The sequence below is a fragment of the Frondihabitans sp. VKM Ac-2883 genome (assembly GCF_015350875.1).
Taxonomy (GTDB): Bacteria; Actinomycetota; Actinomycetes; order Actinomycetales; family Microbacteriaceae; genus Frondihabitans.
Genome location: NZ_JADKSF010000001.1, coordinates 1 through 55,209 on the forward strand (window position 1 = coordinate 1; position 55,209 = coordinate 55,209).

At 67.0% G+C, this 55,209-nt stretch carries 55 protein-coding genes, 3 tRNA genes and 2 rRNA genes; 37 read left to right on the forward strand and 23 right to left on the reverse strand.

The genetic code is table 11. The features are described 5' to 3' along the window. From ITJ49_RS00005 to ITJ49_RS00025, 5 genes are all read left to right on the forward strand, one after another. A 23S ribosomal RNA gene (locus ITJ49_RS00005) occupies positions 1-331 on the forward strand; the annotation flags it as partial. 208 nt (positions 332-539) lie between these two features. Next, positions 540-656, forward strand: a 5S ribosomal RNA gene (gene rrf / locus ITJ49_RS00010). A gap of 100 nt (positions 657-756) precedes the next feature. Further along, complete coding sequence (gene gltX / locus ITJ49_RS00015) at positions 757-2,247, forward strand: glutamate--tRNA ligase (RefSeq protein WP_194600078.1); 1,491 nt, start codon at positions 757-759, stop codon at positions 2,245-2,247. Further along, positions 2,244-3,194: an NAD(P)/FAD-dependent oxidoreductase gene (locus tag ITJ49_RS00020; protein WP_194600080.1), complete on the forward strand. Its 951-nt coding sequence runs from the start codon at positions 2,244-2,246 to the stop codon at positions 3,192-3,194. Before gltX ends, ITJ49_RS00020 begins: the two co-directional genes overlap by 4 nt. 65 nt (positions 3,195-3,259) lie before the next feature. Continuing rightward, a tRNA-Gln gene (locus ITJ49_RS00025) sits at positions 3,260-3,331 on the forward strand. A 268-nt stretch (positions 3,332-3,599) separates the two neighbouring features. On the opposite strand, the gene ITJ49_RS00030 is transcribed toward ITJ49_RS00025, so the two are convergent. The 4 genes from ITJ49_RS00030 to ITJ49_RS00045 all read right to left on the reverse strand — a co-directional run bounded on the left by ITJ49_RS00030 (position 3,600) and on the right by ITJ49_RS00045 (position 8,988). Then, complete coding sequence (locus ITJ49_RS00030) at positions 3,600-4,583, reverse strand: NAD(P)-dependent oxidoreductase (RefSeq protein ID WP_194600082.1); 984 nt, start codon at positions 4,581-4,583, stop codon at positions 3,600-3,602. Then, on the reverse strand, positions 4,580-7,168 hold the full coding sequence (locus ITJ49_RS00035) for an alpha/beta fold hydrolase (RefSeq protein ID WP_194600084.1): 2,589 nt from the start codon (positions 7,166-7,168) through the stop codon (positions 4,580-4,582). Before ITJ49_RS00035 ends, ITJ49_RS00030 begins: the two co-directional genes overlap by 4 nt. A gap of 68 nt (positions 7,169-7,236) precedes the next feature. Beyond that, a complete protein-coding gene (locus ITJ49_RS00040; protein WP_228513877.1) occupies positions 7,237-8,259 on the reverse strand; it encodes a 3-oxoacyl-ACP synthase III in 1,023 nt (340 codons plus the stop codon). Positions 8,260-8,382: 123 nt separating this feature from the next. Then, positions 8,383-8,988, reverse strand: coding sequence for a D-alanyl-D-alanine carboxypeptidase family protein (locus ITJ49_RS00045; protein WP_194600088.1), 606 nt, complete (start codon positions 8,986-8,988; stop codon positions 8,383-8,385). 182 nt (positions 8,989-9,170) lie between these two features. Here ITJ49_RS00045 and ITJ49_RS00050 point away from each other — a divergent pair. Continuing rightward, positions 9,171-9,246, forward strand: a tRNA-Thr gene (locus ITJ49_RS00050). Between the two features lie 100 nt (positions 9,247-9,346). Next, on the forward strand, positions 9,347-9,532 hold the full coding sequence (locus tag ITJ49_RS00055; RefSeq protein WP_194600090.1) for a hypothetical protein: 186 nt from the start codon (positions 9,347-9,349) through the stop codon (positions 9,530-9,532). 89 nt (positions 9,533-9,621) lie between these two features. Here the strand turns inward: ITJ49_RS00055 and ITJ49_RS00060 are convergent, their stop codons facing one another. Both ITJ49_RS00060 and msrB read right to left on the reverse strand, forming a co-directional pair. Then, positions 9,622-10,203, reverse strand: coding sequence for a nitroreductase family protein (locus ITJ49_RS00060; RefSeq protein WP_370544309.1), 582 nt, complete (start codon positions 10,201-10,203; stop codon positions 9,622-9,624). Further along, positions 10,200-10,607, reverse strand: a complete 408-nt coding sequence (gene msrB, locus ITJ49_RS00065) for a peptide-methionine (R)-S-oxide reductase MsrB (RefSeq protein WP_055963824.1) — start codon at positions 10,605-10,607, stop codon at positions 10,200-10,202. Before msrB ends, ITJ49_RS00060 begins: the two co-directional genes overlap by 4 nt. A 133-nt stretch (positions 10,608-10,740) precedes the next feature. Here msrB and ITJ49_RS00070 point away from each other — a divergent pair, with 133 nt between their 5' ends. The 5 genes from ITJ49_RS00070 to groL all read left to right on the forward strand — a co-directional run bounded on the left by ITJ49_RS00070 (position 10,741) and on the right by groL (position 14,995). After that, entirely contained in the window at positions 10,741-11,724 is a 984-nt protein-coding gene (locus ITJ49_RS00070) for a DUF2332 domain-containing protein (RefSeq protein ID WP_194600093.1), read from the forward strand. Between the two features lie 61 nt (positions 11,725-11,785). Next, positions 11,786-12,055: a DUF3263 domain-containing protein gene (locus ITJ49_RS00075; RefSeq protein ID WP_055964110.1), complete on the forward strand. Its 270-nt coding sequence runs from the start codon at positions 11,786-11,788 to the stop codon at positions 12,053-12,055. A 29-nt stretch (positions 12,056-12,084) separates the two neighbouring features. Next, on the forward strand, positions 12,085-12,693 hold the full coding sequence (locus ITJ49_RS00080) for a LytR C-terminal domain-containing protein (RefSeq protein WP_194600095.1): 609 nt from the start codon (positions 12,085-12,087) through the stop codon (positions 12,691-12,693). Positions 12,694-12,916: 223 nt separating this feature from the next. Beyond that, positions 12,917-13,120, forward strand: coding sequence for a cold-shock protein (locus tag ITJ49_RS00085; RefSeq protein ID WP_055963817.1), 204 nt, complete (start codon positions 12,917-12,919; stop codon positions 13,118-13,120). 255 nt (positions 13,121-13,375) lie between these two features. Continuing rightward, positions 13,376-14,995, forward strand: a complete 1,620-nt coding sequence (groL, locus tag ITJ49_RS00090) for a chaperonin GroEL (RefSeq protein WP_055963814.1) — start codon at positions 13,376-13,378, stop codon at positions 14,993-14,995. 217 nt (positions 14,996-15,212) lie between these two features. Here the strand turns inward: groL and ITJ49_RS00095 are convergent, their stop codons facing one another. Further along, the gene (locus ITJ49_RS00095; RefSeq protein WP_194600097.1) at positions 15,213-16,874 is read right to left on the reverse strand and encodes a cell wall metabolism sensor histidine kinase WalK; all 1,662 of its coding nucleotides are present in this window, start codon (positions 16,872-16,874) and stop codon (positions 15,213-15,215) included. Between the two features lie 137 nt (positions 16,875-17,011). Here ITJ49_RS00095 and fdhA point away from each other — a divergent pair, with 137 nt between their 5' ends. Then, on the forward strand, positions 17,012-18,238 hold the full coding sequence (fdhA, locus tag ITJ49_RS00100; protein WP_194600099.1) for a formaldehyde dehydrogenase, glutathione-independent: 1,227 nt from the start codon (positions 17,012-17,014) through the stop codon (positions 18,236-18,238). Positions 18,239-18,302: 64 nt separating this feature from the next. Here fdhA and ITJ49_RS00105 read toward each other — a convergent pair whose 3' ends face one another. The 4 genes from ITJ49_RS00105 to ITJ49_RS00120 form a co-directional block, all read right to left on the reverse strand. Next, the gene (locus tag ITJ49_RS00105) at positions 18,303-18,995 is read right to left on the reverse strand and encodes a response regulator transcription factor (RefSeq protein ID WP_055963805.1); all 693 of its coding nucleotides are present in this window, start codon (positions 18,993-18,995) and stop codon (positions 18,303-18,305) included. A gap of 83 nt (positions 18,996-19,078) precedes the next feature. Then, complete coding sequence (locus ITJ49_RS00110) at positions 19,079-20,713, reverse strand: DNA repair helicase XPB (protein WP_194600101.1); 1,635 nt, start codon at positions 20,711-20,713, stop codon at positions 19,079-19,081. A 58-nt stretch (positions 20,714-20,771) separates the two neighbouring features. Next, positions 20,772-22,736 carry a helicase-associated domain-containing protein gene (locus ITJ49_RS17980; RefSeq protein WP_194600103.1) on the reverse strand — a complete coding sequence of 655 codons (1,965 nt, stop codon included), beginning with the start codon at positions 22,734-22,736 and terminating at the stop codon, positions 20,772-20,774. Positions 22,737-22,772: 36 nt separating this feature from the next. Continuing rightward, entirely contained in the window at positions 22,773-23,051 is a 279-nt protein-coding gene (locus ITJ49_RS00120) for a multidrug ABC transporter ATPase (RefSeq protein ID WP_123943342.1), read from the reverse strand. A 76-nt stretch (positions 23,052-23,127) separates the two neighbouring features. Between ITJ49_RS00120 and ITJ49_RS00125 the strand changes: the two genes are divergently transcribed. Both ITJ49_RS00125 and ITJ49_RS00130 read left to right on the forward strand, forming a co-directional pair. Then, entirely contained in the window at positions 23,128-23,505 is a 378-nt protein-coding gene (locus tag ITJ49_RS00125; protein ID WP_055963793.1) for a cold-shock protein, read from the forward strand. Next, positions 23,498-24,097, forward strand: coding sequence for a DUF3027 domain-containing protein (locus ITJ49_RS00130; RefSeq protein WP_228513878.1), 600 nt, complete (start codon positions 23,498-23,500; stop codon positions 24,095-24,097). The genes ITJ49_RS00125 and ITJ49_RS00130 overlap by 8 nt, the downstream gene beginning before the upstream one ends. A gap of 173 nt (positions 24,098-24,270) precedes the next feature. On the opposite strand, the gene serC is transcribed toward ITJ49_RS00130, so the two are convergent. Further along, positions 24,271-25,407, reverse strand: coding sequence for a phosphoserine transaminase (gene serC, locus ITJ49_RS00135; RefSeq protein WP_194600108.1), 1,137 nt, complete (start codon positions 25,405-25,407; stop codon positions 24,271-24,273). Positions 25,408-25,528: 121 nt separating this feature from the next. Here serC and ITJ49_RS00140 point away from each other — a divergent pair, with 121 nt between their 5' ends. The 4 genes from ITJ49_RS00140 to ITJ49_RS00155 all read left to right on the forward strand — a co-directional run bounded on the left by ITJ49_RS00140 (position 25,529) and on the right by ITJ49_RS00155 (position 28,596). Then, the gene (locus ITJ49_RS00140) at positions 25,529-26,221 is read left to right on the forward strand and encodes a metal-dependent transcriptional regulator (RefSeq protein WP_194600110.1); all 693 of its coding nucleotides are present in this window, start codon (positions 25,529-25,531) and stop codon (positions 26,219-26,221) included. 241 nt (positions 26,222-26,462) lie between these two features. After that, complete coding sequence (locus tag ITJ49_RS00145; protein ID WP_194600112.1) at positions 26,463-27,413, forward strand: C40 family peptidase; 951 nt, start codon at positions 26,463-26,465, stop codon at positions 27,411-27,413. Between the two features lie 440 nt (positions 27,414-27,853). Further along, positions 27,854-28,351, forward strand: a complete 498-nt coding sequence (locus tag ITJ49_RS00150; protein ID WP_194600114.1) for an HNH endonuclease — start codon at positions 27,854-27,856, stop codon at positions 28,349-28,351. A 170-nt stretch (positions 28,352-28,521) separates the two neighbouring features. Continuing rightward, a tRNA-Arg gene (locus tag ITJ49_RS00155) sits at positions 28,522-28,596 on the forward strand. A 13-nt stretch (positions 28,597-28,609) separates the two neighbouring features. Here the strand turns inward: ITJ49_RS00155 and ITJ49_RS00160 are convergent. Both ITJ49_RS00160 and ITJ49_RS00165 read right to left on the reverse strand, forming a co-directional pair. Then, the gene (locus ITJ49_RS00160) at positions 28,610-29,647 is read right to left on the reverse strand and encodes a methionine synthase (RefSeq protein WP_194600116.1); all 1,038 of its coding nucleotides are present in this window, start codon (positions 29,645-29,647) and stop codon (positions 28,610-28,612) included. 20 nt (positions 29,648-29,667) lie between these two features. After that, complete coding sequence (locus ITJ49_RS00165; protein WP_194600118.1) at positions 29,668-30,660, reverse strand: DUF1852 domain-containing protein; 993 nt, start codon at positions 30,658-30,660, stop codon at positions 29,668-29,670. Positions 30,661-30,784: 124 nt separating this feature from the next. Between ITJ49_RS00165 and ITJ49_RS00170 the strand changes: the two genes are divergently transcribed. Then, on the forward strand, positions 30,785-31,726 hold the full coding sequence (locus ITJ49_RS00170; protein ID WP_194600121.1) for a LysR family transcriptional regulator: 942 nt from the start codon (positions 30,785-30,787) through the stop codon (positions 31,724-31,726). On the opposite strand, the gene ITJ49_RS00175 is transcribed toward ITJ49_RS00170, so the two are convergent. Next, positions 31,669-32,718 carry a DMT family transporter gene (locus ITJ49_RS00175; protein WP_194600123.1) on the reverse strand — a complete coding sequence of 350 codons (1,050 nt, stop codon included), beginning with the start codon at positions 32,716-32,718 and terminating at the stop codon, positions 31,669-31,671. The genes ITJ49_RS00170 and ITJ49_RS00175 overlap by 58 nt on opposite strands. Before the next feature lie 33 nt (positions 32,719-32,751). On the opposite strand from ITJ49_RS00175, the gene ITJ49_RS00180 reads away from it, so the two are divergent. After that, positions 32,752-33,405, forward strand: a complete 654-nt coding sequence (locus tag ITJ49_RS00180; protein WP_194600125.1) for a TetR/AcrR family transcriptional regulator — start codon at positions 32,752-32,754, stop codon at positions 33,403-33,405. A 42-nt stretch (positions 33,406-33,447) separates the two neighbouring features. Here the strand turns inward: ITJ49_RS00180 and ITJ49_RS00185 are convergent, their stop codons facing one another. Next, positions 33,448-34,950: an MFS transporter gene (locus ITJ49_RS00185; RefSeq protein ID WP_194600128.1), complete on the reverse strand. Its 1,503-nt coding sequence runs from the start codon at positions 34,948-34,950 to the stop codon at positions 33,448-33,450. Positions 34,951-35,077: 127 nt separating this feature from the next. On the opposite strand from ITJ49_RS00185, the gene ITJ49_RS00190 reads away from it, so the two are divergent. Beyond that, positions 35,078-35,704 (forward strand): TetR family transcriptional regulator, encoded by a 627-nt coding sequence (locus ITJ49_RS00190; protein WP_194600130.1) that lies wholly within the window; start codon positions 35,078-35,080, stop codon positions 35,702-35,704. A gap of 107 nt (positions 35,705-35,811) precedes the next feature. On the opposite strand, the gene ITJ49_RS00195 is transcribed toward ITJ49_RS00190, so the two are convergent. Both ITJ49_RS00195 and ITJ49_RS00200 read right to left on the reverse strand, forming a co-directional pair. Continuing rightward, positions 35,812-36,699, reverse strand: a complete 888-nt coding sequence (locus ITJ49_RS00195) for an SDR family oxidoreductase (protein ID WP_194600132.1) — start codon at positions 36,697-36,699, stop codon at positions 35,812-35,814. A gap of 102 nt (positions 36,700-36,801) precedes the next feature. Further along, a complete protein-coding gene (locus tag ITJ49_RS00200) occupies positions 36,802-37,218 on the reverse strand; it encodes a hypothetical protein (RefSeq protein ID WP_194600134.1) in 417 nt (138 codons plus the stop codon). A gap of 83 nt (positions 37,219-37,301) precedes the next feature. Between ITJ49_RS00200 and ITJ49_RS00205 the strand changes: the two genes are divergently transcribed. Next, a complete protein-coding gene (locus ITJ49_RS00205) occupies positions 37,302-37,766 on the forward strand; it encodes a thioredoxin family protein (RefSeq protein ID WP_194600136.1) in 465 nt (154 codons plus the stop codon). After that, positions 37,753-38,223 (forward strand): DUF4395 domain-containing protein, encoded by a 471-nt coding sequence (locus tag ITJ49_RS00210; protein WP_194600138.1) that lies wholly within the window; start codon positions 37,753-37,755, stop codon positions 38,221-38,223. Before ITJ49_RS00205 ends, ITJ49_RS00210 begins: the two co-directional genes overlap by 14 nt. A 42-nt stretch (positions 38,224-38,265) precedes the next feature. Here the strand turns inward: ITJ49_RS00210 and ITJ49_RS00215 are convergent, their stop codons facing one another. Beyond that, complete coding sequence (locus ITJ49_RS00215; RefSeq protein ID WP_194600140.1) at positions 38,266-39,222, reverse strand: glycosyl hydrolase family 32; 957 nt, start codon at positions 39,220-39,222, stop codon at positions 38,266-38,268. Between the two features lie 380 nt (positions 39,223-39,602). On the opposite strand from ITJ49_RS00215, the gene modA reads away from it, so the two are divergent. The 7 genes from modA (at position 39,603) to ITJ49_RS00250 (ending at position 44,723) form a co-directional block, all read left to right on the forward strand. Then, positions 39,603-40,406 (forward strand): molybdate ABC transporter substrate-binding protein, encoded by an 804-nt coding sequence (modA, locus tag ITJ49_RS00220; protein ID WP_194600142.1) that lies wholly within the window; start codon positions 39,603-39,605, stop codon positions 40,404-40,406. A 47-nt stretch (positions 40,407-40,453) separates the two neighbouring features. Further along, positions 40,454-41,272 (forward strand): ABC transporter permease, encoded by an 819-nt coding sequence (locus ITJ49_RS00225; RefSeq protein WP_194600151.1) that lies wholly within the window; start codon positions 40,454-40,456, stop codon positions 41,270-41,272. Then, on the forward strand, positions 41,269-42,318 hold the full coding sequence (locus tag ITJ49_RS00230) for a sulfate/molybdate ABC transporter ATP-binding protein (protein WP_194600153.1): 1,050 nt from the start codon (positions 41,269-41,271) through the stop codon (positions 42,316-42,318). The genes ITJ49_RS00225 and ITJ49_RS00230 overlap by 4 nt, the downstream gene beginning before the upstream one ends. 246 nt (positions 42,319-42,564) lie before the next feature. After that, a complete protein-coding gene (locus ITJ49_RS00235) occupies positions 42,565-42,762 on the forward strand; it encodes a type II toxin-antitoxin system HicA family toxin (protein WP_370544310.1) in 198 nt (65 codons plus the stop codon). After that, positions 42,759-43,205 carry a hypothetical protein gene (locus ITJ49_RS00240; RefSeq protein WP_194600157.1) on the forward strand — a complete coding sequence of 149 codons (447 nt, stop codon included), beginning with the start codon at positions 42,759-42,761 and terminating at the stop codon, positions 43,203-43,205. Before ITJ49_RS00235 ends, ITJ49_RS00240 begins: the two co-directional genes overlap by 4 nt. A gap of 104 nt (positions 43,206-43,309) precedes the next feature. Further along, complete coding sequence (locus ITJ49_RS00245) at positions 43,310-44,158, forward strand: alpha/beta fold hydrolase (RefSeq protein ID WP_194600159.1); 849 nt, start codon at positions 43,310-43,312, stop codon at positions 44,156-44,158. After that, on the forward strand, positions 44,151-44,723 hold the full coding sequence (locus tag ITJ49_RS00250; RefSeq protein WP_194600160.1) for a TetR/AcrR family transcriptional regulator: 573 nt from the start codon (positions 44,151-44,153) through the stop codon (positions 44,721-44,723). The genes ITJ49_RS00245 and ITJ49_RS00250 overlap by 8 nt, the downstream gene beginning before the upstream one ends. Before the next feature lie 51 nt (positions 44,724-44,774). Here ITJ49_RS00250 and ITJ49_RS00255 read toward each other — a convergent pair whose 3' ends face one another. Next, entirely contained in the window at positions 44,775-45,671 is an 897-nt protein-coding gene (locus ITJ49_RS00255) for a LysR family transcriptional regulator (protein ID WP_123943272.1), read from the reverse strand. Positions 45,672-45,743: 72 nt separating this feature from the next. On the opposite strand from ITJ49_RS00255, the gene hisD reads away from it, so the two are divergent. The 6 genes from hisD to ITJ49_RS00285 all read left to right on the forward strand — a co-directional run bounded on the left by hisD (position 45,744) and on the right by ITJ49_RS00285 (position 52,788). Then, entirely contained in the window at positions 45,744-47,063 is a 1,320-nt protein-coding gene (gene hisD / locus ITJ49_RS00260; protein ID WP_194600161.1) for a histidinol dehydrogenase, read from the forward strand. Positions 47,064-47,155: 92 nt separating this feature from the next. After that, positions 47,156-48,490 carry an ABC transporter substrate-binding protein gene (locus tag ITJ49_RS00265; RefSeq protein WP_194600162.1) on the forward strand — a complete coding sequence of 445 codons (1,335 nt, stop codon included), beginning with the start codon at positions 47,156-47,158 and terminating at the stop codon, positions 48,488-48,490. Next, complete coding sequence (locus tag ITJ49_RS00270; protein WP_194600163.1) at positions 48,487-49,455, forward strand: carbohydrate ABC transporter permease; 969 nt, start codon at positions 48,487-48,489, stop codon at positions 49,453-49,455. The genes ITJ49_RS00265 and ITJ49_RS00270 overlap by 4 nt, the downstream gene beginning before the upstream one ends. Continuing rightward, a complete protein-coding gene (locus ITJ49_RS00275; RefSeq protein WP_123943264.1) occupies positions 49,452-50,255 on the forward strand; it encodes a carbohydrate ABC transporter permease in 804 nt (267 codons plus the stop codon). Before ITJ49_RS00270 ends, ITJ49_RS00275 begins: the two co-directional genes overlap by 4 nt. Next, on the forward strand, positions 50,252-51,136 hold the full coding sequence (locus ITJ49_RS00280; RefSeq protein WP_370544311.1) for a nitrilase-related carbon-nitrogen hydrolase: 885 nt from the start codon (positions 50,252-50,254) through the stop codon (positions 51,134-51,136). The genes ITJ49_RS00275 and ITJ49_RS00280 overlap by 4 nt, the downstream gene beginning before the upstream one ends. Continuing rightward, positions 51,133-52,788 (forward strand): glycoside hydrolase family 13 protein, encoded by a 1,656-nt coding sequence (locus tag ITJ49_RS00285; protein ID WP_194600164.1) that lies wholly within the window; start codon positions 51,133-51,135, stop codon positions 52,786-52,788. The genes ITJ49_RS00280 and ITJ49_RS00285 overlap by 4 nt, the downstream gene beginning before the upstream one ends. 158 nt (positions 52,789-52,946) lie before the next feature. On the opposite strand, the gene ITJ49_RS00290 is transcribed toward ITJ49_RS00285, so the two are convergent. From ITJ49_RS00290 to ITJ49_RS00300, 3 genes are all read right to left on the reverse strand, one after another. Continuing rightward, entirely contained in the window at positions 52,947-53,930 is a 984-nt protein-coding gene (locus ITJ49_RS00290) for a prohibitin family protein (RefSeq protein WP_194600165.1), read from the reverse strand. A 48-nt stretch (positions 53,931-53,978) separates the two neighbouring features. Next, positions 53,979-54,359, reverse strand: a complete 381-nt coding sequence (locus ITJ49_RS00295) for a hypothetical protein (RefSeq protein WP_194600166.1) — start codon at positions 54,357-54,359, stop codon at positions 53,979-53,981. A 155-nt stretch (positions 54,360-54,514) separates the two neighbouring features. Then, a complete protein-coding gene (locus tag ITJ49_RS00300) occupies positions 54,515-55,147 on the reverse strand; it encodes a DUF2510 domain-containing protein (RefSeq protein ID WP_194600167.1) in 633 nt (210 codons plus the stop codon). Positions 55,148-55,209 lie beyond the last annotated feature (62 nt).

The window sequence follows — 55,209 nt, forward strand, 5'->3', positions numbered from 1 at the left end:
CGAGCTGGGTTTAGAACGTCGTGAGACAGTTCGGTCCCTATCCGCTGCGCGCGTAGGAAATTTGAGAAGATCTATCCTTAGTACGAGAGGACCGGGATGGACGAACCTCTGGTGTGTCAGTTGTTCTGCCAAGAGCACCGCTGATTAGCTACGTTCGGAACGGATAACCGCTGAAAGCATCTAAGCGGGAAGCCGGCTTCGAGATGAGATTTCCAACCCCTTCGGGGGGAGAGGCTCCCAGCTAGACTACTGGGTTGATAGGCCGGATGTGGAAGTGGGGACTAAAGACCCATGGAGCTGACCGGTACTAATAAGCCGATAATTTGACAACACCCACCACTTCACACGGGTAACCGTGTGGGGCAGGGGCGGTGATGCTCGCGTCCACTATGTGGTTCCCAGAACACGGTCGGCAACGACAGTTCTTCGAACACACCCCACCACACCCCTCGAGGGTGTGCGGGTGATAACTCAACAGCAGCGAAAGCTCTGAAACAGACTTCACCACGGCCCGTAAGGGGTGCGTTGTGACCGATTGTTTCGGCGGCCATAGCGAGAGGGAAACGCCCGGTCACATTCCGAACCCGGAAGCTAAGACTCTCAGCGCCGATGGTACTGCAAGGGGGACCTTGTGGGAGAGTAGGACACCGCCGGACTCAACTTCAGCAACACCTTGAAAGCCACCCCACCACGGGGTGGCTTTCTTGCGTTTAACCCACCAATCGGTTGCCGCGGTCGAAGGTAAGATTGTTGTTGATGTCTGCCTCCTTTACGACCGCAACCGGTGCCGATGTGCGTGTCCGGTTCTGCCCCTCGCCCACCGGAACCCCTCACGTGGGTTTAATCCGCACAGCGCTCTTTAACTGGGCCTACGCCCGCCACACGGGCGGCAAGCTCGTGTTCCGAATCGAAGACACCGACGCGGCTCGCGACAGCGAGGAGAGCTACGGGCAGATCATCGAGGCCCTCCGCTGGTTGAAGCTCGACTGGGACGAGGGGGTTGAGATCGGCGGCCCGCATGCCCCATACCGCCAGTCGGAGCGCCATGACATCTATCAGAGCGTCATCGAGCAGTTGAAAGAGCGCGGGCTGCTCTACGAGAGCTTTGCGACCGGTGAAGAGATCGAGGCTCGGAACATCGCGAACGGGCGGGATCCTAAGCAGGGGTACGACAACTTCGAGCGCGAGCTCACCGACGAGCAGCGGTCGGCGTACCGAGCCGAAGGGAGGGCGCCGGCCCTCCGGCTTCGTGTGCCTGACCGCGACCTCAGCTTCGATGACCTGGTGCGCGGCGAGATTACGTTCCCCGCCGGATCCTTTACCGACTTCGTCGTCGTGCGTCCCAATGGGATTCCGCTGTACACCTTCGTGAACCCGCTGGACGATGCCCTCATGGGCATCACTCACGTGCTGCGCGGAGAAGACATCCTCTCGTCGACGCCGCGGCAGATCGCTCTGTACGAGGCGCTGTATGAGATCGGTATCGCGAAGTTCATTCCGCGATTCGGCCACCTTCCTTATGTCATGGGGGAGGGCAACAAGAAGCTCTCCAAGCGCGACCCCGAATCGAATCTGTTCCATCATCGAAGCAATGGTTTTATCCCGGAAGGGCTCGTCAACTACCTCGCACTTCTGGGGTGGTCGCTGACTCACGATCGCGACGTCTTCTCGCTCGACGAGATGGTCGCGGCGTTCGACGTCGAAGACGTCAACCCCAACCCCGCTCGTTTCGACCACAAGAAGGCCGAGTCGATCAACGGCGACCACATCCGTCTTCTCGAGCCGGCCGACTTCGCGTCGCGCCTGGTGCCCTATCTCGGCGAGTACTTCTCGACACCGCCCACCGAGGGGGAGCGGGCCATCCTCGACGCTGCGGCACCGCTTGTGCAGGAGCGCATGCAGCTTCTCGGCGAGACTCCCGGTCTGCTCGGCTTCTTGTTCACAGCCGATGCCGACCTCGACTATGCGGCGGATGCGCTCAAGACGCTGGGCGACGGTGCCCCGGATGTGTTGCGCGCCTCGATCACTGCCGTCTCAGGCGTCGACGAGTGGACGCACGCGGCCCTCGAGGAGTCGCTCCGCAGTGCCCTCGTCGACGAGCTGGGCCTGAAACCGCGGAACGCGTTCGGACCTCTTCGCGTCGCCATCTCGGGTCGCCGTATCAGCCCTCCGCTGTTCGAGTCGATGGAGATCCTCGGGCGTGAGTCGACGGTGGCGCGGCTCGAGAAGCTGGCGGGGCAGCTGTGACAGAGGCCGAGACAGAGACCGTCTACGACGTCGCCATCGTTGGTGGGGGGCCGGCCGGGCTCAGTGCCGCGCTGAACCTGATTCGTGCGCGACGCAGCGTGTTGCTCATCGACAGCAACCGCCCGCGTAACTCCGCCACGTTGATGTCGCATGGATTCCTCACGCGAGACGGCATCTCTCCGCTGGAGCTCCGCAGGCTCGGACGCGACGAGTTCCTCACCTACGAGGGCGCCGAGCACCGGATGACCATGGTCCAGTCGATCACGCGGGGCGACGACGGCTTCGTGCTCGAGTGCGAGCTCCGTCGCAAGACGAGTCGAGCCGTGGCAAAGGTCGTTCTCGTCGCAACAGGCCTGCAAGAGACACTCCCCGACATCGAAGGCCTCCGCGCGTTCTACGGTACGGCGTTCCACAGCTGCATCGAATGCGACGGCTACGACAAGCGCGATCAGGCGCTGGCGGTCATCGGGGAGGAGCCCGACCTGGCGGAGCGCGCTCTGCTCCTCAGTCAGTGGAGCGCCGACCTGCGTGTGTGCACGAACGGCGCCGACAGTCTCACCCCCCTCGACGAGCAGGCTCTCGACGCCCGAGGATTCACGGTCGATCGACGTGTCATCGCCGAAATCCAAGGCGGACGGGAAGGCGTGACCGGCATCCGGTTCGAAGACGGCGACGTCGTAGCCATCGAGGGAGGCTTCGTGCGACCCGCGTGGGCGAGCGAACTCGGCTACCTGGCCCCGTTGGATCCTGCGTTCGACACCGACGGTCTGCTGGTCGCTGACGGACACGGTCGAACGTCCGTCGACGGGCTCTACGTCGCCGGCGAGTCGACCGCCCCCGGCCCACAGCAGCTCATCGTGGCGGCGGGAGCCGGTGCGCGCACAGCGGCCACCATCAACCGCGATCTCGTCGGTGGCCTACACGAGCTCGCCGATGCTGTACAGTAGATCCGGTTCGGCAACGAGCTACAACGGCTGAAACGCACTGCTTACAAGCAATGCATAACAGCCATTGGGGTATGGTGTAATTGGCAACACGACTGATTCTGGTTCAGTTGTTCTTGGTTCGAGTCCAGGTACCCCAGCAATCGAATCCCCTGTGCACTCGCAAGCGAGAGCCCGGGGGATTGCTGTTTGTTTCTTTGAAAGACGCTAAAGAGGGACGCTGGCGCGTCCGTGGCGAAGGAGGGTTCTCGCTTCGCTTGAACCGGGGGAATTGATGTTTGCGCTCTTGAAAGACGCTGAAGAGGGACGCTGACGCGTTCGGGGCGAGTCCTTGCTTCGCTCGGACCGGTAACGGGGCCGGGGCTGGGTCAGCAGGGCCAGGGCCGGCGGATGGGCAGTCCCAGGGGGTCAGAGGGCAGGGGAGCCGGAGGCGTACCAGGCAGCGAGGCTAGCGAAACCATCGTCGAGAGAGACCGACGGGTGCCAGTCGAGATCGCGGCGAGTGCGACGCTGATCGAACCAATGCGCCGTCGACAGCTGCTCAGCGAGGAAGCGGGTCATCGGAGGTTCGTCGAGGCCGGGGCGAAGGCGCCAGACGGTCTCGATGAGCGAACCCGCCGTGGTCGCAAAGCGAGCCGGAATGCTGCGTTCGGGCGCGGGCACACCCGCGGCGCGACAGATACCTCCGAGGAGTTCGGCAACGGGCCTCGGCTCCCCGTTCGTGAGAACATACGCACGGCCGTGAACCTCCACCGCGCGTGCAAGGGCCTGAGCGATACCGGTCGCCGCATTGTCGATGAAGAGCGTGTCGATCAGGGCGGTGCCATGCGCGAGGAGGGGCAGGCGCCCCGAGCGGGAGCGATCGACGATGCGCGCCACGAGCTGGGTGTCTCCCGGGCCCCAAACGAGATGCGGGCGCACCACGACGACCGAGAAGCCTGCGGCATCGGCGGCCAGCGCCAGGAGTTCAGCTTCGGCCTTGGTGCGCGCGTAATCACCGCGGGCCCGAAGCGGATCGGCGGGGCCGGCGCCCTCTCCTGACAGCGACGTGCCCGAGTGGGCCACCGAGGGCGACGAGACGAAGACGAAGCGCCTCACTTCGGCGCGCGCCGCCGCCGCGAGAAGCAGCTTCGTGCCGCCCACGTTGACCGCCTCGAACTCGGAGGGATCGCCCGCGAGCGACACCTTGGCCGCCAGATGCACGACCGAATCGATCCCGACGAGGGCACGTTCGACCGCTGCAGGGTCCGTAATCGACCCGGTGTGCCCCTCGGCGCCGTCGACACCCGACGGGCGCCGTTGGAACGTACGGACCGAGACGCCCCGGCGGAGCAGCTCGATGGCGACCGCTCGACCGAGCAGACCCGATGCGCCGGTGACGAGCGTGGTCATCTCGGAGCGACCAGCGGGCCGCCCTCGAGAATCGACGCGGCCCAGGTGGCGAGGGCGGTGCGGTCGATCTTGGAGTTGTGGCGCACATCGGTGGGCAGAAGGGGCGCGACCAGAACGGCTGCGATCTCGAGGCCCGCGACGTCGCGAACGGCGGAGGCGAGCTCAGGATCCGAGAGGGCCACCTTCCGAGCACCGGGCTCGGTTTCGACCACGGCCACCGCGACCTGCGTTCCGCGTGGTCCGACCCCGACGAGCGCGGCCCGCCGGACGCTGGGCACCGACTCGATCCGCTGCTCGGGCCCGACCGGGGTCACCGCCCCGTCAGGTGTGGAGAGCACGTGGGGCAGGCGGCCTTCGATCCAGAGCCGACCGTCGCGGTCGATGTGGCCGACGTCGCCCGTGCGGTGCCATCGTCCGGCGGGGACATCTCGACGGGAGGCGCGGTCGGTCAGCCAGAGCCTGTCGTAGTGGTCGAAGAGATGCGGCGCGGAGACGACGATCTCGCCGGTGGCGTCGACCACTTCGGAGGGTTCGCCGACGGCGACGCCGTCGCGGTCGAGAGCGCTGATGCGGATCTCGACGCCCACGATCGGTCGACCGACGCAGACGCCTTGCGCAGCCTCGGTCTGCTCTCGGGCGGCGCGCACCTCGTCGAGAGTCACGTCGGTCATCAGGAGGCCCTCGGTCATGCCGTAGGGCGTGTGCGGCACGGCATGGGGCATGAGCGCCGCGGCTGATTCGAGGAGGGCGGCGGAGACGGGAGCGCCCGCCGAGAGGAAGGTGCCGACCTGGTTCAGCGCCTGCTGGTGCCCCTCCGAGAGGTCGCCCGCGGTGGCAACGACGTTTGTCAGCGCCGCGGGGGAGAGGAACAGTACCGTGGCGTCGATCTCGGCGGCCGCTGCAGCCACCGCGGTCGCGGTCAACGTGGCGGGAGAGGTGACGTCCATCGCCGGTGTCACGGAGCGGGCGCCGAGGGCGGGGCCGAGGAGGGCGAAAGGCGCGAAGCCGGCGACGATGCCCGTCGAGGGTCCGACGCCGTAGGTCGCCCCCAGGGTCGAGCAGAGAGCCGCGAGCCGGCGGTGGGTGTACGCGACGCCCTTCGCCGGGCCGGTGGACCCGGAGGTGAACAGGATGGCCGCGAGATCGTCGGCGCCTGGCGCCTCGGGCAGGCCGACCGCTGAAGCCGCACCAAGCGACACCAGCTCGGGGACGGAGTGCGCTACTCCGAGGGCGTTCTGGGCTGCGGCGGGGAGCGCGGTCGTCGAGATCTTCTGGCCCGGCCAGCCGAGGGCACGAGCGGCGCTCAGCCCTGGGAGCGCACCGATGAGATGGGCCGGCCACGCGCCACGCACGGCGCGGGTGAGCCCCTTGACGCCGAGACCCGCGTCGGCGACGACGACCACGGCCCCCAGGCGAAGGCAGGCGTAGAGGACGGCCGTCAGATCGGCCCCCGGGGGCACGAGCAGCGAAACGCGGTCGCCACGTTCGACCCCGGCAAGGGCGAGGCCCCTGGCGAGCCGGTCGACGCGACGAGCGAGGCCGCGCCAGGTCAAGGAGGTACGGGTGCCGCCGGGCGTGGTCGGCATCTCGACCAGGGCGACCTCGTCGGACTCGCGCCTCTCGTCGAGGGCGCTGAGGAGAGAACGGAACGCGGGCTGTGCGGTCGCCGGCACCGGGGGATCCTGGGGTTCGGAACCACCGAATCGATCCCCGAGCCAGGAGAGCGTTGCGCTCGCGAAGTCGACGTCTTCGGCGACGAGGTGCCCCGCACCCTCGAAGCGGTGCACGTCGGCGTGCGGCAGACGGTCGACGAGATCGTCGAGATAGCGATCGCTGAAGATCGGGTCGCGGGGGCCCCAGAGGAAGAGGGCGGGAACGGTCAGGGCGCGGAGGCCCTCGGCGACACGTCGTCTCTCGGCATCGCTGACGTGGGAGGCGTCGACGGGGATGTCGGCGACGAATCCGCCGACTCCGCCGCGGCGATCGGCCGAGCGATAGGGGGCGCGGTACGCCTCTTTGACGTCGAGGGCGAGCGGCGGGTGCGCGAGTGCAAGTGTGGTCTCGATGAAGGCGGGGGTCGAGACGGTGGCGGCTCCGAGAACACCTTTGCCGAGTGTGAGGCGAAGCGGGGCCGGGATCTTCGACGACTCCGGCTGATGCACGGCGGTGTTGAGCAGCAGAACGCCGGCGAGGAGGTCGGGGTGGTCGACGGCCCAGCCGAGCGAGATGACGCCGCCCCAGTCGTGGCCGAAGGTGACGACGGGGCCGGAGAGCTCGAGTGCGTCGGTAAGGTCGGAGAGATCGCCGACTCGGAGGGTGAGGTCGCGCTCTACGCCGGTGCGCTCGGAGAAGCCCATGTCGAGCTGATCGAGGGCGATGACGCGCCAGACGGGGCCGCCGGCTCGGGCCTGGTCGGTGGCCGTCGAGACCAGAGACCGCCAGAGGTACGACCACGTGGGATTGCCGTGCACGCAGAGGATCGTGCCCACCGGCTCCAGACCCTCGTCGGTGAGGACGGGGCCGGAGTCGAGCACGTGCCAGGTGCGACCGGCCGCCGGCACCAGCCGGGAGAACGAGTCGTCCATGCCGGGCAGGCCCCGAGGGGGGAGCGAAGCGGGGGCGACCTGCCGAGCCGCCCGGGGGAGGCGGGAAATCACCAGGCGAGTTCGGTCATGGCCGTGTTGATGCCGGAGCCGACCCCCATGAGGAGCACGCGATCCCCCTTGGAGAGCGTCTTGGCCTCCTGGGCGAGCGTGATGGGGATCGAGGCCGACCCGACATTGCCGAGCGTCGGGTAGGTGAGGGGGACGAGGTCGCGATCGATACCGGCCGACTTGACGAAGTCGGCCGTGTGGATGTCGGAGACCTGGTGCATCACATAGCGATCCATGTGCGACCAGTTCCAGTCTTTCGCGGCATCGCGCCAGGCGTGGACCACCAGTTCCATGCCGTGTTTGAGCAGCCCGGCCGCGTCGGTGAACATGCCGTTCACCGTGCCGACGCAGAGGTCGTTGTACTGGCTCGCCGAGCGCGTGATGCCGCCAATGATGCGGTGCCCCTCGGGATGGTGGTCGGCGCGACCGAGGACGGCGGCGGCGGCACCGGAACCGAGGGTGAGGCTCGCGAACTCGCTCATGAAGTCGCGGCGGGCGATGTCGCCGTTGAGGAGACGGTCGACCGTGTTGGTCTGCACGTCGTCGAAATCTTCGCCGTCGACGACGAGGGCGTAATCGACCTGACCGGCGTCGATGAGCGAAGCCGCCAGGTTCATCCCGTTAACGAAACCGAGACAGGCGTTGGCGATGTCGAAGTTGAGGGCGGCCGAGCCGAGCCCGAGCCCGTCGTGGAGGTGCACGGCAACGGACGGCTCGAGGTTGCGGCGCGTGATCGAGGTGTTGATGAGCAGCCCGATCTGATCGGGCCGGATGCCGGCCTCATCGAGCGCACGCTTGCCAGCGGCGATGGCCGCCTTCTCGAACGTCTGACCGTCGCTCCAGTTGCGCCGCTCCATGACGCCGGCGACGCGCTGCAGCAGCCCCTTAGGGAGCTTGAGTCGCTTCAAGACGGGCTGCAGGCGCCGATCGAGCTCGTCGGAGGTCGTTACACGCTGCGCCAGCTCGCTCGTTACCGAGAGGAGGGCGACGTTTTTGTGCCTCGTCGTTGCATTTCCGTCCAACGGAGCTCCCTGTCCAGTTGTCGCGGGTCGATTTTGTACCCCCTGGAGTTTACGACCGCAGTGACTGGATGGTTGCCGGATGCCCTGTACCCGCATATGCCGTGGCTGGCATATAGCGATGTCTTACTTCTTGACGGGAGTGAACTCGAAGTGCCAGGGCTCACCGAAGTTGTTGCCGACGGGCTTCCAGCCGTACTTCGGGCCGTACTTGTCGGCCCAGCGCTTCTGAGCGCTTCCGGCGGTCTGCACGCCCGAATTGAGATCCACGGCCAGCGCCCACCCGTGGACGCTTGTGCCGGGAACGGCGGCCACCGACACGTTCTTTTTCTTCGTCCAGTACTTGCCGGCGTACGCGACGCTGTTCGCCACCTTCTTCGAGTGCTTGACGTAGCGCGCGTTCCAGATCGAGACCTGTTTGTCGTAGCTGCGGTAGCCCTCGCTGACACCCAGTTCTTTGCCGAACTTCTTCTTGAAGGCCTTGTTCATCGACCCGTAGCCAGCCGCCGCGTCGATGCGGAGATAGCCGTTCGGGATGGCGATGAGTTTGGAGAGAGGGATCTTGCCATTGGTGTAGCCGCCCCAGGCGTGGGCGGGAGTGGCGGATGTGCCTACGACGAGGCCGAAGGCGAGCAGGAGAGCGACTGCAAGAAGCGCCACGCGGCGAGGCGTGGTGAATGCCGGCAGTCGTGAGGCCGAGGTCATCGTCGGCTCGAGGGTTCCCGTGATCATGGAACGACCCTCGCATCATCCTGCAGGATGATCTTCCCCCAGTGCGGGTCGCCCCACTTCGGGGGGCCCATCGGCGTGTCGCCTTGCTCGACCCCGAAGCGGAGACTATTCCGGGTCGAACTGACTCTCACCAGAGATCGTCGTCGTCCCGTCCGCTCAAGGCGGTTACACTTGTCGCACTTGCCGACTTGGCGCAATTGGTAGCGCAGCTGTCTTGTAAACAGCAGGTTGCGGGTTCAAGTCCCGCAGTCGGCCCCACTCGTTTACGACCCTGGTCGACCCCGGTGCCGCCTCGCGAGGCGGTGAGTCTCTCGAGGGCTTACGCTAGGGGGAGTTCGAAGCCTTTGAGGAGCCCCGCTTGTCTAACATCGTCATCGCCGTTGTCGCCATCGCGCTTTTCGTTTTCGGTATTTTCTGCTTCGGCCTGGCGTTCCAGGTGCCCGAGGCCTGGCGCTTCCTGACCTTCTTCGGCGGAGTCGTGGCCTGCACCGTGGCGCTGTTCATCCCGATGAATTTCATCGGCCGCAGCAACCGCTCCTGGTAGCCCAGCCTCTTCTCGAAGACGCCGTCGCTCGCACCAACGACAAGACCGGCCCGCCGCGAGCGGAGAGCCGGTCTTCGTTATGAGTGCTTCTAAAGTTCGGTAACGAAACTCGAGGCGTCGACCGGCTTCCGCGGCTTGCGTTCGCGGTGGTCGACTCCGCCGACATAGAGCCAGCCCAGGAGGTTCTCGCCCTTCGACAACTTGTGCGCCTTTCTGACTTTCTTGGCACGCGTGTTGGTGCCGGTGCGCCAGAAGACGCCCCAGCCGGCCTCGTCGAGCAGCAGGCTGAGCAGGTGCGCGACGCCCGAGGCGACCGCCTCCTGCTCCCACTCCGGAACCTTGCGGCTCTCTCGCGGCGACGACACGATCGCGATGACCAGCGGCGCACGAAGGAGCTTGCGGGCACCCTTCTCGACCGAGTCGCCGTTCGCGCCGCCCGCCTTAGCGAGAGCGCGCCCGACCTTGAGCCGCGCATCACCGCGGAGCGCGATGAGCCGCCACGGCGCGAGGTGCGAGTGGTCGGCTACCGTCGCCGCGGCCGCCACGAGCTCGAGGAGCTCGTCGTGTGACGGGGCCTCCTCGGTGACGGTGGAGCGGGAACGGCGACGCAGAACGGCTTCGCGGACGGGCGAGGCCGTCAACGACGCTCCGGCGGTTTCGGAGAGGTTCACGCCTGCTCGTCGGCCTTGAAGTTCAGCGAGATGCTGTTCATGCAGTAGCGATCGCCGGTGGGCGTGCCAAAGCCATCGTCGAAAACGTGGCCGAGGTGCGAACCGCAGTTCGCGCAGCGGACCTCGGTGCGGACCATGCCGAGCGACTTGTCTTCGATCAGCTGGACGGCGTCGGGGTTGACCGACTCGTAGAACGACGGCCAGCCGCAGTTCGAATCGAACTTCGTGCCGCTCTTGAACAGCTCATTGCCGCAGGCGGCACAGGTGTAGAAACCGGCCCGGCTCTCATCGAGCAGCTCGCCCGTCCAGGGGCGCTCGGTTGCGGCTTCGCGCAGCACGGCGAACTCTTCCGGGCTGAGCTCTTCGCGCCACTCGGCGTCGCTCTTCTCGACCTTGTACTCCATGGGTGCTCCTTCGTTCGGGGCCGGGACCGCTGGGTGCAGGATCCGGCCACCCCATTCAACACTGCACGCCCGGTGATGATTCCGTGTATGCACCCGGAACGCCGCCCGCACAGCGGGCCGTAGGCTCGGCGGCATGAGCACCGCGGAACGCTTCCAGGAATTCGCGGCGGTGGCGGCGGCCGGCGGCTCGCCGATCTACGCCGACTGGGCAGGCGCGATCGCCGGTGACCCGAGGCTCGTCGAGATCGTCGACGCGGCACCCGCAGGGTCGAGGCAGCCTGTGCTCGTGCTGGCCGTGTGTCGGATCCTGGGGGCGCAGCTCTCGTCGTTCGGCTCCCTGCGGGCCTGGATGCTCGACCATGCCGACGCCCTCGTGCTCGAACTGGGGCGACGGCTCACGCAGACGAACGATGTGCGCAGGTCGGGGCCGGTGGCTCTCGCGCTGGCCTCCGCCGGGATCACCGGGCCGATCGCGCTGCTCGAGGTGGGAGCGTCGGCAGGGCTCGGGCTCTACCTCGACCGGTTCGCGCTCGCGGTGACCGCCGAGGGGTCCGCGTTCACGCTGGGAGACACCACGAGCGACGTCCGCCTGGCCACGGAGGTCGCCGGGCCGTGGTGGGGCGACGAGGATCCCACGCTGCCGCGCATCGAGGCACGGCTCGGCCTCGACCTGCAGCCCCTCGCCGTGACAGACGACGACGCCCGCCGCTGGCTCGAGACGCTGCTGTGGCCGGGTCAAGAGGACCGCGTGGATCTGCTGCGTGCGGCCCTGCGGGTGGCAGTGCAGGATCCGCCGACGTTGGTGACGGGAGACGCCGTCGACGGGCTCGAAGAGCTGGTCGCCCGCAGCCCGCTGGGGCTCACGCCGGTGGTGGTCTCGACCGGCACCCTCGTCTACCTGCCGGGAGCCAGGCGCCAGGCGTTCGTCGACCTGGTGACCCGGCTCGGCGTGCGGTGGATCGCCTACGAGCGCACCGGGCTGCTGTCGGGAGTGCAGGCGACCGTGTCGGATCCTGGTCGTTTCACAGGGCGACCGGAGGCCTTTGCGACGCTTTCACTCGACGGTGTCGCGCTCGCTGTGGGAGATCCGCACGGGACGCGAGTGCAGCCGGTCTGACGCGTGTCGGGCCGGGCTCGCTACCCGTGCGATCTAGGATGACGGCAACCGGAGGGTGCAGATGCAGAGCGACGAGGAGTACGTGCGCGGTCTCAGCGACCGCGATCGGCGCCTTCTCGACTTCGAGCAGAATGCCCCCGCCTCACCTCCGCGAAAAGCGGCGGCGATCCGGTCGGAACTGGGCCTTTCTGCCCCGCGATACCAGCAGTTGCTCGGTTCGCTCATAGAAAGACCCGATGCACTTGCCTACGCGCCGATGCTGGTCGGGAGGCTGCTGCGCCTGCGCGACTCCCGCGCCGCATCGCGCAGCGCCCGGACCTTCGGCCGCTGACCGCCCGATCACGGAAGACCAGACACCGCATGGCCAAGTTCCCTCAGGACCGTTTCGATGGCGTCCCCGACTCGCTGCTGCGCGTCGGCGCCCACCGCTCCGGCGTTCGGCGGCACGGCGGCCTGATCGTCTTCGCGTGGGCGTTCCTCGCCGTGGGCGTCTTGACGGCGGGCGGCATCGCCTGGCTCACCGTGACCAACGACAGCTTCCAGTTCCGTAGCTCGGCATCGACGAGTTCGAGCACTGCGACGCCGAAATCCTCGGCGACGGGCACCGCCACCAGTGGGGCGACCAAGACACCCGCGGCGACTCCGACAGCCACGCCCCTCGCCGACCCGTCGAAGGTCGACTCCACGAAGACGACCATCACCGTGCTCAACGCGACCACCACCACGGGCCTCGCCTCGACCGCCGGAACCACCCTGACGAACGCCGGCTGGATCGTCGGCAACATGGGCAACGCGTCGTCGCAGGTCTCGACCTCCGTGGTCTACTACGACGACTCGGCGGCCGACAACGAGTCGATCGCCCTCGGCATCGCGAAGTCGCTCGGGATCAACACGGTCGAGCAGAGCACGGCGTTCCCCGGCGCGACGATCACGGTGATCCTCGGAGCCGACTTTAACGCCCAGTCGTGAGCCGTCGGTAAGCAGCGTCTCGCAGCGCTGCGTGACGGAAAATGACGCCTTCGGTTACGGCCGTGTAAACAACAGGCCGTTTGGCGCCTCCCGGTCCAATTTTTCGGGCGGCACCCCCCTTTTCGGCCCGGCTCTTTATTACTATCTGGGATCAGTCGGCCCCTCCGCACCGGTCCGTGCCGGCTGGGCAGCGCCACCGACAGACACAGCTAGGGAGTACGAAATGGCCAACGGAACCGTGAAGTGGTTCAACGCGGAAAAGGGTTACGGATTCATCACCGTCGAGGGAGACGGGCAGGACGTATTCGTCCACTATTCAGCCATCGACATGAGCGGATACAAGGTGCTCGAAGAGGGCCAGGCCGTCGTGTTCGAGGTCGGGACGGGCAACAAGGGCCCCCAGGCCGAAGCCGTACGCCTCGCCTGAGTCGTCAGAGCAGAGAAGCGCCGTCCGCGAGGGCGGCGTTTTTCGTGTGGGCGACCGTTTCGGGAGGCGACGGGCGGGCGGTCTCGGGGGTTTCGGATCCTTGCCCAAGGGGCTCCTGAGAGCACTTGCACTCGATACGGCAGAGTGCCAGAATCAATTGGCACTCTCGATGAGGGAGTGCCAAAAGACTCACCTGATATACGGCACCAGCCGGGGCAGCGTGCCCCACGACGTCCGGGAGGGACGAAAAACCACATGGCTAAGATCATTGCTTTTGACGAAGAGGCCCGACGCGGCCTCGAGCGCGGCCTGAACATTCTTGCCGACGCTGTAAAGGTCACCCTCGGCCCGCGCGGTCGCAACGTCGTTCTGGAGAAGAAGTGGGGCGCCCCCACGATCACCAACGACGGTGTCTCCATCGCGAAAGAGATCGAGCTCGACGACCCCTACGAGAAGATCGGCGCCGAGCTGGTCAAAGAGGTCGCGAAGAAGACCGACGACGTCGCCGGAGACGGCACGACGACGGCTACCGTCCTCGCCCAGGCACTCGTGCGCGAGGGCCTCCGTAACGTCGCCGCCGGCGCCGACCCGATCAGCCTCAAGCGCGGCATCGAGAAGGCCGTCGCGGCCGTCTCCGCGCAGCTGCTCGAGAACGCCAAAGAGATCGAGACCAAGGACGAGATCGCCGCTACCGCGTCCATCTCGGCTGCCGACCCCACCATCGGCGCACTTATCGCCGAAGCGATCGACAAGGTCGGCAAAGAGGGCGTCGTCACCGTCGAGGAGTCGAACACGTTCGGCACCGAGCTCGAGCTCACCGAGGGCATGCGCTTCGACAAGGGTTACCTGTCGCAGTACTTCGTCACCGACCCCGAGCGCCAGGAAGCCGTCTTCGAAGACGCCTACGTTCTGATCGTCAACTCGAAGATCTCGAACATCAAAGACCTGCTGCCCATCGTCGACAAGGTCATCCAGTCGGGCAAGCAGCTCCTCATCATCGCGGAAGACGTCGACGGAGAGGCTCTCGCGACCCTCGTCGTCAACAAGATCCGCGGCATCTTCAAGTCGGTCGCCGTCAAGGCTCCCGGCTTCGGCGACCGTCGTAAGGCGCAGCTGCAGGACATCGCCATCCTCACCGGTGGTCAGGTCATCGCCGAGGAGGTCGGACTCAAGCTCGAGAACGCCACCCTCGACCTGCTCGGCCGTGCCCGCAAGGTCATCATCACCAAAGACGAGACCACCATCGTCGAGGGTGCTGGCGACGAAGAGATGATCGCCGGTCGCGTCAAGCAGATCCGTGCCGAGATCGAGAACACCGACAGCGACTACGACCGCGAGAAGCTCCAGGAGCGCCTCGCGAAGCTGGCCGGTGGCGTCGCCGTCATCAAGGCCGGCGCTGCAACCGAGGTCGAGCTCAAAGAGCGCAAGCACCGCATCGAAGACGCCGTTCGCAACGCGAAGGCCGCCGTCGAAGAGGGCATCGTCGCCGGTGGTGGAGTCGCGCTGATCCAGGCCGGCAAGACCGCTCTCGCCACCCTCGAGCTCGAGGGCGACGAGGCGACCGGTGCGAACATCGTGCGTGTCGCCATCGACGCTCCGCTCAAGCAGATCGCCTTCAACGCGGGCATGGAGCCCGGCGTCGTCGTCGACCGCGTGCGCAACCTCGACGTCGGATGGGGCCTCAACGCCGCGACCGGCGAGTACGTCGACATGCTGGCTGCCGGCATCATCGACCCCGCCAAGGTGACGCGCTCCGCTCTGCAGAACGCTGCCTCGATCGCCGGCCTCTTCCTCACCACCGAGGTCGTCGTCGCCGACAAGCCCGAGAAGAACCCGGCCCCGGCCGGCGACCCCACGGGTGGCATGGACTTCTAAGTCCGCTTCGCTTCACGACTCAGGCCGGTTCCCCCTCGGGGGAGCCGGCCTTTGCCGTTGCCGGTGGGGCGTGCTGCCGGTGGGGCGTGCTGGTGGGGCGCTCTGCGGCAAGGTGACGCGGATCGGCCATTGCGACGTGGCGCGCCGGGTCGGTTTGGCCTAAGCGCGTCGGTTCGTGCGGGGTGGCGCCGGCCGGGCGTCAGCGGCGCACGCAGCGTCAGGAGAGCGTGGGAACCGGGCCTGCAGGCATCAGAGGCAACGAGACTCGGAAGGTGGCGCCGCCGCCGGGGGTGTCGAAGACGTCGACGTCGCCATGGTGGGCGGCGACGATACCGGAGACGATCGCGAGGCCGAGACCCGAGCCGCCGGTGTCGCGGGTGCGCGAGGTGTCGGCCCGCCAGAAGCGCTGGAAGATCTTCTCGCGGATCTGCGGCGGGATGCCCTCGCCGTGGTCGATGATGTCGATGGTCGCCATGCCTCGGCCGGGGTCGGCCTGGACGGCGAGCTCGATCGGAGCGTCGTGGTCGGTGAATCGCATGGCGTTACCCATGAGGTTGGTGACCACCTGACGAATCTTGTTCTCTTCGCCGAGGATCACCGGGCTGACGACGCCGTCGCCGGAGCCGTCGGCACTCGGAGCATCGAGTGCGTCGGTGCCCGCTTCTGCTGCGCGGGCGCGTCGGATCCTGAGCCGGGCCAGGGTCGCACCGGCGAACGCGATCGGACCGGTCGTGCCGGGGGCGAGCGGTGCGACGGGGCCCGGGGCGACGACGTACTCGTCGCTCGACTCGTGGCCCGGATCGACCGGCTCGCGCACGAAGACGCGGATCTCGCGGTCGGTGTTGGACGCCATCGTGTCGAGCGCAGAATCTCGGGCGATGGTCACCAGGTCGACCGGCCCGAGCTCGAGGGGCTTGGACTCGTCGAGGCGCGCGAGCTGGAGGAGGTCTTGGACGAGGACGCCCATGCGGATCGCCTCTTTTTCGATGCGGTCCATGGCCTGGGCGACGTCTTCGGGCTTGGTCAGGGCGCCCATGCGGTAGAGCTCGGCGTATCCGCGGAGCGAGACCAGGGGCGTGCGGAGCTCGTGGCTGGCGTCGCCGACGAAGCGGCGCATCTGGTCGATGGTCTTCGCGCGGTCGTCGAAGGCGTAGTCGATGCGAGAGAGCATCGTGTTGAGGGAGCGGTTGAGCCTGCCCACCTCGGTGTTCGGGGTCGTGGTGTCGAGCCGCTGACTGAAGTCGCCGTCGGCGAACCGGGCGGCGGTGTCTTCGACGTCGCGCAAGGGGGCAAAGGTCGAGGTCACCAGGAGCCTTGTGATGGCAGCGCCGAGGACGACCACGGAGAGGCCGAAGCCTAGGAAGATGTACGAGAACCGGGTGATCGTCGCGTTGGTGGTCGCGAGGTTCGTGCCGGCCACCACGGTCGCCTCGACCGACTGGCTCGTTGATTTGTTGGTGAGGGTCGTGTGATCCGCGTAGAGGCGCCACTCCTCCGTGCCCAGGGCGTTGTAGGTGCTGAAGGCCGTGGGGTGTGTGGCGGCCGACTGCTCAGTGAAGTCGGGAAGATAGGGGGTGGACGACGCGGGCAGAGAGGCACCGTTGTCGCAGAGAAGCTCTCCGTCGTTGGAGAAGATCGCGACGTAGCTGGTCTTGTAATTGCCGAAATTCGAGGTGCAGGAGTCCGCGCCATCCCACGACACGGACGCCGCCCCCGACTTCAGGTCGCGGTCGACCTGCCCGTACAGGTAAGTGCTGAGCACCGTCATCGTGCCGAGGCCGGCGACGAGCAGCCCGAGCGTCACCAGGCAGACGGTGATGCCGGTGATCTTGGTTCGGATGGAGATCTCGTTCCACCACTGCGAAAGGCGTGAGTGCATGACTGCGCCAGATTAGCGGAGGGGCCTGGAGAAGCCTCGGGGCGAGAAGTCGGATTCACGGCGCACGCACCGGTTTCGACCTCTAGCGTCGGGTGTAGCGGGAGCACACCGCGACCGCGTGATCAAGGAGGATCGCAATGGCAGGAAACAGAGCCGTCGCCTACAAGGGGCCGGGCGAGGTCGAGGTCATCGACACCGACTACCCGACATTCGAGCTGAAAGACGGCCCGGGGGTCAATCCCGCTAACGTCGGCAGACAGGTCAAGCACGGGGCGATCCTCAAGACGGTCGCCACCAACATCTGCGGTTCCGACCAGCACATGGTCCGTGGTCGGACAACGGCTCCCACCAATCTCGTGCTGGGTCACGAGATCACCGGCGAAGTGGTCGAGGTCGGGCCCGACGTCGAGTTCATCAAGGTCGGCGACCTCGTGTCGGTGCCGTTCAACATCTCGTGCGGTCGCTGTAAGAACTGCAAGGAGCGCAAGACCGGCATCTGCCTCAACGTCAACCCGGATCGCCCCGGGAGTGCCTACGGCTACGTCGACATGGGCGGGTGGGTCGGTGGCCAGGCCGAGTTCGTGCTGGTGCCGTACGCCGACTGGAACCTCCTGCGCTTCCCCGACAAAGACCAGGCCCTCGAGAAGATCATGGATCTGACGATGCTGTCGGACATCTTCCCGACCGGATTCCACGGGGCCGTAACGGCCGGCGTGGGTGTCGGCTCGACCGTGTACGTGGCCGGTGCGGGCCCGGTGGGCCTCGCCGCCGCGACCAGCGCGCTCCTTCTCGGCGCGGCCGCCGTGATCGTCGGCGACATGAACGAGGGCCGTCTGGCGCAGGCGCGGAGCTTCGGCTGCGAGACGGTCGACCTCTCGAAGGGCGGGCCAGCCGAGCAGATCGAGCAGATCCTCGGTGTGCCCGAGGTCGACTGCGCGGTCGACGCGGTCGGGTTCGAGGCGAAGGGGCACGGCCACGACGCCAAGGAGGCGCCGGCCACCGTGCTGAACTCGCTCATGGACATCACCGCGGCCGGTGGGGCGATGGGAATCCCGGGGCTGTACGTCACGGGCGACCCGGGCGCCGCTGACGAGGCGGCCAAGAAGGGATCCTTGTCGCTGTCGCTCGGAACCGGATGGGCCAAGTCGCTGTCGTTCACCACGGGCCAGTGCCCGGTGATGAAGTACAACCACGGTCTGATGCAGGCGATCCTGCACGACCGGGTGCACATCGCCGACAATGTTAACGCCAAGGCGATCAGCCTCGAGGACGCCCCGCGCGGCTACAAGGAGTTCGACGCCGGCTCGGCGACGAAGTACGTCTTGAACCCGAACGGCTACCTGGACGGCGCGAAGGCCGCGTAACTGCGACCAGAATGCACGAACGCCGTGACCCGAACTGGGTCACGGCGTTCTTGTGTGGAGCAGCTCAGACCTTGGCGGCCTTCAGCATGTAGCCGAAGCCACGCTTGGTCTGGATGATCGGCTCGGCCGAGAACTGGTCGAGCTTGCGGCGGAGGTACGAGATGTAGCTCTCGACGATGCCCGCGTCGCCGTTGAAGTCGTACTCCCACACGTGGTCGAGGATCTGCGCCTTCGACAGCACCCGGTTGGGGTTGAGCATGAGGTATCGGAGCAGCTTGAACTCGGTCGGGCTGAGCTCGATGGCCGTCTCGCCGATCGTGACCTCGTGCGTGTCTTGATCCATGGTCAGCTCGCCGGCGCGGATGATCGCGTCTTCGTCTTCGTTCATGGTGCGACGCAGGATGGCCTTGATGCGCGCGACGATCTCGTCGAGGCTGAACGGCTTCGTGACGTAGTCGTCGCCACCGACCGTGAGACCCGTGATCTTGTCTTCGGTGTCGTCTTTGGCGGTGAGGAAGAGGATCGGCGACGTGTAGCCAGACGAACGGAGTCGCTTGGTGACGCCGAACCCGTTCATGTCGGGCAGCATCACGTCGAGGATGATGAGGTCGGGCTCCTCTTCGAGGACCGCGGAGATCGCCTGAGCGCCGTTGCCGACGGCACGCACGGCGAAGCCGGCGAACCGGAGGCTCGTGGTCAGGAGGTCGCGGATGTTGGGCTCGTCGTCGACGATCAGAATCTTGGGGCCATCGCTCATGGGTCAAGTATCTGCGCGCCGTCTAAGCGTTTGCTGAGAGCTGGGCGTGCGCGCTATGTCTGCGCGCTGGTGCTCAGCCCGACTCAGGCGGCCAGGGTCGGAGAATCGAGGATCGTGTAGCTGTAGCCCTGCTCGGCGAGGAACCGCTGGCGGTTCTGAGCGAAATCCTGATCGACCGTGTCGCGGCTGACCAGCGTGTAGAACGAGGCCGGAATGCCGGACTTCTTGGGGCGCAAGAGCCTGCCCAACCGCTGCGCTTCTTCTTGACGCGAGCCGTAGGATCCTGAGACCTGAATTGCGACCGTCGCCTCCGGCAGATCGACGGAGAAGTTGGCCACCTTCGACACCACCAGCACCTTCACCTCGCCATCGCGGAAGGCCTGGAAGAGACGCTGGCGCTCGTCGACGGGTGTCGATCCCGTCAGCTTGGGGGCGTTCAGGGCTTCGGCGAGCTCGTCGATCTGGTCGAGATACTGCCCGATGACGAGGATCTGCTCGCCCTCGTGCTTGTCGACGAGCTGGCGGACGACGTTCATCTTGACGGGCGCCGTCGCGGCGAGGCGGTAGCGCTCTTCGTCGGGAGAGGCGGCGTACTGAAGGCGCTCCTCTTGGGGGAGGTCGACGCGCACCTCGTAGCAGTTGGCCGGCGAGATGAAGCCCTGGGCCTCGATCTCTTTCCATGGGGCGTCGAAGCGCTTCGGGCCGATGAGGCTGAAGACGTCGCCCTCGCGGCCGTCTTCACGGACGAGCGTCGCGGTGAGGCCGAGCCGCCGCCGTGCCTGCAGCTCGGCGGTCAGCTTGAAGACGGGCGCCGGAAGGAGGTGCACCTCGTCGTAGACCACGAGGCCCCAGTCGAGAGCGTCGAGCAGCGACAGGTGGGTGTACTTGCCCGCCCGGCGCGCGGTGAGGATCTGGTACGTCGCAATCGTCACGGGCTTGATCTCTTTGACCGCGCCCGAGTACTCGCCGATCTCGTCTTCTGTGAGTGAGGTGCGCTTGAGGAGCTCGTCGCGCCACTGGCGCGCCGAGACCGTGTTGGTCACGAGGATCAGCGTGTTGGTCTTCGCCTGCGCCATGGCACCGGCGCCGACCAGCGTCTTACCCGCACCACAGGGGAGCACGACGACGCCCGAGCCGCCCTCGAAGAAGTTGTCGACCGCCTTCTGCTGGTAGTCGCGGAGGTTCCACTCGGAGGTGTCGAGGTCGATCGCGTGCGGGGTGCCGGGGGTGTAGCCGGCGTGGTCTTCGGCGGGCCAGCCGAGCTTGATGAGCTGCTGTTTCACCTCGCCGCGAGCCCACGGCAGGAGCTCCCAGAGATCGTCGGCCCGCTTTACGCCGAGCAGCTCGCCAATCTTTTTCGCGCGGGTGACCTCGCTCAAGACGGCTTTGTCGGTACCGCGAAGCAGAAGCTGATCGCCGTCGCGCTCGATGACGATGCGGCCGTACCGGGCGACGGTCTCGGCGATGTCGACCGAGACGCTCTGCGGCACCGGGAACTTCGAGTATTTGTCGAGGGTCGCGAGCATGTCGTCGGCGGAGTGGCCGGCGGCACGGGCGTTCCACAAACCGAGGCGCGTGATGCGGTAGGTGTGCACGTGCTCGGGTGCGCGCTCGAGCTCGGCGAACACCGAAAGGTCGTGTCGGGCGTCCTCCGCATCGGGGTGGGCGACCTCGAGGAGGACGGTGCGGTCGCTCTGGACGATCAACGGGCCTGGCATAACCGGTCAGTCTATGCGCGGGGCCTGTGAGCGGCTCCGGGTTGCGCCGGAGCCGCGATCAGGCGGGCGGAGTAGCGACGGCGACGATACTCGACAGGGGCAGCGTGCGCTCGATGTCGGACTTGCGGTCGCGCCCGCGCACCCGGCCTCCACCGACGCCGGTGGGCTCCATCGTCAGCTGGCTCGTCGTGCCGTCGGCATGCGCCAGGGTGATCAAGACCGTCAACCGAGCGTGGGCGGCCGAGTCGAGCTGGCGGGAGATCCACGCTCGCTCGGTGTCGTCATCGGTGCCGGAGGAGGCCTGCACGCGATCCACGAGAGCGACGAGCGGATCGACGCCGACCGGCGGGGCAGACCGGCGCGGGCGTCGGCGGAGCGGCGGCCTGGTCGGTCGGCGATCGGCGTCTTCGAGGAGAACGGGATAGCGCTCGTCGAGCAGAGCCCAGTAGACCGTCTCCGCGTCGAACCGGCTCAGCATCACGAGAGGGCCCGCCCGGAACAGGCCGATCGGTCGGAGCGCCTGATCGACCTGGGCGGTGTCGAGAAGGGCCGGATCGTCGGCGCGAAGCTGGCTGACAGCACCGAACGACGTCGCCTGAGGATCCAGGTCGGCGGCCCCGAGATCAGCCACCCGATAGCGTCCGTGCCGGTCAGCCGTCTCGGTGAGCAGATAGTCGACCGGCTGGGGGATGCCGGTAGAGGACAGGGAGGTGAGGAACTCGCGGAGGCTGTCGGCGGTCTCGCCCGAGCTGAGGGCGGCCTGGATCCTTGTCTCGGTGATTCGATACGTCGCCGCGAGACCCGCACTCTCGACATCGGCGATCAGCCGGAGACGAGCGTCGAGGTCGGGCGCGAGAGGGCCGGGAGCGACGACGGTCAGATCGTGCTGCAGATACACCTGGTCGATGGGCTGGGGGAGGAGGCCCCGGACGATCTCGGTGGCGGCCTCGACTCCATCGCCGAGCAGCGCGACGGCGGTGGAGGTCGGGCGCGACCCCGAGGTCAGACCGAAGAGCTCGGCGGCCCGAGCGAAGGCATCGAGGCGCTCGGCAACCCACGAGCCGCCGGCGGGGAACAGCCATTCGCTGAACGTGCGGAGCGGCTCGCCCCAGGACGTCGAGCTGCGCTGCGCCAGGACGGTGCGCACCTCGGCGGGCAGTGTGTCGAGCCAGGCCGACACGAGCGAGGCCCAGCGGTCGGCCCAGGTCGAGAGGAGCCACGCCTCGGCGTTCGTGCCGGGAATCCAGCCCTCGGGGCCGAGCTCGACCAGGGACGCGGCCCGGGCGGCCACGAGGATCGGCGCCACGTCGTCGACATCGATCCGAGCGGCCTCGGCGAGGCGCCGGCTCTCGGGAAGCGCCAGGCCGCCCCGAGCGAGCTCGCGCGCCGGAGCGTCGGTCACAGCGCGGACGATCTCGGCGACCTCGACGACGATCGCGTAGAGACGCTCGGCGCTCGCCGTGTCGTGTGCGACCTTCGCCTCGTCGTCGAGCTGCTCGACGGCCTCGAGCACGACGGGCGGACGGATGCCGGCGAGGCGGGCGAGCGTGAGCAGTGGGTCGTCGTCGAGGGCCTCGGTGACGGTGTCGAAGGCGGTGGCGGTGGGTGCAGTGGTGGTAGTGCCGTCGGTGGCTGGTGAGCCGGTGCGGGTGGTGGCCTCGGTGCCGGCGCTGTCGTCCGAGCTGTCGGCGCCGTCGGTCGACAGGAGGACGAGCAGGCGCTCGGAGAGTCGGGCGAAGGCCGCTTCGACATCGTCCGTCGACAGGTCGAACGCGGCTTCGGCTCGTTCGATGACCAGCGCGGCGTCGGCAGCGGTCGCCGTCGTGCGGAGAGCGATCAGCGACACACGGTCGAGGCGACTCAGCACCTCGCGCAGTGATGCCCGGTCGAGCAGGGTCTCGGCGAGGTCGAAGGCGTCTTTGACCGTGTTCGGTCGCGGCACGGTGCGGCCGAGGAGTCGAGCCCGAAGGGTTTCGGCGTCGAGGGCGCGGAGCACGCCGGCGAGGTCGAGGGCGCTAGCCACGGGGCGCCTCTGCCCCGGTGCTTTGGCGGCCGCCGGTCAGCGTGTGTCGCCCCGGGTCTCGCGTTGACGGCGAATCGCGCTGACGATGACGAAGGCGATGATCAGCAGGATCGCGATCGGGAATCCGAGAACGGGCAGCACGGCGATCGCCGGCCAGATGCCACTCGCACTGGTCACGTGCGCTGCGCCACCGATGAGGTAGATGGCGATGCAGACAGCGGAGAAGACCGCGACGGTGATCGCGGCGTACACGAGGACACGCTCGGCGCGACGGATTCCGTCGGGAGCGTTCACGACCTGCTTCTTCTGTGCCACGATGCTCAGCGTAGTCGGGGCACGGCTGGCCGTGGGCCCGTATGCTTGTCGGGCCCCACTAACTAGGAGTTCAGTCATGCCCACCGGCAAGGTCAAGTTCTACGACGAAGAGAAGGGCTTCGGCTTCATCGCGAGCGATGACGGTCAAGAAGTCTTCCTCCATGCGTCGTCTCTGCCCGCCGGCACGACCGGGATCAAGGCCGGCTCCCGGCTCGAGTTCGGCATCGCCGACGGCAAGAAGGGTGCCCAGGCGCTCTCGGTGCGTGTGCTCGAGAAGGCGCCGAGCCTCGTCGAGCGCAACCGTCGCTCGGCCGAAGACATGGCCGTGATCGTCGAAGACGTCGTCAAAATGCTCGATGGAGTCGGCAACCGCCTCCGCCGCGGCCGCTACCCCGAAAATGGCGCGCAGGTCGCCGCCGTGCTGCGGAAGATCGCGGACCAACTCGATGGCTGACGCGGCAGACCTCTACTCGCTGGCCCGCGAGGCGCTCCTCGAGATCACCCGCGACGACACAATCGGCGAGCCGCTCGAAGTGGTCGACGAGGGCGAAGGCGTCTCGACGGTCCGCTTCGCGAACACGCTGCCGGGCTATCCGGGCTGGCTGTGGACGGTCAGCATCGCTGTCGTCGGCGACGAGGAGCCCTCGGTGCTCGAGACCGAACTGCTGCCGGGCGACACCTCGCTGCTCGCACCCGACTGGGGGCCGTGGGTCGAGCGCCTCGCGGAGTACGAAGCGGCGCAGGGTGCGTTGTCGGAAGGCGACGACGAGTCGGATGACGACGAGTCGGACGACGATGACGATGAGTCGGACGACGATGACGAGTCGGACGACGACGATGAGTCGGATGAAGACGACGACGATGAGTCCGACGACGACGACGATGACTCCGACGATGACGACGACTACGACGAGAACTCGCCCCGCAAGGCCCGCGACGGCCTCCGCCGTGAGTTCGACGGCGTCGACGTCGAGGAGGCGGCCGAGGCCGTCGGCCTCGACGGGGCGGACGGCGACGACGAGGATGACGACGTCGTGCGCTCCTAGACGCTGACCGAGAGTACGAAAACCGCCCCCCGGCTTCGGCCGAGGGGCGGTTTTCGTACTCTCGGTGTGGAGCACTACCGAATTCGAAGGAGATTTGGGGGAGTGAGCCGTCGGATCCTTGAGTTCTGGGCCCGAGGTAGGCGTTTCTCCTTCAAATTCCGAGGCGGGCGGCGTCAGGCAGCGAGGGCGGCGACCACGAACTCGATGGACCGGATGAGCTGGCGGACGTCGTCGGGCTCGATCGCCGTGAACGTCGCGACGCGGAGCTGGTTGCGGCCGAGCTTGCGATAGGGCTCGGTGTCGACGATGCCGTTGGCGCGGAGCACCTTCGCGACGAGGGCCGCGTCGATCGAGTCGTCGAAGTCGATCGTCGCGACGACCTGTGAGCGGTGCTCGGGGTCGACAACGAACGGCGTCGCGTAGTCGGAGGTGGTGGCCCAGTCGTAGAGGGCTCCCGACGACTCTTTCGTGCGGGCGTCGGCCCACGAGAGGCCGCCATTGTCGAGGATCCACCGGGTCTGGTCTTCGAGAAGAAGGAGCGTCGTCAGGGCGGGCGTGTTGAGCGTCTGGTTCAGCCGCGAGTTGTCGACTGCGTTCTTCAGGCTGAGGAATTCGGGGATGTAACGGTCGGACGCGGCGATGCGCTCGACGCGCTCGATCGCGGCCGGCGACATGAGGGCGAACCAGAGGCCGCCGTCGGAGGCGAAGTTCTTCTGGGGGGCGAAGTAGTAGACGTCGGCCTCGGCGGCGTCGAACGCCGCACCGCCGGCCGCGCTGGTCGCATCGATCACGGTGAGGGCGCCGTCGTCGCCGTGGACCCGCTTGACCGGAGCCATGACACCCGTCGAGGTCTCGTTGTGCGGCCACGCATAGACATCGACGCCCGCCTCGACCTCGACCTCGGCGCGCGAGCCGCCCGGCGCGGTGATGACCCGGGGCGCGTCGAGCCAGGGGGCGCCGGCGGCCTTGGCGAACTTCGAGCCGAACTCGCCGAAGGAGAGGTTCTCGGCGCGCTTCTCGATGAGGCCGAACGACGCGGCATCCCAGAACGCGGTCGAGCCGCCGTCGCCGAGAACCACCTCGTAGCCGTCGGGAAGGGCGAAGAGCGTAGAGAGGTCGGCCCGGATCCTGCCCACCAGGTCTTTGACCGGCGCCTGCCGGTGCGACGTGCCGAGGATGGTGGAGCCCGCCGTCACGAGGTGCTCGAGCTGAGCGCCGCGGATCTTCGAGGGGCCGCAACCGAAGCGACCGTCGGTCGGGAGGAGGTCGCGGGGGATCGTGATGTCGGAGGGGGTGCGGGTGTCGGCCATGCGGTCGATCGTATCCAGGGCAACTACGGGGGAAGTTCACCATCAGAGGACGCCCAGGTGATCCGGCCCATAAGGTGCGAGCAGTAGTCTTGGTGAAAATTGCGTTATCGGGGAGGCACCGTTGACTGATCTTGTCGACACCACAGAGATGTACCTTCGGACGATCCTCGACCTCGAAGAGGAGAACATCGTTCCCCTTCGCGCGCGGATCTCGGAGCGACTCGGCCACTCCGGCCCGACGGTTTCGCAGACCGTTGCCCGCATGGAGCGCGACGGCCTGGTCGTCGTCACCGGCGACCGCCACCTCGAACTGACCACGCAGGGGCGCACCAAGGCCACGCACGTGATCCGCAAGCACCGTCTCGCCGAGCGCCTGCTCGCCGACGTCATCGGTCTCGACTGGGCCTTCGTGCACGACGAGGCCTGCCGCTGGGAGCACGTGATGAGCGAGCAGGTCGAGCGCCGACTGCTTGAGATGCTCGACCACCCGACGGAGTCGCCGTACGGCAACCCGATCCCGGGGCTCGACGAGCTCGGCGATTCGCCCGCGGGCCGGTTCATGGACGGCGTGATCTCGATCGTCGACGTGGCGGCGCAGAATCCCAGCGGAAAGTCAGGAATGATTCGGCGCCTCGCCGAGCCGGTCCAGTTCGAGCCGGAATTCTTGCAGCAGCTGCACGACAGTGGGGTACAGCCCGGCAAGACGGCGACCATCTCTCAGGCGGGATCGTACGTTCGCGTGCACGTGGAGGGGTACGACGAGGCACTCGAACTGGCCAACGACGTCGCCGCACACATCTACCTCAGCGTCTGACTTTCGCCCCGTTCGTTTACCCTTTCGTTACAAAAGTCCTCCTTCAGGATGACACTGGGGTCGTACTCGGGTACGCTCGCCAAGTCCAAACAACCAGGAAGCCGGTTGCCGGACCCGTGGCGAGACGTCTCGATTCCCATCTCTCGCCGCTTGTCGTTGATCCAACGAACGGATGGGTCGTCTGACCCGGGTAGCTACAGCACTGCCCGGAGAAGCGTCGAGGCGCAGGAGAGCCCCCCTCTTGAGCACTGGCATCACCACGACCACTACCGCGACCCCCGTCGCCAGCCGCAGGTCGACCCCTCGCACCGACCCGATCCGCACCGGGCCCATCGCCACTGTCACGACCACCGCCGCTGCCGTGCCCGTCACGCGTCGCGCCGCTCGTGCTGCGGATGAGGCCGCGGTCCGCAGCCGCCACACCGGTCGCTCGTTCACGACCGGCTCGGTCAAGCGCGGCGTCGTCTCGGTAGGCGCGCTGACCCTGGTCGCCGGTCTCATGGGCACCATGGCCATTCCCGCCTTCGCCCAGACCGCGAGCCCGGTCGCCGGCTCGTCGGTCGACGCTGCGACCTCGGCTCTGAGTGCGCGGCGTACGAGCGGATCTCAGTCGGCCACGGTCGCCTCCGGTGTCATCGCCGCCAGCACCAGCCGCGACAGCTACACCGCGACCGCACCGGTCGTCGCGAAGCCCGTCGTCCAGACCGCCACCACGTCGACGGCGTCAGCCCTGACCGACTCGCAGGCCGCCACCGCGACCGCTGAGCGTGCCGACTTCGCCGCCAGCACCGCGTATTCGGGCAAGACCGCTGCCGACTACCTCGCGTCTCCCGCGCACCCCGCCTTCAGCCTCTCGGCCGTGTACCAGACCGCTCTCACATACGTCGGCACCCCCTACGTCTTCGGCGGAGCCACCCCCGCGGGCTTCGACTGCTCGGGGTTCGTCATGTACGTCTACGCCCAGTACGGCATCTCGCTGGCCCACTCGGTCTCGGCCGAGTCGGCTGCGGGGACGACCATCTCGCAGGCCGAGGCCGAGCCCGGCGACATCGTGGTGCTGAACGACGGCTCGCACGACGGCTTCTACGCCGGCAACGGCATGATCCTGGACGCACCGAAGCCCGGCGGCAGGGTGAGCGTCCGCCCGCTGTGGACTACCGACGTGCACTTCGTGCGGTTCGGCATCAAGTAGGTCGCTCTGTCTTGCTAGTGCTGCCGGCCCCGCTCCCGTGTGGAGCGGGGCCTGCTGTTTGTCGAGACGGGGGATCGCCTGCGGGTGGGGGTGAGGCGGCGGAGCGGATCCTGCGGTTCTGGTCTCGTGAATTCCGCGTTAAGCGTGACCGGCAGCTCTAGGTCTCGCGGGCGGCGTGACGTAATCTGAGCGCACGCAGTTCGACGAGCCGTTCCGGAGATCCCCGTGTCACGACCAGCAGCCTCCCGCACCATGGGTGCGTTGCTGACCCGTGCCATACGGACCACCCGCCGAAGCGTGCACCATTTCGGTGTGCGCCCCAGCGCCCGCGTGTGAAGCATCGTCTTTCGACGGTGCTTTTTTCGTCTCCCGACCGGTAAGCCCCGAGCTGTCTGCATCGAATGCCTGGAAGCCGTCCAGGCCGTTTCGAAAGGGAAGCAATGCGCACTCTCGTCCTCAATGCCGGCTACGAGCCCCTCGCTGTCGTGTCGTTCCGCAGAGCACTCGTGCTCGTCATGAGCCAGAAAGCCACCGTTCTGGCGGCCGACGCGGAACACCCGGTGCTCGGAGCGACATTCACCTTCGATCGCCCGTCGGTGATCGTGTTGACCCGGTACGTGCGGTTGCCCCACACCCGGCAGATCCCCGTGTCGCGCCGCGGAGTGTTGCGGCGAGATTCGCACCACTGCGCGTACTGCGGCAAGGCCGCGACCACGATCGACCACGTGCAGCCCCGGTCGCGCGGCGGGCAAGACTCATGGGAGAACCTCGTCGCCTGCTGCCTCCGCTGCAACAACCTCAAGAGCAATCGAACGCCGCTCGAGATGGGCTGGTCGCTCCGCTGGGTGCCGAAGGCGCCGCACGGGGTCGGATGGGTCGTGCGCGGGGTCGAGCAGCCGCAAGCGGTGTGGGACGAGTATTTGGCGGTTGCTGCGTAGGACGTGGCTTCGCGGGGCCGAGGCTTGCTCGCGGGGGTGCGGCGGCGTTGAGCATGATTCACACCCCCCAACGGTCTCGCGACCACACCGTGCGGCCGGATGATTCAGCCGCGCGGGGGTGCGGGTGGGCAGGAATTCAGGATCCGAGGTCGGTTAGGCTGGTGTCGTCAGCCTCTGTAGCTCAATGGAAGAGCAGTTCCGTCCTAAGGAAAGGGTTGGGGGTTCGAGTCCCTCCAGGGGCACCAGTTAGCTCGTTTGCTACGGCCGCACCGCCGCCAGCTCCCCACGAACGACGTCAGCACCCGCCTTGAGCGCGGCCAGCTTGCCGAGCGCGACGCCACGCGACATTGGCGCCATGCCGCAATTTGTGCTGGGGATGAGCTTGTCGGCATCGACGTACCGAAGTGCGGTCCGCAGGGTGTCGGCGACCTCCTCCGGGGTCTCGACGGTGTCGCTCGCCACGTCGATGGCCCCGAGCATGACCTTCTTGCCGCGAAGGAGTTCGATGAGGTCGACCGGAACATGCGAGTGGTGCGACTCGAGGGAGATCGTGTCGATGCTGGACTGCTGCAGTAGGGGGAACGACTTCTCGTACTGCCGCCACTCCTCGCCGAGGGTCGCCTTCCAGTCGTTGTTCGCCTTGATGCCGTAGCCGTAACAGATGTGCACGACAGTCTCAGCACGCAGGCCCTCGGCTGCTCGCTCGAGCGTGGCCACGCCCCAGTCCTGCACCTCGTCGTGGAAGACGTTGAAGGCAGGCTCGTCGAACTGGATGATGTCGACGCCGGCGGCCTCGAGCTCGCGAGCCTCCTGATTCAGGATTGTGGCGAACTCCCACGCCAGCTTCTCGCGACTCTTGTAGTGGCGGTCGGAAAGGGTGTCGATCATGGTCATCGGGCCGGGCAGAGCCCACTTGATCGGCTGATCGGTCTGCTGCCGGAGGAACTTCGCGTCGTCGACGAACACGGGATGTTCGCGGCTCACGTCACCGACAACGGTCGGGACGCTCGCGTCGTACCGGTCTCGGATCCTCACGGTTTCGCGGTTCTCGAAGTCGACCCCGGTGAGGTGCTCGATGAACGTTGTGACGAAGTGCTGGCGGGTCTGCTCCCCATCGCTGATGATGTCGATGCCGAGACGGCTCTGCTCCTGGACGGAGACGCGGAGGGCATCTCTCTTGCCCTCGACCAGCGCCTCACCCTCGAGCTTCCAGGGCGACCAGAGAGAGCCCGGCTCGGCGAGCCAGGACGGCTTCGGCAGGCTGCCGACGGGGGAGGTGGGCAGAAGAGTGTTCATGGACGAGGATCCTCCGGCGGTCATCGAGTAGGAACGGGGTAGTTGGCGGCCCAGTGCTCGAGCACCTCTCGGTGCGGCTTCACGAAGTGCTCCTCCGTGAACTTGCCCTGGGTGATCGCGAGCTGGTTGCGCTCCGTGCGGTCGTACGAGATCTCGGTGCGCGAGAAGTCGTGCTGTTCGAGCGTCGGTCGGTAGACGCCGGCGGCGGCGGAGTTCGCGTTGTAGATCTCGGGCCGATAGATCTTCTGGAATGTCTCCATGGTGCTGATCGTGCCGATGAGCTGCAGGGTCGTGTAGTCGTTCAGCAGGTCTCCACGGTGATAGAACGCGAGCGGCGCCACGGCACCCGGCGGCATGAAGTACCGCACCTGCAAGCCCATCCGCCCGAAGTACGTGTCGGTCATCGAGTAGTCGTCTTGGCGGTATTCGACGCCGAGGATCGGGTGCGAGTTCGAGGTGCGGCTGTACGTCTTGCTGGTGGAGACGCTGATGCAGATCACCGGCGTCATCGGGAAGCGCTCCTGATAGACGGCGGAGTCGAGGAAGTGCTGGAAGAGCTTGCCGTGGAGGGCGCCGAAGTCGTCGGGCACAGTGAACTCGGTCGCGTCGCGGTTGACTTCGGGCAGCAGCACACTGAAGTCGAAGTCGCGCACGTACGACGAGAAGTTGTTGCCGACGATGCCCTGATGGCGCACGCCGGTCTGCTTGTCGACGATGTGAATGTCGAGCACTTCGAGAAGCGGGAACACCCGGTCTTCGCCGCCCACGCTGAACTGCAGCTCGGCGGTGACGATGTCGAGCTCGACGGTGTAACGGTCGCCGCCTGGGTTGTCCCAGTGCGCGAGATTGTTGAAGCGCCGGTCGATCATCGTTAGAGCGTTGCGGAGGTTCTGCTGACGGTGCTCGCCTCGGGCCAGGTTCGCGAAGTTCGTGGTGGCCCGCGAGGTCTCGGACGGCGCGTAGTTCTCGTCGAAACGGGTGGTGGTGATGTTGAACGTGAAGTCGTTCGCCATGAGCGGCCAATCCGGTAGCTGATCGGCCGGGGAGGGCCTGGTGAATGTCGGTATAACCATCGTGGTGCTTCGGCGCGGGTATCAGGTAATTCGGCGCTGCTATGCCTACCTATAGGCTCTCGCTATGGCCCGACGGACGAGCGGAATCACGCTGCAGCAGCTCCTGTACTTCATCGAGGTCGCCGCGGAGGAGTCGATCACGGCGGCTGCCGATGTGCTCTACGTCGCACAGCCGACGATGTCGGCGGCAATGAAAGACCTCGAGACTCGGGTGGGTCGGTCGCTGCTCCTCCGCTCGGCCCGCGGAGTCACGTTGACCACCGACGGTGCCGAGTTTCTCGGGTACGCCCGGCAGGTCGTCGAGCAGGTGGCGCTTCTCGAGCAGCGCTACCTCGGACGGCCGCCGTCGCGACGCCTGCTCGGGGTGTCGACGCAGCACTACTCGTTCGCGGTCGACGCGTTCGTGCGGATGGTCAAAGAGACCGAGGCGGCGGAGTACGAATTCTCGCTTCGAGAGACCCGCACCTGGGACATCATCGAAGACGTCCGCACGCTGCGCAGCGAGTTAGGCATCCTCTACCGAAACGACTTCAACCGGAACGTCATCGACAAGCTCCTCCGCGACTCCGGGCTCCTCTTCCATCCCCTCTTCGTCGCCGAGCCGCACATCTTCATCTCCCGCAAGAACCCTCTGGCCTCCCGCAAGCGAGCCACACTCGACGACCTCGCCGACCTGCCACGGCTCACCTTCGATCAGGGCGCGAACAACTCCTTCTATTTTGCCGAGGAGATCCTCTCCACCCTGTCGAGCAAGCGCGAGATCCGGGTCTCGGATCGCGCGACGATCTTCAACCTCATGATCGGCCTGAACGGCTACACGATCTCGACGGGCATCGTCAGCGACGACCTCGACCCCGAGATCGTGGCCGTGCCGCTCGACGTCGACGAACGCATCGAGATCGGCTGGATCGGCCACTCGGCGATCCCCCTCACCGAGCAGGCGCAGCGCTACCTCGCCGAAGTGAGGGCGGTCGTCGCGGGCTTCGGCGTGGAACTGCTCGGCTGATCAGTGCGGTGCGGCAGGGGCTGAGGATCCGGCCGCGCCGCCTGCATTGCCCGAGCCGCCTGCATTGCCCGAGTCGCACGGGCTGCCCTGGCCTCGCTGGCCAGCACGAGCGCCACTCCCGCGGCGCACGGCACGAACCCGACCAGCGTCAGGCCGGTCAGTGGCTCGGCCAGTAGCAGGTTGCCGGCGAGGGCGGTGGTCGGCGCCACGAGGAACAGCAGAGCATTCAGGGCCGTGATGCCCACTCGGCGAAGGAGCCACCAGTAGAGGCCGTAGGCGATCAGGGTCGGCACGATCGCCGAAAGCGCCACGGCGAGCCAGAACGTCGAGCTCGCCGGCGGGGCCAGCGTGCCGGTCACTGCCGCCAGGACGATCAGGGCTGCGGCTGTCACCGCGACGTGGATCGTCAGAGTGGTGACGACGGGGAGGCGCGATTCCGACCGGCGCTCGACAAACGTGCCGGCGATCAGGCAGAGCATGGCGAGGGCGGGGAGCACGTACGCGATGGGCGGCGCAGAAGACCCGGCGAGCTGTGAGCCGACGACCGTGGCCACGCCGACGGCACCGACCGCGAGACCGAGCCACTGCGCACCGCGCACTCGCAGCCCGAGCAGCGGGCCGACGAGCGTGGCGACCACCAGGGGCTGAATCGCATCGATCAGCGCGGTCGTGCCCGTCGCGATCCCGGTGCCGACGGAGGCGTACACGAACACGCAGTAGCCGAACTGGGCGAACAGGCCGATTGTGGCCTGGTGTCGCAGATCGGAGCGGGTGACGCCTCGAAAGCCCCCCGTTGCGACCGTCACGACGAGTAGGACGATGGCCAATGGCGCGAATCGCCAGACGAGCAGGGTCGTCAGGCCGACGTCGACGGTGGCCATCTTGGCGATGATGAAGCCCGAGCTCCACGAGGCGACGAACGCCGCCGAGGCCAGTGCGGTGACTCCGACACGAAGGGCACCGACGCGAAGTACACCGATCTGTTTACTCATGCCGCCGACTATACAGGTCGGTAGACTTTGGGCATGCCATCATCCGCCACCGCCGTCGACGAGGGCTCTCGCAGTTCTCTCGACAGGCTCCTCGCCGCTCGCGACCTCCCGGCGCTGACCCCGGGCGCTCGCCGCGTGCTCGAAGCGGCGTCGCGCCTGTTCTACGACCACGGCATCCACGCCATCGGCGTCGACACGATCGCGAGCGAGGCGGGTGTGACGAAGAAGACCCTCTACGACCGCTTCGGCTCGAAGGAGGCGCTTGTCGTCTCGTATCTCGAGCACCGCGACGCGAGGTGGCGCGACCATGTGGCCGAGAACCTCGCTCGGGTGCCCGAGCCCGGTGTCGACCAGGTGCTCGCGGTCTTCGACGCGTCGAACTCGTGGATGAGCGACAACAGCCCGAAGGGGTGCAGCGCGATCAACGCCCGCGCAGAGATCGGCGACGGCCACGACGGCCACCCGGTGTTCCTCGAGGTCTCCGGGCAGAAGGTCTGGATGCTCGATGTCTTCGCCGAGCTCTGCCGTGCCGCCCGGGTCACCGACCCGGACGACACGGCGCGGCTGCTCATGCTGCTCTATGAAGGGGCCCTTGTGACGGTCGGCATGGAGACCTTCGCCGAGCCGTTCGCCGTCGCACGGGCCGCGGCGGAGGGCATCCTGCGGGGGCGGACCGTCGGATCCTGAGGTAGTCGGTCTCTCGTCACCTGCCAGGGGCCCGTTCGCGACCTACTTCACGGTGACGATCGCATCGGTGTCTTCGACGCCGAGGGCGCGGGCATCGTGAGCGCGCTTCTTCATCGACGGAGCGATCAGCGCGATGATGATCGCGAGGACGGCGACGCCGGCAGACGTCCAGAAGCCGATCGTGAAGGTGTCGTCGGAGGGCAGTGCGATGGAGCCGGTCGGAAGTGGGAAGACCTGGGTGTGTGACGAGATCAGGGCCGCGATCGCGGCGGTTCCGACGCTCGAGCCGATGGTGCGGGCGATCGTGTTGGCGCTGATCGCCTCGCCGGTCTGAGCCAGGGGCACGCTCTCGATGACGGCGTTCGAGGCGGCTGCGAGCCCGAATCCGATGCCGGCACCCGTCATGATTCCCGAGGCCAGGATCTGCCAGAGGTAGGCGTGCGAGATGGCCGGCAAGACGAATGCGGCGGTCAAGAAGGCGGCGCCGATGACCAGCGCGGGCTTTGGCCCGTACTTACGGACGATGCTGCCCGAGAGGGGCGAGACGACGACGAGCATCAGGACCGTCGGCAGGAGGAACAGGCCGGCGACGGAGGCGGTCTTGCCGAAGCCGTAACCGGTGAACGTGGGCAGCTGCAGCAGGGTCGGCACGAGCACGAAGGTTCCGTACATCGCGAAGCCAAAGACGAGCGCGACGACGTGGGCCGTCCAGACGCCGCGGATCTTGAAGAGCCGCACGTCGATCAGCGGGCTGGTGACGCGGAGTTCGACCAGCACGAAGGCGACGAGCGCGACGGCGCCCAGGGCAAGGAGGCCGATCGTCTTGACGTCGCCCCAGCCCCAGCTCTCTCCCTCGCTGATGGCGAGGAGGAGCGAGACCAGCGAGACCGTCAGGATCCCGGTGCCCGCCAGGTCGAGTCGCCCAGGGGTGCGAATCGGCGACTCCTTCATGCCGAAGATGATGCCCACGAGGGCCACGACGATGAGTACGAGGGGGAACCAGAACAGCCAGTGATAGTCGAGGTTCTGCACGATCGGGCCGGCCGCGACGATGCCGACGCCCGCTCCGATGCCGAAGATGCCCGACAGGATTCCGATCGTGACGCTGACGCGCTCCTTCGGGAGCTCGTCACGGACGATGCCGATCGAGAGGGGCAGCACCGCGCCGGCGGCGCCCTGCAGGATGCGCGCAAGGATGAGAACGCCGAGGTTGGGGGCGAGAGCTGCGACGACCGTTCCGATCAGCAGGAGGCTCATCACGACGATGAGGATCTTGCGCTTGCCCATCATGTCGCCGAGCTTCGCGAAGATCGGCGTGAGCACGGAGGCGGACAGGAGGTACGCCGTGATGATCCAGCTGACGCTGGCGGTCGACGCGTTGAGGTCACGGCCGATCGTGGAGAGGGCCGGTGCGACGAGCGACTGCAGGACGGCGTACGCGAGGCCGCCGAGTGCCAGGTAGACGACCAGGAGAGTCGTGTTCGGGTTGTGCCCGCGGGTGACGGGAACGGAACCGGTGGCGGGTTCCTGAAGGGTGTGCGACATGAGGCTCCGAGTCGATGTAAACAATTGATGACTTAGCGACTCTATCTAGAATCGGATCAAAGTCAACAGTTGTTTACAGGGTCTGGGCTCGACCTGTACGGTGGGGGAGAACCGCAAGGGAGCCAGGATGCACGCACCGCCGCACGCCGTCGACGCAGACGCCACGACAGGGAAGTCGCGGGATGCCGCCAACACCCGACGACTCCTTCTCTCCTCCGCTCGTCGGCGATTCGCGCAGGACGGCTACTCGGCGACCCGGGTGCGCGACATCGCCGCCGACGCCGGGGTCAACGTCGCGCTCATCAACCGCTACTTCTCGTCGAAAGAGGGGCTCTTCGAAGCCTGCCTCGCCCACGCCCGAGAAGAGCTGGGGCGGTCCGACGGCTCGGCGGCGACGCTCGACGATCTCGTGGAGGCCCTCACTCGGCAGGTCGCGGGGCCGGCGAACGGCGACCGCTCGCTTCAGCTCCTGCTCCTCCTGCGGTCGTCGGGAGACGAGACGGCCGACTCGATCCGCCTCAACACGCTCCGCTACTTCGCCGATCAGATGGCGGTCGCGGCCGGGCGCAGTGTGGAAGACGTCTCGAGCGACGACCTCCGGCTCCGGGCGCAGATCGCACTGTCGACCATGCTCGGTATCGCCCTGCTCCGTGCCTCGTCAACGGGTCTCGAGCCGCTGGCCTCCACCGGAGTCGACGGCCTTGAAGGGCCTCTGCGCGACGTCATCACGGCGCTTCTCGCTCCCCGGCTTTAGGCGGGGCATCCGGGCGGGGGAGCGGACCCCGGTGGAGACGTTCTGCGCGGCATCGACCTCGACGCGGCGCAGAACATCTCGACCGGGGCCGACCCGGCCACTACGACTCAGAACGCGGGAGTGCCGCCCGCGATCGTGATCGTGGCACCGGAGGTGTAGCTGGACTCCGGGCTGACGAGGTGCACGTACGCCGCAGCGAGCTCGGCCGGCTGACCGGGACGCTTGAAGGGGGCCTGCTCGCCGAATGTCGATACAGTCTCGGCGTCGTCGGATCCTGGCTGGAGGGGAGTCCAGACGGGGCCGGGTGACACGGAGTTCACGCGGATGCCCTTGGGGGCGAGCTGCTGGGCAAGTGCCGCGGTGAAGACACCGATCGCACCCTTGGTCAGGGCGTAGTCGATCTTGTCGGGGGAGGGCTGGGCGCCCTGGATGGAGCCCGTGGTGACAATGCTGGATCCTGGTTCGAGGTGCGGAATCGCCGCCTGGCAGAGCCAGAAGAGCGAGTACACGTTCGTCTTGATGGTCGAGTCGATCGCCTCGGTCGTGAGGGTCAGAATGTCGTCGTTGCTCTCCATGCGGCCGGCGACCATCACGAGGGTGTCGAGTCCGCCGAGCTCACGGACGGCCGTCTCGATGAGATCCGCGCAGTACTGCTCGTCGGAGATGTCGCCGGGCACCAGGATCGCCTTACGCCCCTCGCTGACGAGGAGATCGCGGACCTCCTCGGCGTCGGTCTGCTCGTCGGGCAGGTACGAGAGAACGAGGTCAGCGCCCTCGCGAGACAGGGCGATGGCGGCGGCCCGCCCGATGCCGGAATCGGCTCCGGTGACGACACCGCGGAAGCCCTTGAGGCGGCCGAGACCGACGTAGCTCTCCTCACCGTGGTCGGGCTTCGGATCCATCTTCCAGGCCGCGCCCGGCAACGACTGCTCCTGCTTCGGGAACGGCGGGGCCGGGTAGAGGGTGATCGGGTTCTTCTTGTCGTATTGGCTCATCCCTCGACACTGGCCCGGTCGCGGTCGATCGGCTCTTCGCGGCCGAACGGGTTGACAACGCGCGATGCGGCATTGAGCACCGCACCGCAGCGTGGCGGTGCGCTAGCGACGGACGACTACCCGCTCGACGGCGACGGACCCGTCGGCGGCGCGCGTCAGGCGCCGAGTGTCGAACCGCGGGTGGCGGATGCGCGGAACCCAGTAGGCGAGCCAGAGCAACCCGGTCACGACCACCAGGCCGAGGTTGTAGCAGAAGGGGATGCCCATGCGGCGCTCCATCAGTACCTCGTCGGGGCTCGCCTCGACGACGGTGTAGCCGAGGTCGGTCAGCTTCGCGACCTCGACGTCGACGACGTCGGTGGACGCCAGTGCAGGATCCGCCGCGACCGGCTTGGGCGCGAAGACACACGCGCAGTTCGCACCGAACGCGCAACTCACAGTGCGCGGGCCCGATGCGGCCGGCACCGTGGTGCCCGGCATCGACGCACCCGGCGAGAGAACGATCGGGGAGCGGCTCATATCGCAAGCGTAACCAGTGCTGGATCCTTCGTCACACGCGGTCATGTGCACCAAGCACCAGAAAAACGACCTATCGTCGAGCAATGACTCCCGGCCTCGCTCTCGTTGCGCTCCTCGCGCTGGTCGCGTTGGCGACCGTCGTCGGGCTGGCGTGGCGGCGGTCGACCGGCCGGGTGCGTCGCCGACCCGAGAGTGACGACGACACCCGAGAGAGCGATCTCGTCAGGCCCGCCGACGTCGGCACGACCGAGGCATTCGGCGACCGCGTCACGTTGCTGCAGTTCTCGACCGAGTTCTGCACCTACTGCCCGGCGACGAGGCGGCTGCTGTCGGCCGAGGCCGCGCGGCACGAGGGCGTCGAGCACATCGACGTCGACCTCACCCGGGCCCCCGACGTGGCGACGCGCTACAACGTTCTGCAGACGCCGACGACGCTGATCCTCGACCGTCGCGGGGCCATTCGCGCTCGAATCGGCGGCCCGCCGAAACCTCGCGAGCTCGAATCCGAACTCGCTCGACTACTGGGAGACGACCATGACGCCAACTGACCGAGGATCCGGCATCGACCCGCGCTCCCCCCGCTTCGGGGCCGGGATCACCGCGATCCTCCTCCTCGCGACGATCTTCCTGTCGCTCGTCGGCGCGTCCGTGGCGGCCGTGATCGTGCTGACGGCGATCGCCCTCCTCTTCGCCTGGGGAGCCTTCGCGGGCATCCGCCGTCACCCCTACGGCGCCCTCTTCCGACGCGTCATCCGGCCCCGGCTTTCGGCACCGACCGAGCTCGAAGAGCCCACACCGCCGACGTTCGCCCAGGGGGTCGGCCTCGTCATCACCGGCATCGGCGTCGTACTCGGCCTCATCGGGCTCGCCTGGGCCGTGCCGCTGTTCGCGGCTCTGGCGTTCGTCGCGGCGTTCCTCAACTCGGTCTTCGGCTACTGCCTGGGGTGCCAGATGTATCTGCTCGGGGTGCGCGCCGGGGTGCTCGGACGGCCGCAGCGCGCGTAGGGTCGGCCGGATCGCACACGAGGATCCGCGGATCCTTCGCTCTCAAATGGGTTCGATGCGCACGACGCCGTCGACCACGTCGATCTCGAAGGGGTCGCTGATGTCGCCGACGAACGAGCCGTCGGGCGCGTTGTGCCGGAACGCGAGGAAAAGCGGCCTGCCCGTCTCGCGCTCGGCGATGACGCGGCCGACATAGAGCGAGTCGTCGGTGAGTAGCTGCGCCGTCTCGAGGTCGAACGGCCCGCTGAGGCTCTCGCCCGGGGCCACCCAGATGCCGCCGGTCGACGTCGTCTCGCGCCTCGGCGCCGCCAGCTCGGGCGCGAGGCAGGAGAACGTGATGAACGCCTGGCCGTCGAGGGCGAAGGTCTGGACGACCTCCAGCTGCTCGAAGCCGTGCCCGGGCGTCGTCAGCGGCGGCAGCGCCTGCCAGTGCTCGAGGTCGGTGGAGTGCGCCCGAGCCACGATTCCGCCGCCGCCCTCACCCGCGCGGGCGCCGACCGCTCGTGCGGTGACGAACATCGTCCAGCCGTCGCCGTCGGCGAAGACCCACGGGTCGCGGAACGCCTCATGATCCCAGCCGCCGTCGACGAGCCGGTGATGCCAGCGCTCGTCAGCCCGCAGCACGGGGTTCGCCGGGTTCTTCGTCCAGGTCAGCAGATCGTCGGAGGTGGCGTAGCCGACGGTCTGCACGTTCCGGCCGCCCGGCATCGAGGTGCCCGTATAGAACTGGAACCAGCGGCCGTCGGGGTGCCTGACGATCGAGCCCGTCCAGGTCGCCACGTCGTCGAACGCGGGGGCGTCCGAGTGCACGAGAGAGTCGGCGACCCGGGTCCACGAGCGGAGGTCGGTCGAGACCGCGTGCCCGACCGACGCTCTCAGGTGGCGTGCCTCCGGATCGTGAAGCGCTCTCGACGCGTAGAGGAAGAAGGCGTGGTACTCCGTGCCGTCGTCGACGAGCCAGAAATCCCACACCCACGAGTCGGCGAGATGGAGCGTCATCAGGCCTGCAGCCAGGCCGTGCTCGCACCGGGCAGCTGGTCCGACCACTCAGGGAGGCCCGATGGGGGAGTAGGTGGAGTCGAATTCATGGAGGTGTCTCCTTCGAGGGGCTAGAGCCTGATGCTTTCGCTGCGATTAACGTAGCTGCCAGGGCCAGAGTGACCAGTTGCCGCTCCCACGAGCGTGCCGACGGCGGTGTGGGGGTGCAGCGACCTCGCGCGAATCGGCCGACCTCGCGCGCCGCCGCGGTGCGACCTTGTCCAGATCACGCGACCTCGCCCCGAATGAGCGCGGGCTTGGTCGCAAGGAAACCGCAAAAGCGCATCTAGAGTGGTTATAAATCCGCAAACGCGACACTGAAGGATCCGAAAGGCCATCCCATGCGCCCCCTCGCCCGTACGTCCGGCCTCCTGGCCGTGACCGCCGCCCTCGCTCTCGGCCTCGCCGCCTGCTCCTCCAGCGACACCCCCGCCGCGACGACCTCGACGAGCACCGGGTCGGGCGCTCTCTCGGGCTCCATCACCGTCTACGGGGCGGCGTCGCTCACAGCGACCTTCACGCAGCTCGCGAGCGACTTCGAGAAGGCCAACCCGGGCGTCACCGTGAAGACGACGTTCAACGGATCGTCGGTGCTCGTGACGCAAATCCAGTCGGGTGCTCCGGCCGACGTGTTCGCCTCGGCCGACACTGCCAACATGACGAAGCTCACCGATGCCGACCTCGTGACGGGCACCCCGACGGACTTCGCGACGAACACCCTCGAGATCGCGGTGCCGACGGGCAACCCGAAGAACATCTCGACCTTCAAAGACCTCGCGAAGTCGGGTGTGAAGACCGTCGTCTGCGCATCGGCGGTTCCGTGCGGCGCGGCCACCGAGAAGATCGAGGCGGCCACCGGCGTCACTCTCAAGCCGGTCAGCGAGGAGACCGCGGTGACGGGGGTGCTGAGCAAGGTCGAGACCGGCGAGGCCGATGCGGGCCTGGTCTACGTGACCGATGTGAAGGGCGCCGACGGCAAAGTCGACGGAGTGACCTTCAACGACTCGAAGGAGGCCGTCAACACCTACCCGATCGCCACCCTCAAAGACTCCAGCAACAAGGCGGCGGCAGACGCGTTCGTAAAGTACGTCGCGGGGGCCGAGGGCCAGAAGGTGCTCGCGGCGGCCGGTTTCGGCCAGCCCTGATCGGGTCAGCTCCGATACCGCGGGCGCGGATGGTCCAGAATCGGAGGATGACGCGAACCCGGGCGCACCTGGCCGGCGTTCCCCGGTGGGTCGCTGCTCTCGCAGGCGTAGGAGCGGCGTTCGTCTTGCTCCCGCTCGTTGCCATCGTCAGCCGAGTGAACTGGGTCGACTTCGTTCCGTTGATCACGTCCGACTCGTCGGTCGCGGCACTGCTGCTCAGCCTCCGAACGTCGCTTGCCGCGACCGCGCTCTGCATCGTGTTCGGTGTGCCGATCGCGATCGTGCTTGCCCGCGCGACCTTTCCCGGGCAGCGCATTGCTCGGTCGCTCGTGCTGCTGCCGCTCGTGCTTCCGCCCGTGGTCGGCGGTATCGCTCTGCTCTACACGTTCGGGCGGCGCGGCCTCCTCGGCAGCACCTTCCAGTTTCTCGGCATCGACATCGCCTTCTCGACGACGGCCGTGATCCTGGCCCAGACATTCGTCGCCATCCCCTTCCTGATCCTGAGCCTGGAAGGGGCGATCCGCACGGCGGGCGCACGCTATGAGGCGGTCGCCGCCACCCTCGGCGCAGCCCCGACCACCGTGCTCCGACGGGTGACGCTGCCGCTGTTGCTGCCAGCGCTGGTGTCGGGGGCGATTCTGTCGTTCGCCCGCGCTCTCGGCGAATTCGGCGCCACGCTGACGTTCGCCGGCAGCCTGCAGGGAACGACGCGCACCCTTCCTCTCGAGATCTACCTGCAGCTCGAGACCGACCCCGACACGGCAGTCGCGCTGTCGCTCGTGCTCGTGGCCGTCGCCGTCTTTGTGGTGGGGCTCGCCTACCGCAACGGCTCCGTGCCCGCCGGCCCCTCGGGAGCTGACCGATGACGCTCAACTTCGACGCCCGGGTGAGCGCCCGAGGCTTCGACCTCGCTTTCGGCGTGAAAACCGGCGAGACGATCGCCGTCATGGGCCCGAACGGCGCCGGCAAGTCGACCCTGCTCGGTCTGCTGGCCGGGCTCGTCCATGCCGATCAGGGTCAAGCCCGCCTCGACGACCGAACGCTCTTCGACGAGACGGCCGGCTCGCGGGCCTGGACTCAGCCCCACCGCCGCGGTGTCGCGCTGCTCGCGCAGGAGGCCCTCCTCTTTCCGCACCTGAGCGTGCTCGACAACGTGGCATTCGGGCCGCGGAGTACGGGCGCATCGCGACAGGAGGCTCGGGCGGTGGCGCGGCAGTGGCTCACCGAAGTGGATGCGGCCGAGCTGGGAGGGCGGCGCCCGGCAGCGCTGTCGGGCGGACAGGCCCAGCGGGTGGGTGTTGCGCGGGCGCTGGCCGCGGATCCTTCGCTTCTTCTTCTCGACGAACCGTTGTCGGCCCTCGACATCGGCGCGGCGCCCGCTCTCCGTCGGCTGCTCACGAGGGTGCTGGCCGACCGGACCGCGCTGCTCGTGACGCACGATCCGCTCGACGCGCTGGTGCTCGCCGACCGCGTGTTGGTGATCGAAGGTGGCCGACTCGTCGACCACGGACCGACCCGTGAGGTGCTCGCGCACCCTCGGACGGCCTTCGTGGCAGGTCTCGCCGGGCTGAACCTCGTGACCGGGGTGCGGAGTGCCGGTGGCATCGAGGCGGCGGGCGGGTGGGAGGTCGTCGCGCCGTTCGAGGCCGAGGTGGCGAGGGGTGCGTCGTCGGCGATCGTGGTGAAGCCGTCGTCGGTGCGGGTCTCGCATCTCGAGCCGGGGCGTGCGGAGGGGAACGCTGTGCGGCAGACGATTCTCGACATCGAACCGCGCGGAGACAGCATCAGGATCCGCGGAGACGTGCTCGCAGCCGACGTGACTCCCGCTGTTGCTGCCGACCTCGACCTCGCCCCCGGCGACATGGCATGGTTTGCGTTCTCGGCGGATGCGGGCGTCGGATATGCGCTCTGAGGTGATGCGGGCCCGCGCGTTCGGCCTAAACCCGCTGGCTCGGCGTGGACCCGCTTGATCGGCGTAAACCCGCCGTCTAGGGCCGGTGTCTCCGCCGATCTCAAGGGTGTGAGCCCGATCTGAGGGTCTGACCACGGGGCTGACCGGCTCGCCCTCTCTCTCGCGAGCACCAGTTCATACAAGTGTTTAGATGCTATACACTTGCGGTGTTTAGCTCCTAAACTTAGCCTTATGAAGGCGGGTGAAGTGAACAAGCGCATCGAAAAGCTTGGAGGCGTTCAGGTGGGTCAACGGGGCTCGCATCGAAAGTACGAGGTGTGGGCTAATGGCCGCTCGTACCGCACGATCGTCGCTCAGCACGGACCGCACGACATTCCCGCCGGCACGCTGGCAAGCATTCAAAGATCACTCGAACCCGCATTTGGAAAGGGGTGGCTGACATGAGTGGATCGACCTACGAGGTCCTAGTGACGCGCGAGAACGGCACGTGGCTCGGGGAGGTGACGAACCGAGAGGGTATTCAGACGTTTTCGCGCACTTATTCCGGGCTTCGTGCTGCGCTGTCGGAGGCCATTCATGTGATGGAAGACCTCGACGACGGGGCTGTCGTCGACACTAAATGGACGTTCGAGAATGTCGAAGACGAGTTTGTATCGGCGATCGAGCTCGGGCGCCAAAGGCGTTCGCTCGAAGAGCGGGCGGCTGAGCTCGTGCGGAACACGGCGCGGGTCGCCGAGTTGCTGCAATCGAAGGGGTACTCGGTGCGAGACATCAGCGGGGCGCTCGAAATGTCGCCCGGTCGGGTCTCGCAGATTCTTGCCCCCGGTGCGAAGAAGGTGGTCGGCGCCTCTGGGTCGACCACGAGCGCGCCCCGCCGGGCGGGCTGACGCCCGAGGCGGAGGCTGTTGTGAATATGGGTTGACAGGTTTGGCTACGACCAATAGCTTTTAGCTACACACAGTAGCCAAGCGCGCAACCAATGGAGATCATCATGCTCGAGCACCTCACTATCGGCGAAGGAACAATCGCCTACGACATCACCGGCGAAGGCCCCCTCGTCGTGCTCGCCCACGGCATGGGCGACAGTCGTCACTCGTACCGCTTCCTGGTGCCCGAACTCGTCGCAGCCGGCTACCGGGTGGCGAACGTCGACATCCGCGGCTGCGGAGACTCCAGCGCCGAATGGCCGAGCTACTCGCGCACCGACATCGCAGGCGACCTCGTCGCGGTCGTGCGTCACCTCGGTGGCCCGGCTGTGATCGTCGGCCAGTCGATCAGCGGTGGGGCTGCCACGATCGCCGCCGCCACCGCACCCGACGTGATCGTCGGCATCGTCGAGCTTGCTCCGTTCACCCGCAAGCAGTCGTTCAACCTGATCGGCATCCTCCGCACGAAGCGCGTTCGTACGGGAACGACCCAGCTCATGAGGGTGATGGTGAGCGGCAGCGTGAAGGGCTGGTTGGCCTACCTCGACATCGCCATCCCCGCGAAGCCCGCCGACTGGATCGCCGAGCGAGCGCGCATCGAGACAGAGCTGTCCAAGCCTGAGCGCATGAAGGCCCTGCGAGGCATGACTAAGTCCGCGCCGGTCGACGCGGGTGCGCAACTTGCCAATGTGCAGTGCCCGGTGCTCGTCATCGAGGGGAGTGCCGACCCGGACTGGACCGATCCTCGCGACGAGGGCACCAGGATCCTCGGAGATCTCCCTGCCGGACTGGGCGAACTGGCCGTCATCGACGGTGCCGGGCACTACCCGCACACCGAGACTCCCGGGGCAGTGCTCGAGCTCATCGTCCCGTTCCTGCGCCGGACGCACGCCGCGGCACCGACCAATGCCTAGGGCGGGGCTCGCTCCCGCGGCCGTCACCCTCGCGGCGGCCGACCTCGCCGACGAGATCAGCCCGGCCCCGCTCAGCATGAGTCTGCTCGCCGAGCGTCTCGGGGTGAAGGGGCCGTCACTGTACAAGCACGTCGACAGCCTCGCCGACCTCATGCGCCGAATCGCCCTTCTCGGCGCCACCGAACTGGGCGACGCGCTGCGCGAGGCCATGCAGGGGTTGGCCGGCGGCGATGCGCTCGCCGCAGCCGCTCAGGTGGTGCGATCCTTCGTCAAAGAGCACCCCGGCCGCTACGCCGCCACCGTCGGGATCACCCCGACAGGGCCCGAGGATCCCCTCGCCGTCGCTCTCGAACGCACGCTCGGCTCGTTCGCGGCTGTGCTGCGCGGCTACCACCTCGCCCCCGAACACGAGATTCACGCGATCCGCCTGCTGCGCAGCGTCGTGCACGGCTTCGCGACCCTCGAGGCGTCGAACGGATTCCAGATGGACACCGACGTCGACGAGAGCTTCGCCTGGACGGTTGCGTTCGTCGATCGTGGGTTGCGCGGGTTATCGGACGAGTAGGGGGCGACCGGCGGGTGGTTTCGCGCGGACGGCTCACACCCGAACGCTCCCTCAGGCGCGCTCGAGGAGCATCCGTCTCGCAAGCCGAGCAATTTCCCGCGTGGCGGGCGACAGGACCGAGCCCCGTCGTTGGACGATGGCGATCGTGTCGTAGAGCGGTTCCGCGAAGCCGATCGTGTGCACCCCATCGGGGAACCCCTTCGACCGAGCAACCGCCGAAGAGACGATTGTGTCGCCGCCGCCGAGAGCCACGATTCCGAGCGCCGTCTCAACGTGCTCGAGTTCGATCTGGGCAGTGAGGGTGATCCCGGCCAACTGAGCTCGCTCGGCCAATTGGCGACGCGTGGGATCCCGCCAGCCGTAGTGGGCGTCGTACAGAACGAGGTCGCTTTCGGCCAGGGACTCGATCGTCGCCGGTTTCTGCGTCTTGCGGGGATCGGCCGACGCGAAGAGGACCTCGTCACGCATGAGTGGCGTGACGGTGAGCCCCTCGCTGTCGATCGGCAGGACGACGAGACCCGCCTCCAACTCGCCGGCTGAGACCGCCTCGGCCACCTCGACGCTGTTGAGCCCGATGATGCGGAGACGCACCTCCGGGTAGCGGTTGTGAAACGTCTCGAGGAGCTGGGACAGGAAGTAGTAGTTCGCGTTCCGGAGCAGGCCGAAGGTGGCCACGCCGCCCGTGAGCGAGGTGAGTGATCGAAGGGCCCGATCGGCTCCTTCGGCTGCGTCGACCGCCTGCTGCGCGTAGGGGAGCAGCTGTTCGCCGGCGCTCGTGAGGACCAGCTTCCGGGCCCCGCGGGTGAAGAGGCGGACGCCGTACGACTCTTCCATGCGCTTGATCAGCTCCGAGACCGACGGCTGAGTCATGGCGAGATCTGCCGCGGCCGCGGAGAACGTTCCGAGCGCGGCCACACGAAGAAATGCCCGCAATTGGTTGAGAGTCATAGGGTTAACCTATGCTTCACCCCATACAAGTCGGCCTTGTCCAGGGTCAGAAGTGACGACAATCTCGTAGACATGAAACTGAGTCCCCGATTCCTCGCGCAGCACAGCGATCGCCTCACCCACCTCAAGGCCCCTGGCGTCGACGCGCCCGAAGCGCAACGCGACCCCCGCGTCGCCGAGACGGTGAGCGCCATGCTGCTCGACATCGAGGAGAATGGGGTTGACGCGATCCGGCGATACGCCAAGAAACTCGACAACTCCGAGCGCGCCGAGTTCGAGCTGGGCCCCGCTGAACTCGCGTCCATCGGTGACCGGGTCGCCCCGGACCTCCGCACGGCCATCGAACTCGGCTCGGCACGCACGAGGCAGTTTGCCTCCCTGCAGCGAGAGCACCTGACCGACTTCGAGGCAGAAATCGTTCCCGGCCTCGTGGTCGGCCAAAAGTACGTACCGGTCGCAACCGTCGGCGCCTATCTCCCTGCCGGCCGTTTTCCCCTGACGGCCAGTGCCTTCATGACCGTGGGCGTGGCCAAGGTCGCCGGGGTTCCCACTGTCATCGGCTGCACCCCGCCCCAGCCCGACGGCGGAGTCAACCCGGCCGTCGCCTACGCGGCGCACATCTCCGGAATCGACCACCTCTACGTTCTCGGAGGAGTCCAGGCCCTCGCCGGAATGGCCTTCGGCCTCCTCGGACAGGAACCCGTCGACATGCTCGTCGGTGCAGGCAACGCCTTCGTCGCCGAGGCCAAGCGGCAGCTCTTCGGCACGGTGTCGATCGACCTTCTCGCCGGCCCCAGCGAAGTCGCGGTCATAGCCGACGACACGGCCGACCCCGAGATCGTCGCGGCCGACCTCCTCGGTCAGGCCGAGCACGGGCCCAACTCGCCGGCAGCGCTCGTGACGACGTCCGAGGCGCTCGGTCGTGCCGTGATCGCAGCCGTCGATCGTCAGCTCACGACGCTGTCGACAGCGGAGATCTGCGGACCGGCGTGGCGCGATTTCGGCTCAGTCGTCGTGGTGGCCACGAAAGAGGACGCCGCCCTCGTCATGGACGAGTTCGCTCCAGAGCACCTCGAGATCCAGACCGCCGACGACACCTGGTACCAGGATGTCCTGACGAACTACGGTTCGCTCTTCGTCGGCCCGTGGAGCACCGTCGCGTACTCCGACAAGGGGATGGCAGGAACCAACCACACGCTTCCCACCGCCGGAGGGGCGAAGCACAGCGCCGGCCTCTCGGTGTCGCGCTATCTCAAGCCCCTCACCTTCCAGCGCATCGCCCGGGCGGCGACTCCGTCGCTCGCGGAGGCCGTCGACGTCATCTCCGCAAGCGAGGGGATGACGGCGCACCAGGCCACGGCCACGATGCGCCTCGCCACCTACGCCTCCTGAACCCGCAGCACCTGCATGCCCGCACGCCCGCACGCCCGCACGAAGAAGTTCCCTCGAAGCACTCCCGCGTCCCATCCCACCCGGAAGAAGTCATGAGAAAACGCACTCCGCTCCGAATGACGGTCCTGGCCGTCGGTGCCGTCACCACCGCTCTCGTCCTGGCCAGCTGCTCAGCTCCCGGCTCGGGCACGACGCAGGCGTCGACCTCGACTGATGCCCTCACCTCGAAGGTGACGGCCGCCGATGTCGCGAAGCTCGGCACGACCACGCTGAAGATGTGGGCCGATCAGGCCGAGGAGCCTCTCATGAAGAAGGTCGTGCCCGCCTTCGAGAAGGAGTATCCGAACGTGACCGTCGACATCACGTACAAGAGCTTCGACGACCTGACCGCCACGGTCGTCAACGCCGCCGCGAGCTCGAGCGCCCCGGACGTGTTCCAGGGCAACATCGGCTACGCGGTCGATGGCGCTCTCGTGAAGGCGAAGCTGGTGCGGTCTCTCGACGATGTCGCCGAGGTGTACGGCTGGAACTCGGGCACGGGCGCCTCGACACTCGCCCCGGCCAAGTGGAACGCGAACGGCACGACCTTCGGTAGCGGAACCCTGTACGGCATGTCGCCCATCAGTGAAGTGCAGGGCATCTATTACAACAAGTCGAAGCTCGCCGACCTCGGCATCACGGCGCCCACGACAATCGCCGCGCTCGAGAAAGACCTTCCCATCGCGAAAGCCGCCGACGAGCAGCCCATCATGCTGGGCAACTCCGACCAGTACGCCGGCACTCACATCTTCAGTGACATCGCCGTCACCGAGCAGAAGCCATCCGGCATCCGTGACTGGATCGGCGGCAAATCGGGTTCTACCTTCGAGACCGACGGCAACGTCAAAGCCGCCGACACCATGAAGGCCTGGGCACAAGCGGGGTACTTCGGGTCGGGCTACGACGGTCTCAGCAATGAGGACGCCATCGCGAAGTTCGCGAAGGGAGACGGCGTCTTCTTCGTCGGCGGATCCTGGAACGGCGCGTCGCTCACCTCGGCAAAGTTCGGCTTCTCGTCGCTCGTCTCCGGCGGTGTGGGAGCCACAGCGTCGCCCTGGCACATCAGCGCGAAGACGACGAAGACCGCTGCGGCCGTCGCCTGGCTCGACATGCTCCGATCGCCCACCGTCGGTCAAGAGATCCTCGACACCGGCCGTCTGCCCGTCATCACCGACGGTGTCTCCTCCACCGACCCTCTCCAGGAGCAGACGCTGACAGCGCTGAAAGACACCATCGCCGCCGGAACCCAGGTGGGCTATTACGACTGGACGACCACCGACATGCTGAGCGTGATGGGCAGCGGACTCCAGGAGGTCATGGCCGGTCGCACGACCAGCGACGACTTCACCAAAGCCGTGCAGACGGCGTGGACGAAGGGCCACAAGTGACGGTCGCCGCACCGAGCCGGAGCGTCGGCGCCACCCCCGCGGGTCGGCGCCGGCGCTCCCGGCGCAACCGCCCCACCTGGTCGAGCCTGATCTACATCGCACCGGCGCTGGCGTTCTTCGCCGTCTTCGTCATCTACCCGATCGGCATCTCGGTGCAGACGTCGTTCTACAACTACGACGGCCTCACCGTGGCCACGCCGGCCGGCGTCTCGAACTACGTCAATGTCTTCACCGACCCCGACCTGCGCGCGGCCCTCGGCCACTCCCTCCTCCTCCTCGTCTTCTACTGCGCGCTTCCCGTCTGCATCGGACTCGTGCTGGCGGGTGCCATGTCGAGGATCCGCATCTACGGGCTCACCCTCTTCCGCGCCCTGCTGTTTCTGCCGCAGATCCTCTCGAGCGTCGTGGTCGCAGTGGCGTGGCGGGGTCTGCTCGCGTCGGACGGCCCGGTGAACTGGGTGCTGGCCCACGTCGGGCTCGGATCCCTGACGACCTCGTGGCTCGGCGACTTCGACACGGCGCTGCCGTCGATCGGCCTGATCGGCACCTGGGTCGAGTACGGCCTCTGCATGGTGCTCTTTCTCGCGGGCATCGTCACCATCGACCGGTCCTTGTACGAGGCGGTACGACTCGACGGAGCCGGCCCGGTGCGCGAGTTCTTCGCCATCACGCTCCCGGCTCTCCGCCCCCAGATCTCGATCGCGCTCATCTTGACGATCACGTTCGCCCTGCGAAACTTCGACCTCATCTGGAACACGACGCGCGGCGGTCCCGGCACGTCCACCACGGTTCCTTCGCTCTACGTCTACCTCGATGCGTTCCAGAACCGGCAGCTCGGCCAGGCATCCGCACTCGCCGTGGTCCTCACGGTCATCATCCTGATCATCGTCGCGCTGGTCCAACTGGCCGTTCGCGAGCCGTCGGACACACCCCGACGCGTCCGTTCGAAAGGAGCCTCACGATGAAGGTCGGAACTCGGGAGTCTGTCGGCACGCACGCGCTTCTGATCATCGCGGCGCTCTTCGCCGTCTACCCGCTTGCGTCGATCATCTCGTCGTCGCTGCAGAAATCATCAGGATCCGGGGTGGGCTGGTCGAACTTCAGCGTCGCCTGGACCCGTGGCCACTTCGCGTCCGCTCTCGTGGCGAGCGCTCTCGTGGCGGTGACGGTGGTGGTCGTCACGGCCATCGTGGCGACGCTGGCCGGCTATGCCCTCGCAACGATGCGCGTTCCCGGAGGCAAGCTCATCCTTGGGCTGCTTCTCGTCGGGCTCGTTCTGCCGTACGAGGTCACAGTGCTTCCGCTCTACCAAATGCTGGCGGGCTGGGGCCTGGTCGACACGTACTGGGCGCTCATCCTGCCGCAGATCGGCCTGTCTGTGCCCCTCGGTGTGTTCTGGATGCGGACGTTCTTCCGATCGGTTCCCGAGGAGATCCTCGAGGCGGCTCGGCTCGACGGCGCCTCCCGTTTTCAGATCCTTCGCCTCGTCCTCGTCCCCATCGCCGGGCCTGCGGTCGCCACGCTCGCGACGATCCTCTTCCTCTTCACCTGGAACGAATTCTTGCTCGCCCTGATCCTTGTTCCCGAGAACCAAGCAGTGCAGACGGCTCCGCTCGCACTGTCGTTCTTCTCCGGAACGGATCGTGCCGCCAACCCCAACGTCACCGCGGCCGCCGCCGTGCTCGTCGCGTTGCCGATCATCGTCGCGTACGTCATCCTTCAGCGCCGCCTCATCACCGGCCTCACCTCGGGCGCGGTCAAGTGACCGGGCACACCGAGAACGGTGATCCGACCCGCGTGACGCGCATCGTCTGCGCTCAGCTCGACCCCGTCGTCGGAGAGCTGATGGCAAATCAGGAGAAGTGCCTTGCCGCGGTCCGCACGGCGCTGGCCGACGACGCCGACATCATCGTGCTTCCGGAACTCGCGACCGCTGGCTACGTGTTCGAGTCGAAGCGGGAGGCTATCTCCGTCGCGATCCGCCTGGACGACCCGTTCTTCGAGCGACTCTCCAACCTGCTCCTCACTACCGACTCGATCGTCATCCTCGGTTTTTGCGAGCAGGATCCGAATGGCGGTCTCTTCAACAGTGCCGCCGCGGTGACGCAGGACGGCGTGGTCGAGGTCTACCGAAAGACGCACCTGTGGGATCGCGAGACACTGATCTTCGAGCCCGGAGCGGAGATGGCGCCCGTCGTCCAGACGGTGCACGGGCGCATCGGGATCCTGATCTGCTACGACCTCGAGTTCGCCGAGATGCCGCGCTCTCTCGCCCTCCGGGGTGCCGATCTGATTGCGGTGCCGACGAACTGGCCGCTGGGCGACCACCCCGCCGACGAACGGGCGGCCGAGGTCATCTACGCCCAGGCTGCGGCCCGAGCCAACGGCGTCTTCATCGCGTGTTGCGACCGCGCCGGCATCGAACGCGGCCAGGAGTGGACCGAGGGGACCGTCATCATCGACCAGTTCGGCTGGGTCCGCGCCTCCGCGACGGCGGGCAGCCGCACCCCCTTCCGCCCCGCCGAAGGCACCGAGATCGCGCGCGCCGACGTCTTCACCCGGCTCGCTCGCGATAAAGCGATCTCACCGCACAACGACCTCCTGGGCGACCGTCGCCCCGACATCTACGCTCGAGGACTCGCATGATCGACCTGACCGACGACACCTGGTGGCGGACCGCAGTCATTTACCAGATCTACCCCCGATCTTTCGCCGACAGCAATGGCGACGGCATCGGAGACCTCCCGGGCATCACGCGGCGCCTCGACCATGTGGCGTCGCTGGGCGCCGACGCTATCTGGCTGTCGCCCTTCTACCCGTCCCCGCAGCGCGACGGCGGCTACGACGTCGCCGACTACCGAAACGTCGATCCGCAATTCGGCACCCTCGAGGATTTCGATGCGCTCGTGGCTCGCGCTCATGAACTCGCCCTTCGCGTCGTCGTCGACCTTGTGCCGAATCACGCGTCCGCTGACCACGTCGCGTTCCAGGCCGCTCTCGCCGCCGAGCCGGGCTCGGCAGAGCGGGGCCTCTTCCACTTCTGCGACGGCCTCGGCGAATTTGGCGAGCTTCCGCCGAACGACTGGCAGAGCATGTTCGAGGGCAGCGCCTGGACCCGGGTGACAGAGATCGACGGAACGCCTGGCCAGTGGTACCTCCATCTCTTCGACGAGACCCAACCCGACTGGAACTGGGATGCCCCCGGGGTCCGGGTCGATTTCGAGACGACCCTCCGGTTCTGGCTCGACCGCGGAGTCGACGGCTTTCGCGTGGATGTCTGCGACGCCCTCATCAAGGCACCGGGTCTTCCTAGCTGGCCCTACCCGACCCACGGGGTGGTCCAGCCGATCGAGGGTCGAACGCCGCCGATGTGGGATCAGGAAGGAATCCACGAGATCTTCCGCGACTGGCGGGCGATCCTGGACTCCTACGAGGGCTCGCGAATCCTGTGCGCTGAGGCATGGCTCCCGCCCGAGCGCACCGCGCGCATCGTCCGGCCCGACGAGATGCATCAGGCGTTCAATTTCGCCTATCTCGAGCAGCTCTGGGATGCAGACGCCATCGCCGAGACCATCGTGTCTTCCCTCGCGGCCAACGACGCGGTCGGAGCGCCCACGACATGGGTGCTGTCCAATCACGACGTCATGCGCCACGCGAGCCGCTTCGGCTACGACGGACCGGTGGCCCTCGAGCACGGCGTCGGAGTCGACGACCCACAGCCCGACCGGCCCCTCGGTCTTCGTCGGGCTCGTGCGGCGACACTTCTCATGCTCGCCCTGCCAGGATCGGCGTACCTCTACCAAGGTGAAGAGCTGGGGCTGCCCGAAGTCACCGACCTCCCCGACGAAGCCCGCCAGGATCCGGTGTGGGCCCGTTCGCATCAGCAGATCCGCGGGCGCGACGGCTGCCGGGTTCCCTTCCCCTGGGACGACTCGACCAGCTCCAACGGCTTCTCGTCCGTTGCGGCGACCGACACCTGGTTGCCCACGCCCTCGTACTACGCCGAGTTCTCGGCCGCGGCCCAGGGTCTCCAGCTGGAATCGACGCTCAGCCTGTATCGATCCACTCTCGCCGTTCGACGCTCAGCCGACCTCCAGGGCTCCGCTCTGGAGTGGGACAGCATGCCCAATTCGGGAACGATCGCCTTTTCTCGGGGCGACACCCACGTCGTCACAAACGTCGCCGGTGAGCCCGTCCCGCTCCCTTCGGACGCGACGATTCTCGTTGCCTCAGACCCTGAGGTGAGGGCGACGCGGCTCATCGCCCGAGACACGACGGTGTGGTTCACCACGATCTGATGCCACTCGAGAGCGGGTGGCCGGAATCGTTGGGATGAATACGGTTGGCGGATCCTGGCCCACGCTTGATGGGTCGAGGACAAGACCGCCTGCGGTATTTGCCGGGTCGCGGCGCGCGGTCTGCGGCTGGCGTGCTCCGAGCGACGTGTCGCGAACGACTACTTGGTCGCCTTGGGAATGTTGATCAGGGGAGACGATCCGTTCGGCACGACGACCAGGCCACCCTTGTCGGCGGACGCTTCGAGGGCATCGATGTAGTGCTGGGTGAGAACCTGGCTCGACAGCGACTTCGTCAGCAGATCGTTCGCCTTTGCGTTGGCCTGGGCGGTGACGACTGCCTGCTGAGCGCTGACCTTCGTCGCATCAAGTTTGGCCTGCTGCTTGGTGACGTCGATCTGCGCCTGCTGGGCCTCGGCGTAGCTCTCCGTGACGGCCTTCGGAGCTTGAATCTCTTGCAGGCTGATCGAGTTGACCTCGACACCGGTATCCGCCCACCGCTTGGTCAGCGCCTGCTCGATACTGGTCTCGATCTCGGCACGTTTCGTCAGCACCTCGAGAGTGGAGTAGTTGTTCGGCACTTCGCGCACGACGGCCCTGACGTCCTGTGTGATGAACGACGCCTTGAAGTTCTCCTCGTCGCGGAACGACGTGTAGATCGTCGTGACAGACGCCGGCCGAATCGAGTAGCGGACGGTGAGCGACACGTTCTCCGAGACCCCGTCTTTGTCCTGAACGGTGATGTACGGGCCGGTGCGGATGCCACCGTTGTTGTCGCTATCGCTGCCCCCGGTCCCGTTGATGTAGGTGACCGTCTGGTTGCGAATGTTGAAGTTCACCGTCGAATCCCACGGCGCCTTGACGTGGAGGCCGGTCGACGTCGTCTGCCCGACGATCTGACCGGTGAACGAGCGGATCACCCTCGCCTCCCCGGCATCCTGGGCGTACACGGACGACGTGACCCCCAGTACCAAGCCGAGGACTACGAGGAGTGCGCCGGCGCCGAGAGCGATGCGGTTTCCCGTCTTGTCTGGGGCCGGTGCCTCGCTGCCCCCGGGAACGGCGAGCTTGTTCGCTCGGTGGCGCCGGGCGAGAACGAGGGTGATGACGCCTGCGACGAGGCAGATCAGAGCAAAGACGAACATGAGAGTGCTTTCTTCGGGAGGGAATGTCGGGTGGTGCCGGGGAGACTGCTAATCGGTGGGGGAGGGGATACCGGCGAAACGTCTTTGCCCTTCAAGGATGAGTTCCTGCATCACCGGAACCTGCCGGACTCGGGCGTGGATGGCCCATCCCAGGGCTATCGCGAAGACCGCACACAGCGCTACCCGGACGCTGACGCCGAAGAGCGTCGGCTGGTCAGGCATGAGACCGAGTTGGAAGAGGCACAAGAGCAGGACGCCGCTATTCGACCAGACCGCCGTGCGGATCTGGTCGATGCGCGTCGCCAACCGAGACAACGCTTCACCGAGCGGAACATCGGAGGGCAGGTGGTTCTCCTTGGCCCATCCGTCGACTTCTCGGGCGCCTGCGGCAAGGTCGCGCTTCGGATCAGTGCGGATCAGGATCGCCATGACACCAGCGGAGATGAGGCCCGCGATCACGGCAATCCACCCACGGTGACCCCAGGAGTGTCTCTCGCCCAATTCCAGAACGACAGCGCCGAATACGAACCCACTTCCGAGCGATGCCGCTATGAGCCGCACACGCAGATCTCGAACAAGCCGTCTCACGATCCGGGCCGGAAGACGTCAGAGAGCTGCTGGGCGTAACTGGCCGCGTTGATTGCCCCGAGCGCCAGCCCGGCGACTTCGACGATGATGAACACCCACACCGGCCACAAGCCCCGCCCCGGAGCGACGCGGTGCACGATCACCGATCGGCCGATCACGTACACCGGCGACGAGAGAAAGCTCCAGGCCCAGTGAAACGGGCGCACGACGCCGACCCGGGTGAGGCGTCGGTAGTCTCCCCACGCCAAAACCACGCTGATTCCATACAGAACGAAACCCGCGGCAAGCACGGCAATGTATTGCGGCGTGTAGATCGATGCCGGGTCGACGGAGGGCACGCCAGAGGGGCCCACCTCGATCACGCGGATCGTCGGCCGGTACGACAGGCTGAGGGGCCAGACCACCACGGGCAGCAGCACAATCAGCCAGATGAGCGGGCCGTAGATCGGGGTCTTCGGATCGAGCCTTGGCCTGTCGGGCGTAACCGTTCCCACAGCATGGGAGCCACCGGGGGGAGCCACGAGATCCGTCCACCTCACGCCGTCCCACCAGCGAGTTCCCGCACCACCAGAAGGATCCGGGTACCACCCGGCACCAGGACCGGCACCCGGGCGCGACTCACCAGACATACGGATCCCCCTCAAGAAAGCAGTTGAGGAAAATTCGGGCTTCCTCACCACTGCTCAACCTA

Coding starts and splice junctions, on each gene's coding strand:
- ITJ49_RS00190 (WP_194600130.1), top strand. CDS start 35,078: ATGCACGCACCGCCGCACGCCGTCGACGCAGACGCCACGACAGGGAAG.
- ITJ49_RS00080 (WP_194600095.1), top strand. CDS start 12,085: ATGGCCAAGTTCCCTCAGGACCGTTTCGATGGCGTCCCCGACTCGCTG.
- ITJ49_RS00185 (WP_194600128.1), bottom strand. CDS start 34,950: ATGTCGCACACCCTTCAGGAACCCGCCACCGGTTCCGTTCCCGTCACC.
- ITJ49_RS00215 (WP_194600140.1), bottom strand. CDS start 39,222: ATGACGCTCCATCTCGCCGACTCGTGGGTGTGGGATTTCTGGCTCGTC.
- ITJ49_RS00255 (WP_123943272.1), bottom strand. CDS start 45,671: ATGACTCTCAACCAATTGCGGGCATTTCTTCGTGTGGCCGCGCTCGGA.
- ITJ49_RS00265 (WP_194600162.1), top strand. CDS start 47,156: ATGAGAAAACGCACTCCGCTCCGAATGACGGTCCTGGCCGTCGGTGCC.
- ITJ49_RS00240 (WP_194600157.1), top strand. CDS start 42,759: ATGAGTGGATCGACCTACGAGGTCCTAGTGACGCGCGAGAACGGCACG.
- ITJ49_RS00130 (WP_228513878.1), top strand. CDS start 23,498: ATGGCTGACGCGGCAGACCTCTACTCGCTGGCCCGCGAGGCGCTCCTC.
- serC (WP_194600108.1), bottom strand. CDS start 25,407: ATGGCCGACACCCGCACCCCCTCCGACATCACGATCCCCCGCGACCTC.
- msrB (WP_055963824.1), bottom strand. CDS start 10,607: ATGGAGTACAAGGTCGAGAAGAGCGACGCCGAGTGGCGCGAAGAGCTC.
- ITJ49_RS00245 (WP_194600159.1), top strand. CDS start 43,310: ATGCTCGAGCACCTCACTATCGGCGAAGGAACAATCGCCTACGACATC.
- modA (WP_194600142.1), top strand. CDS start 39,603: ATGCGCCCCCTCGCCCGTACGTCCGGCCTCCTGGCCGTGACCGCCGCC.
- ITJ49_RS00095 (WP_194600097.1), bottom strand. CDS start 16,874: ATGCACTCACGCCTTTCGCAGTGGTGGAACGAGATCTCCATCCGAACC.
- ITJ49_RS00195 (WP_194600132.1), bottom strand. CDS start 36,699: ATGAGCCAATACGACAAGAAGAACCCGATCACCCTCTACCCGGCCCCG.
- ITJ49_RS00230 (WP_194600153.1), top strand. CDS start 41,269: ATGACGCTCAACTTCGACGCCCGGGTGAGCGCCCGAGGCTTCGACCTC.
- ITJ49_RS00225 (WP_194600151.1), top strand. CDS start 40,454: ATGACGCGAACCCGGGCGCACCTGGCCGGCGTTCCCCGGTGGGTCGCT.
- ITJ49_RS00030 (WP_194600082.1), bottom strand. CDS start 4,583: ATGACCACGCTCGTCACCGGCGCATCGGGTCTGCTCGGTCGAGCGGTC.
- fdhA (WP_194600099.1), top strand. CDS start 17,012: ATGGCAGGAAACAGAGCCGTCGCCTACAAGGGGCCGGGCGAGGTCGAG.
- ITJ49_RS00205 (WP_194600136.1), top strand. CDS start 37,302: ATGACTCCCGGCCTCGCTCTCGTTGCGCTCCTCGCGCTGGTCGCGTTG.
- ITJ49_RS00175 (WP_194600123.1), bottom strand. CDS start 32,718: ATGAGTAAACAGATCGGTGTACTTCGCGTCGGTGCCCTTCGTGTCGGA.
- groL (WP_055963814.1), top strand. CDS start 13,376: ATGGCTAAGATCATTGCTTTTGACGAAGAGGCCCGACGCGGCCTCGAG.
- ITJ49_RS00075 (WP_055964110.1), top strand. CDS start 11,786: ATGCAGAGCGACGAGGAGTACGTGCGCGGTCTCAGCGACCGCGATCGG.
- ITJ49_RS00110 (WP_194600101.1), bottom strand. CDS start 20,713: ATGCCAGGCCCGTTGATCGTCCAGAGCGACCGCACCGTCCTCCTCGAG.
- ITJ49_RS00070 (WP_194600093.1), top strand. CDS start 10,741: ATGAGCACCGCGGAACGCTTCCAGGAATTCGCGGCGGTGGCGGCGGCC.
- ITJ49_RS00300 (WP_194600167.1), bottom strand. CDS start 55,147: ATGTCTGGTGAGTCGCGCCCGGGTGCCGGTCCTGGTGCCGGGTGGTAC.
- ITJ49_RS00150 (WP_194600114.1), top strand. CDS start 27,854: ATGCGCACTCTCGTCCTCAATGCCGGCTACGAGCCCCTCGCTGTCGTG.
- ITJ49_RS00105 (WP_055963805.1), bottom strand. CDS start 18,995: ATGAGCGATGGCCCCAAGATTCTGATCGTCGACGACGAGCCCAACATC.
- ITJ49_RS00275 (WP_123943264.1), top strand. CDS start 49,452: ATGAAGGTCGGAACTCGGGAGTCTGTCGGCACGCACGCGCTTCTGATC.
- ITJ49_RS00085 (WP_055963817.1), top strand. CDS start 12,917: ATGGCCAACGGAACCGTGAAGTGGTTCAACGCGGAAAAGGGTTACGGA.
- ITJ49_RS00210 (WP_194600138.1), top strand. CDS start 37,753: ATGACGCCAACTGACCGAGGATCCGGCATCGACCCGCGCTCCCCCCGC.
- gltX (WP_194600078.1), top strand. CDS start 757: ATGTCTGCCTCCTTTACGACCGCAACCGGTGCCGATGTGCGTGTCCGG.
- ITJ49_RS00250 (WP_194600160.1), top strand. CDS start 44,151: ATGCCTAGGGCGGGGCTCGCTCCCGCGGCCGTCACCCTCGCGGCGGCC.
- ITJ49_RS00170 (WP_194600121.1), top strand. CDS start 30,785: ATGGCCCGACGGACGAGCGGAATCACGCTGCAGCAGCTCCTGTACTTC.
- ITJ49_RS00295 (WP_194600166.1), bottom strand. CDS start 54,359: ATGGCGATCCTGATCCGCACTGATCCGAAGCGCGACCTTGCCGCAGGC.
- ITJ49_RS00285 (WP_194600164.1), top strand. CDS start 51,133: ATGATCGACCTGACCGACGACACCTGGTGGCGGACCGCAGTCATTTAC.
- ITJ49_RS00125 (WP_055963793.1), top strand. CDS start 23,128: ATGCCCACCGGCAAGGTCAAGTTCTACGACGAAGAGAAGGGCTTCGGC.
- hisD (WP_194600161.1), top strand. CDS start 45,744: ATGAAACTGAGTCCCCGATTCCTCGCGCAGCACAGCGATCGCCTCACC.
- ITJ49_RS00200 (WP_194600134.1), bottom strand. CDS start 37,218: ATGAGCCGCTCCCCGATCGTTCTCTCGCCGGGTGCGTCGATGCCGGGC.
- ITJ49_RS00290 (WP_194600165.1), bottom strand. CDS start 53,930: ATGTTCGTCTTTGCTCTGATCTGCCTCGTCGCAGGCGTCATCACCCTC.
- ITJ49_RS00165 (WP_194600118.1), bottom strand. CDS start 30,660: ATGGCGAACGACTTCACGTTCAACATCACCACCACCCGTTTCGACGAG.
- ITJ49_RS00160 (WP_194600116.1), bottom strand. CDS start 29,647: ATGAACACTCTTCTGCCCACCTCCCCCGTCGGCAGCCTGCCGAAGCCG.
- ITJ49_RS00180 (WP_194600125.1), top strand. CDS start 32,752: ATGCCATCATCCGCCACCGCCGTCGACGAGGGCTCTCGCAGTTCTCTC.
- ITJ49_RS00045 (WP_194600088.1), bottom strand. CDS start 8,988: ATGATCACGGGAACCCTCGAGCCGACGATGACCTCGGCCTCACGACTG.
- ITJ49_RS00035 (WP_194600084.1), bottom strand. CDS start 7,168: ATGGACGACTCGTTCTCCCGGCTGGTGCCGGCGGCCGGTCGCACCTGG.